Below are 57,389 nucleotides of genomic sequence, written 5' to 3' on the forward strand. Positions count from 1 at the left end.
CACTATCGTTCGTCCGGGATGACAGTATTTATTGAAAAGCTAAGAAAAAAAATGCCCCCTCCGGCCGTACCGGCCACCTCCCCCGCTTCGCAGGGGAGGACTTATCTTATCTGTCACCCCAAACTTGATTTGGGGTCCATGCCGGACGCGTTGAGCCAAGTTCTGGTCGATTAGAAATATACTGAAAGCTCACGGCATGGATGCCAGATCAAGTCTGGCATGACAGGTCGACCCGAAGGGTCGCAAGGACGACCGCCCTCAAGTAGGCGACAGCCGTTAGGGCATTAAAGAGATACCGCGCGCAGCGCAGCGAGGACGCGTCTAAAAACCCTGTCATCGCGGACCTGATCCGGGGTCCATCACCCCTAAAACAAGCTGCCTTGTTCAGGTGGAGTTTGGGGTTTCGCCTTTGCGCGCGGTTTGGATTTCACACTTGGACTGGGTGCAATGACATCGCCCTCGCCCAACACCTGGACCTGACGCGTCGCATCGCCAAAGGTAAGGCTGAGCCCCGTGCCATACGCCAAAGCCCGACCCTCGCGTACCACATGGCCCGCCTCATCGCGCACCAGGGCAAAACCGCGCTGCAAAGTGCCCTGATAGGAATAGGCTTCAAGCTGGCTCGAGAGGCTTTTCAATCGCAGGGCCTGCGCCTTTGACTGGGCCTGACCGGCACGGCCCAAACGCGCCATCATCTGGCTTAGCGCATCGCCCTTATCCTTGGTCATACGGGCCAAACGCTGGGGCACCAAGCGTTGGGCGCTGGCCTGCAAGCCTTGGCGGCGCGGGGCGATCTGCTGGCTCAACCCAGCTTTTAAACGCCGCGACAGATCCTCCAGACGGCGCATCCGCTCGGCCACATCGCGCGCCATGGCTTCGGGGCGCAGGCGCACCTCTAACAAGGCTAAGCGATTAGCGCGGCGTTCCATCCCGCTCTGTAGTGCGGGGCCTAAGCGGCGTTGCAGATAATCAAGGCTTTGGGTTTTATCTGCGATCAAGCTATCCGGGCGCGGTAGCCCACGCGCCGCTGCGCGCAGATCCGCGCCCTTATGCTCTAAGGTGCGCAGCAACGCCGCGCCCAGGCGTTGGCGCTGACCATCCAAACGCTCCAGCAGATCCAAGCGCACCGGCACCGCCATCTCTGCCGCCCCGGTTGGGGTTGGCGCACGCCGATCCGAGGCATAATCAATCAGCGTGGTATCGGTTTCATGGCCCACGGCGGAAATGAGCGGGATTTCAGAGGCTGCGGCCGCGCGCACCACGATTTCCTCGTTAAAGCACCACAAATCTTCAATCGAGCCACCGCCGCGCGCCACGATCAACAGATCAGGGCGCGGCACCGCCCCGCCCGGCATAATCGCATTAAAGCCTTCAATCGCCGCCGCGATTTGCTCTGCGGCTTTATCACCCTGCACCAGAACCGGCCAGAGGAGGACATGGCGCGGAAAGCGATCATCCAAACGATGCAGGATGTCGCGGATCACCGCGCCCGTGGGCGAGGTCACAACGCCAATCACCCGGGGCAAGAAGGGTAAGGCGCGCTTACGATCGGGACTAAACAGACCTTCAGCGGCGAGTTTTTTCTTGCGCTCTTCGAGCAGCGCCATCAGCGCGCCCGCGCCTGCAGGCTCCATCTTTTCAATGATGATCTGGTATTTTGACCGTCCCGGAAAGGTCGAGAGCCGCCCCGTGGCCACCACTTCCAACCCCTCTTCCGGGCGGAATGATAATTGGCTGGCGACACCTTTCCACATAATCGCGTCGATGACGGCCTTATCATCCTTCATGTCCAGATAGACATGACCGGATTTGGCCACCGTGACCCGGCCTAACTCCCCGCGCACCCGCACATGATCATAGGTTTCCTCGACCGTGCGCTTGAGGGCGTTAGACAGCTCCGAAACGGAATATTCAGGGGAATTGGTAATTGCCATAATCAATCAAAGGTTTATTGGAAAGCCAGGTTAAGCTTAACCCAGATCGGGGGGCGGAGGCAAACATTCGTGCATTAACCTAATTCGACAATTGACGAACACGTCAACTATCTGCCATCACTAGGGTGCTTGGACATCAAGAGGGGGTCGAGATGCGCCATTTATTTTTGATTTGCGCTTTATTTACAATGACGTCACCTGCCATGGCGCAGATGACCGTCCTGCGCGATGACCCCGAAGCCCAGCGGTTGATGGATGATTATAGCGCTTTAACGGTCGCGTATTTCGTTAACGAGGCCTGTGATGTGCTGTCATCGGGGGAGACCAGCACCCTGCGCCGGGTTGTAGAAGATGCCACCCAAGCCATGAATTCGCTGCTGGATGAGCGGGTCGGCGCACGCCACAGCCAAGCGCTGATGATTGGCCTTCAGCGCGATAGCTATTCCCAGGCGCAAAGCCGCTTTGGCCGCTGTGATAGCCTGGCGCGGGACTTCGTGACCGCGAACCTCTCGGGCGCGCAAAGCTTTTTAGCCAGCCTGCCGCGCTAATCCCCGATCAATTTCGCCGCGCTGAGCCTTAGGACTAGATCCAAGGGCCTTCCATGCGCTATGGCCCTTCTTTAACGATGGGCGCGCTGCGACTGTGTGCGCTGCGCCCACCCCCTTTACTTACGACCGTTAAGGAGACCCCCTCATGAAAGTGCTCGTCATTGGCAGTGGTGGCCGTGAACATGCGTTGACCTGGAAGGTCTCTCAAAGCCCATTAGTGGATGAAGTCATCGTCGCACCCGGCAATGCAGGCATGGTCGATGTCGCGCGCTGCGTCGATGTGAAGGCCGATGATCTCGAAGGACTGATCGCGCTGGCCCAGGATGAAGGCGTCGGCCTGGTCGTTGTGGGCCCAGAAGCGCCGCTGGTCGAGGGCATCACCGACCGGTTTGAAGCCTTAGGGATTTTATGCTTTGGCCCCAACAAGGCCGCCGCGCGCTTGGAAGCCTCCAAAGCCTTCACAAAAGAGATCGCAGACAAGGCCAAAGCCCCTACCGCGCGCTATGGTAATTTCACTGATGCCGCTGAGGCCAAAGCGTTTCTCGACACGGTTGAACCGCCCTATGTGTTGAAGGCCGATGGTCTGGCCGCGGGTAAGGGCGTTGTTATTTTGAACGAGCGCGCCGAAGCCGAAGCCGAAATTGACGCCATGCTGGGCGGAAAATTCGGGGCTGCATCCCAGCGCCTGGTCATCGAAGAGTTTATGCACGGTGAGGAGGCGAGCCTGTTTGCGCTTGTCGATGGCGACAGCGTGATTGCGCTCGATGGCGCGCAAGATCACAAGCGCGCCTTTGACGGCGATCAAGGCCCCAATACCGGCGGCATGGGAGCCTATTCGCCCGCGCCGATCCTGGATGAAGCCATGCGCCAGCGCGCCATGGATGAGATTGTCATCCCCTGCATCAAAGCCATGGCGGATGTGGGTGCGCCCTATCGCGGGGTTCTTTTTGCGGGTCTGATGATTGATGACAACGGCCCGCGCCTGGTGGAATTCAATGTCCGCTTTGGCGATCCAGAATGCCAGATCCTGATGGCGCGCCTGGAAAGCGATATTGTGCCCTATCTCTTGGCCTGCGCCGGGCAAGGCCGCTTAAGTGATCTGCCCCCTTTAAGCTGGAGCAGCGAACCGGCCGTTACCGTAGTGATGGCGGCCAATGGCTATCCTGACAGCTATGACAAGGGCAGCGAAATTCGCGGCATTGATGAAGCCAACGCCCTTCACAATGTCATGGTTTTTCATGCGGGAACCAAAATGGGCCCTCATGATGCGATCCTGGCCAATGGGGGGCGCGTCCTGAACGTCACCGCCCTGGGTGAGGACCTCAAAGATGCGGTCTATCACGCCTATCAGGGGGTTGATCTGATTGATTGGCCCGAAGGTTTTTGCCGACGAGATATCGCCTGGCGCGCGCTGGAGCGTTAAATCAAAGCCTTCGAGAAAAAAGAACCCGCGGGTTTGACCCCGCGGGTTAAGCTCATCAAAAGGGAACGATCGTCAACAACGATCCCTTCGAGCTTTGCCGCGATGCACATAAAGTTTCAAATTACAAAGCCGTAGGGTCTGATCCTTTAATCTCGAGGTTATGCTCGTGTAATCTCGGCGTTAGGCAATGCCCACATTATGACAGTCTCACGCTTGTTATTTGACTTTTCCCGCTCAGGCGCTTCACATATCCCCTATAAAAAAGGGGAGGATCCTATGTTCCACACAACCGCAAAGCTGCTCGCCTCGAGCGCTTTGATCGCCTGCGCGATCACCAGCCAGAGCCTGGCCCAAGACGGGTCATTGCAAGTCATTCATGCCGGGCATGTCCTGACTATTCCAGGTCAACCCTTCCAAGCAGAGCAATCCATCTATGTCCGCGATGGAGTGATTGAGCGCGTTGAGGCGGGCTATGCCAGCCCAGAGGGCGCTGAAATCATTGATCTTACAGATCAATGGGTCATGCCGGGCTTCATCGACAGCCATGTCCATATGACCAGCGAGCTGAACCCCAATGGCCGCTTGATGACGGTGACCGATAGCAGTGCGGATCGCGCCATTGATGGAGCCAGATTTGCCCGCGCGACCTTGATGGCGGGCTTTACCACCGTGCAGGATGTGGGCGGGAATCTGGATGCGGTCACGGCGCTGCGCGATGGCATCAATGCCGGGGATATTCCCGGCCCGCGCATGCGGGTCTCTGGCCCTGCGGTCACGCCCACCGGCGGGCATGGCGATATCAATGGCTATTCCAGCGAAGTGATGGACCTTCTTACCTCGCGCGCGGCCTGTAATGGCGCTGCCGATTGTCGCCGGGCGGTGCGCGAATTGGTGCGCGGCGGCGCGGATGTCATCAAGATCACGGCAACCGGCGGGGTGCTCTCCAACACCGCAGCCGGGGTTGAGCAACAATTCTTTGATGACGAACTCGCCTCTATCGTTGAAGCCGCCCATATGATGGGGCGTAAAGTGACCGCCCACGCCCATGGTGTGACTGGGATCAATTCGTTTCTTGAGGCTGGCGGCAATTCCGTCGAGCACGGGACTTATCTGGACCGAGACTCCATTCGCCTGTTCAAGCGCAATAATGCTTATCTGATACCTACCGTTCTGGCCGGTGTCACCGTTGCAGAAATGGCCGAAACCGCGGCCTGGATGACGCCTTTTCAACGGGCAAAATCGCGTTTGGTCGGCCCGATGATGATCGAAATGGCCCGGCGTGCCCATGAGGGCGGGGTTGCGATCGCTTTCGGGACGGATTCCGGGGTGTCGCGTCATGGCCTGAATGCGCGTGAATTCGAGCTGTTGGTCGAAGCGGGCCTCACCCCGATGGAGGCGATTGTCACCGCCACTCTTAATGCTGCCGATCATCTGGAACTCAGCGCACATCTGGGCACCTTAGAAGCGGGCAAATCGGCGGATATCATTGCGGTAGATGGTGATCCCCTAGCCGATATTCGTGAGCTTCAAGATATGGATTTCGTCATGGCGCGCGGCACGGTTTATCGCAACGACTAAGACAAAATCTAAATAAACCTTGTGCGAATCTTCAGCCCAGGCCTAGCTTGGGCTGAAGTCATTTTTGGAGGCGGTTATGGTATTGTCTGTGCATGACAATCCAAAGGTTCAGAATCAATACGAAAACTGGCCTTATCCCACTCCGATCAAAACCCTGGATGATTTTACCAAACCGGGCGGATTTTTGCTGGGTGACCCCAGTTTTGAATTTTTCAATATCTGGCCGGAGGGCCATGAGCGCACCTTGTCCATCCTGGTGGCGGGATGTGGCACCTTTCAAGCGGCCTATACCGCCTGGCGCAATCCGACCTGTCAGGTCGTAGGCATTGATATCGCCAAAACCAGCCTGGCCGAAAGTCGCCGATTAAAAGCCCATCACGGCCTGGATAATCTAGAGATTAAACGCCTCAGCCTGTTTGATGTCGCAAGCTTAGGGCAAGCGTTTGACTATATCTTGTGCAGCGGCGTCGTTCACCACCTACCCGACCCTGTGGCCGGGGTCAGGGCGCTCTCAAACGCCTTAAAGGACGATGGCGTCCTCCACCTGATGGTCTATGGCAAGGCCATGCGCACCGGGGTCTATATGGTGCAAAGCCTGTTTAAAGCCATGGGATTGGGCCAAAGCAAAAAAGATATCGCCCTGGCGCGCGAGGCTCTTCAGCATCTGCCCAAAGGCCATGCGGTGGAGCGTTATATCGCGATCTCCCCAGAGCTGGAGGACGATGCAGCTTTCGTCGATACCTTCCTCAACGCCCAGGATACGGCCTTCGATGTCCGCGATATTTATGATCTGGCTGAGGCGGCAGATCTACAGTTTCAAGGCTGGAGCGATCGTCATCGCTATAGCGTGATGAGCACGCTCAATCCCGGTCATCCTTTGCGCGAGACGGGCTTAAAGCTCTCGCCGCGTGATCAAGCCATCGCCATGGATCAATTAACCCAAGGTAATGGCCGTCATTTGTTTTGGTTGCGCAAGAAAGCGTGCGATCCCAAACGCTTCACCCCGGATTTCACGTCCGAAGCGTTCTGGACCTATGTCCCAATCCCTTCACCCTATCTGGAGATTGAAGGCCCGATTGCCACGGGCAAGGCCGGGCCGGTTCTGGCCCATCATCTGGGCACCATCCATCCGCTGTCCCTGGCCAGCCAGCTTTTTCTGACCGTGGCCGATGGCTCACGCAGTATAAAATCCTGCCTCAAAGCTCTGAGCGAGCGCGGCGCGCAGCTCTCTGATGAAAGCGAAGCCATGACCCGCGCCGTCTTCCAAGAGTTTTACGAGCGCGGGCATATCCAGATCCACATGCCCTAAGGGGGGTTAAGCCTTTCGCGCCATCACCGCTTCAGACGCGATCAAGGCCCACAGCACGATAAAGGGCTGAAACAACGGGCGTAGGGCAAAATAGGCGTCGCCAAAATTCATGCCAGCGACCTGGGCTTGGGTTTCGGCGATGTGAGCATTGGCGATCACCATGACGCTGAGCAACATGGCCAGTCCCACCCCGGCGACAGGACGTAAGTTTGGCAGTTTAGCCAAACGCCAGCCCGCCAAAGGCATAAGAAGCCCAATCGCTCCGGCCAATTCCAACCCGCCCGACATCGCCACCAGGCCATAATCATAGGGCGCAAGATAATCCGGGATCATCGGCTGATAGCGCTGCGCCCCGCGCAGGAAATGATCAATCCCGGTATAGAGAAAGCCCCCGCCCATACCCTGGCGCAGCGCCATGCGCCAATCACGCTTATCCCCCCAAATTGCTTGTGGGATATAGCTGATCAACGCGATCACACTCATCAATATCAAAAAACTCATAGGCACTCCAAAGGGCTGTGTTCCGCCTGTGGGTTATTCATGCGCACACTTGTAACTTAACACTGTTAAGTTGGCAAGATTGATTCTGTTCAATTTATTGCGCAAGGTAAAAAAAGGATGGAGAATCAAATGAGCGAGGGTGCACAACCATCATCTGATCTGCGTGAGACCCTGATCCATTGTGCTTTACATTTGTTAGAGCGCGATGGTTTGGCGAAGGTCAGCCTGCGCGCGGTCGCCAGGTCGGCAGGGGTCAGTGAGGCTGCGCCCTATACGCATTTTTCCGGCAAGTCCGGATTGATGGCGGCCGTGGCGGCCCACGGCTTTCACATCCTCAACCGGCGTCTAACCCATGCCCCGCAAGAGCAAGACCCTCTCCATAGCCTCACCTCACTGGGCGTGATTTATATCCGCTTTGCTGAGGATTATCCCGCGCTGTACCGGGTGATGTTCGGCCCCTCAGACACTTTGGATCAAGATGAGGCCAGCTATGTGCGTGAAAGCCGGATGTCGTTTGAGCATTTGCTGAAAACCGCCGCGCTGTGTGGCGCCCATGCCCCCACCAGTGATGAGGCGCAGATTGATGCAGCCGCGGCCTGGTCGCTGGTCCATGGTCTGGCCATGTTGCGCCTGGATGGGCGCCTGCCTATCAATCCGCCCGATTTAACCCGCCGGGTCGCCCAGCGCCTCGCCGCCGGGCTAGGCAAGATCGACTAGGTCCAAATCGATTGAGCCCTAAACCTGTAAAGCACGGGTGATATCAACATCAGAGAGATAGCCCACAACCGTTCCAGCCTCGTCCCCGCTTTCGGTGACAAAGGCGTCAGCGCATTTATCGCGTACGCTCATGCGCCGCTTCACCGTGTCCAGACTATCGCTGGCCTTCACGCAGATAAAAGCATGGCTGAGCCAGCTCCACGCGGGTTCTTCGACAAAGGCCTTGATCGTCACTTCATTCTCGGCGTCCGCCATGGCAAAGCGCATCACGCCCGGTCCTTGTAAACGCTCCAGCAAAGACGATTTATGGATGACCAACTTGGGGCGGTCTTCCTTCATGATCAAAGCGCGGTTAAGCCCAGCATGTTCATCAAAGAACAGCTTCAACGTCGTCAGGCTTTCCTCCATCGGATCGTCTTTTTCACCCTTGAAGACCCGCATCTGCCCCCGCCGGATCATGACATCGCTCACAGTCAGCGCTTGAAGCTGGGCTTGTTCTTGATTGATCCCGACCCGCGCCATGCGTTCGGCATTACGCGCGGCGGCGTTGAAATTCTCACGTGAGAAATAAAACGCCAACACGGTCCCGACCCAGATGCCGATCATGGGCAAAAGCGCGTCCTGCAAGCCTTCCAAGACTTGCGAACCACGCTCATGGCGGGCAATCGCGTTTTGACTACCTTCAAGCGCCATTAAAGGCGTGCGTAGGGTCTTGTTGAGCTCCAGCCCCATATACACCAAAAGATAGATGATAAAGACCGCCCCAACAATGACCGCAATGGCCAACAAGGTTTGCATCAGAACTTTCGGCTCGGGTAGACTTTTACCCGGCAATTGTGGATCTCTATCCATACTCAGCCCCTCTCGCTCAAAAGACGCCCTTTGAGGTTGCATGTCGCTCATCATAATTCTCCTTACGGCGCTGGCAACGTCTTTTATATCCGCCATTTTCGGCATGGCAGGGGGGCTGATCCTGATGGGGGTCTTGCTGGCCCTCTTGCCGCTGTCCAGTGCGATGGTGATCCATGGCGCGATCCAGAGCCTGGCCAATGGATCACGCGCCCTCTTCCTACATCGCCATATCCAATGGAGTTTTATCGCGCGCTATCTTATGGGCTCCCTGACCGCAGGCGCGATTTTACTTCTGATCACCTTTAAGCTGGATAAGGCGCTGACCTTCATCATCCTGGGACTGGTTCCGCTATGGATATGGCTGCCCAAATCCTGGTTTCACCTCAACGCCGCCCACCCGTTACAGGCGACGATCTGCGGTGCAATCGTCACAGGATTAAACGTCATTGCCGGGGTGTCAGGGCCGCTGCTCGATGTGTTTTTTCAGCATACCGCGCTTGATCGGCGCGCCATCGTAGCCACCAAAGCGACCAGCCAAATCGCCGCCCATGGGGTTAAGATCGCCTATTATATCCTACCCGCTCTTCACAGCACCGATAAGGATTTGCTTTGGATTATCGCCCTGGCCGCCCCGCTTTCCATAGCGGGCACTTTCCTGGGTGGACGCCTCTTAGAGCGGATGAGCGAAAATCGTTTTCGACATTGGACGAAACGCATTGTGAGCGTCATTGGCGCGATCTATGTGCTAAGGGGCCTCTCTCTATTTCTTGGTTAAGGCTTTCACCATGCATTTGACCCCGATCCTGCTTGAAAACGACCATGTCCGCTTGGAGCCCTTGCGCGAAGATCACCGCGAGATTTTGCGCCCCCTCGCGCAAGAAGAAGAGATCTGGGCCTTCAATACCCTGCTCGGCCATGGTGCGCATTTTGATGGTTGGTTTGACTGGATGCTTGATCAACAAATCAAAGGCGAACAGATCAGCTATGGCGTCTATTGCAAAGCCTATAACAGCCATGTCGGCCACAGCGCCTATATGATGATCGCCCCGCCCCATGCGCGCGTTGAAATCGGCTGGACCTGGTATGAAGCGCGCGCGCGTGGCACGCGGGTTAACCCGGCGGCCAAACATGCCCTGCTCAGCCATGCCTTTGCCTGCGGCGCAGCGCGGGTAGAGTTGAAGACCCATCATAAAAATCTACGCTCCCAAGCGGCGATGACCAAGATGGGCGCGGTGCGTGAAGGGACTTTGCGCTCTCACACCCTCACCTGGACGGGCGAGCGGCGCGATACGGTCTATTTCTCCATCCTCGCGGATGAATGGCCCAAGGTTAAGGAAGGTTTAGACGTCCGGCTCTAGCGCACACCCGGTCAAGCGCCTACATTTCAGCCCATGATCCGTATTGAATATGAAAACTCAGGGTGTTTTTCAGGCTGTACCGGCATTATCGCGCTGGCCGGATGGTTTACGGCCGTGATCCGCGATGTGATGTTTTCCAAATGGCTGTGGGTGATTTTTGACGTGCTGATCCCGCCCCTTGGGGCATTTCGCGGCATCTTTATGTGGCTGGGCTGGGCCTAAACCTTACCCTTCACGTTTCAAGGCCTTTGCCGCCTCGCGCTTGGCTTTGAAGAAGCCGCGTAACAGATCTGCACTCACTTCTTCACAAATCCCGGACACCACGTCTGGGCGCCAATGGCAGGTCGGTTGCGCAAAGAAACGCGGGCCATGGTCAATCGCGCCGCCCTTCTCATCGCCTGCGCCATAGATTACCCGACCCAGGCGCGCATGTGAAATGGCCCCCGCGCACATCGCACACGGTTCCAAGGTGACATAAAGCTCTAACCCCATCAGGCGATAATTGCCCAGCTTTGCGCCCGCTAAACGGATCGCAGTCAATTCAGCATGGGCCGTTGGATCACAGCTCGCAATCGGCGTATTATGTCCGCGCGCCAGGACTTCGTCTGTGGCCGGATCGACAATCACCGCCCCGATGGGGGCTTCATCAGCCTTGGCCGCCAGACGGGCTTCGTCCAGCGCCAGGCGCATAAACATCTCTTCGCGCGTTGGGGTCATACCTTCGCTTACTCACCTTCGGGAGCCTGATCAAGCGTGAATAAAGCCTCACCCCCCTCCGCCAGCCCTGATAGCGGCGATCGCATTGCCAAGGTTCTCGCCCATGCCGGGGTCGCCTCGCGGCGCGAAGCGGAGCGTCTGATCGAAGCTGGACGGATCAGCGTCAATGGCAAGGTGTTAAAAACCCCCGCCCATAAAGTGACCCCCGACGATATTGTCTGCCTGGATGGAGAGCCGATCTCCAAACGCCCTCCAACCCGGCTTTGGCGCCATCATAAGCCGATTGGCCGTGTCACCACCCATTCCGATCCCCAGGGGCGCGAAACCGTCTTTGCCAATCTGCCCCCGGATATGGGCCGGGTGATCTCTATCGGGCGCCTGGATCTTAATTCTGAAGGTCTGATTTTGCTGACCAATGATGGCGAACTGGCGCGGGCGCTGGAGCTTCCCTCCACCGCCTGGACGCGGCGCTACCGGGTGCGCGCCTATGGCAATGCCAAAGACAGTGATCTGGCGAAATTGAAAGACGGCATCACCGTTGAAGGGGTCAAATATGGCTCAATCGAGGTTGAGGTTGATCGGCGTACCGGATCGAATGTCTGGCTAACCGTCTCTTTGAAAGAGGGTAAGAACCGCGAAGTGCGTAAAGTGCTCGCCGCGGTGGGCCTCACCGTGAACCGCTTGCTGCGCACCGCCTATGGCCCGTTTCAATTGGGCGCGCTTAAAAAAGGCGAGACCGAGGAGATCAAACGCTCGGTCCTGCGTGATCAATTGGGTAAAATCTATAAAATCGACAAGGATGGCCAACCGATATGAGAATTGTCGGGGGACAGTTTAAAGGCCGCCCTTTGGTGGCCCCTAAAGGGCGCACCACACGGCCCACGGCGGACCGCGCGCGCGAAGCGATTTTTAATAAAATCGCCCATGCCCCCTGGAGTGCGGGCCTGGACGGCAAGCGCATTATCGACCTGTTCGCGGGATCCGGCGCGCTGGGCTTTGAGGCCCTCTCGCGCGGGGCAAAATTCTGCCTTTTCGTGGAAACCGATACCGCCGCGCGCGGGGCTTTGCGTGATAATGTTGAAACCTTGATGCTGTTCGGCAATACCCGCATCCACCGGCGTGATGCCACGGCGCTGGGCGATAAACCGGCCAATCTGGGCGCGCCCTTTGACTTCGTCTTTCTCGACCCGCCTTATGGCCAGGGCCTGGGCGAAAAGGCCCTCGCGCGCCTTATCGAAGGGGGCTGGGTCAGCGAACGCGCCCAAGCCATGTTTGAGGTCGGCGTGGAGGAACATCCGGAGATTTCCGGCTGGACGACCCTGGATGAAGCCGAATATGGCGCAGCACGGGTGCTGTTTTTAGAACGCTCGGCTGAATAACCTCATTTAACGCACGCTATCTTCACCTCAATTTTACCCGTCTTCGCGCACATTATCCCTAATCTGGAATAAGAATGGGCGCGTAAAGCGATCCCGGGTGTAAAGGCGCGGCACAGATATGAGCAGTTTATCAGCAAAAGCCGGGAATTTAGCGATGATCCGCGATAGCGGATCTACGGCGCGCATTCTCAATCTTCTCTCTGTGAAAGACCGCTATAGCAAAACGCCCGAATATACCGAAAAGCCGCTGTTTCGCTCGACCCGTCTCAATGCCTGTTTTATCATCAAGCATACCATGCGCCCGCGTGAACGCATGCAGATGCGTCTGCACCGCCTGACCGCTACCAAAGTGATCTTGCCCTTCTCAACCGAGAATTTACGCGTAGGAGGGCTGTCGGTCTTCGTAGAGCAACCCGATGCCAGCCGCATGCTGTCGGAAACCCTGGGCAAGGCCGTGACCAATCCTGATTTCCGCCAGGATATGCAAACCTTGGATGAAATATCGCGCCTGCCTTCGCTTGATCCTTATCTGCTGCGTGAGCGCTTTAATAATCTCGGCCGCGAAGTGGCCCGGTGCTATTTCGACGTCTCCGAAGCCGATATGGCGCGCATGCAAAAACATGTCAGCGATCAGATTAAACGCTTGGTAGAATTGACCTTCAAAGGCCAATCCACGAACGCCCATGGCATCGCCAATAAGCTGGCTGAGCTGTTGATGTCGGATATGACCAATGAAGCCTTGATGCCGCTGCGCAATGCCATGCGTCTGTCTGAAAAAGACTATTCTGAAGGCATGTATGGCTGGAAAGGGTTTCTCTATTATACATGGCAATGGACCCAGATCGAAGATCAATTAGCCCCGATTGCCGAAGACCTGTTCTCCATGCGCTTTTCCAATGCCGATTCCCATCAGATGAAGGAATTAGACCGCCTACGCGACCGGGTCTTTGAGGGAGCCAATGCTCGCGCCGAAGCCGTGCGCCGCGATCTGGAAAGCTATAAAGATGCCTTCAATGGCCTGGTCGAGCGCAATGAGCCTTTGGCGTTCCGCAACTTCCTGCTCAATGCGCCCGAAATGTTTATCAATACAGGTGAGCACTTAGCCGCCATTACCCATTTGGTCAGCTTTTGGAGTTTCCGTTTCCGTGATGGCGTGATGATGGCCGTCGATTCCACTGAAGCGGTCGAGATTTTTACAGATTTAGAGGATACCCTGCACACGGATGACGAGCTCAACATCGCTTGAGCGCGTCAGAGCGAGGCGATCTTTGAGCTCGATTAAATCCCACCTGTTGCGCGCTATCTTCGACCGAAGAGGCGCTCAATATCAGCCAGTTTCAATTCCACATAAGTCGGACGGCCATGATTACACTGACCCGAATGGGGGGTAGCCTCCATCTCGCGCAACAAGGCATCCATTTCTTGGGCATTCAAGCGCCGACCTGAGCGCACCGAGCCATGACAGGCCATGGTGCCAACCACCTCTTCCAGCTTTTCTTTAAGCGATAAAGCCTCATCATATTCCGCGATCTCATCGGCCAGATCGCGAATAAGCCCCTGGACGTCCAAACGTCCACCCAAGAGTGCGGGCACATCACGCACCGCAATCGCGCCCGCGCCAAAGCCTTCAATCACAAGGCCCAATTCGGCAAGCTCATCGGCGCGGCTTAACACCCTTTGCGCCTCAGCCTCGTCCAGCTCGACAATCTCAGGCACCAGCAAGGCCTGGCGCGAAACCCCGGTTTCGGCCATCTGCTTTTTCATGCGCTCATAGACCAGGCGTTCATGAGCGGCATGCTGATCGACAATCACCAAGCCATCATGGGTCTGGGCGATCACATAGGTCGAATGCAGCTGCGCACGCGCCAGCCCCAAGGGCCGCCCCAACGGATCTTCTGCAGGCGCGGGTCCATCATGGACCTCATGATCAAATCCGGCTGTGGGCTCAACCCGGGTCGAGGCGCCATCGATGAAACGCGCCTCCACGCCCTCGCCAGCGCCCAAAGCATCTGGGGCCAGCACCTGGTCATAACTGTGTTGAGCCTCGCGCATCTCCGCGCTGGGACGATAGCCACCCCCATAGGCCGCCGGTCCACGTGATCCCCAAAGCCCGCCGCTGGGCTGTGGGCTCGATCCGGCTTGCACCCGGCCCAAGGTATAATGCGCGACGGTCGTTGAGGCGCGATGGCCAGCGCCCGCCAGGGCATGGCGCAACGCCCCGACGATCAAACCGCGCACCAGACCGGAATCGCGAAAGCGGACTTCCGCCTTGGCGGGGTGAACATTGACATCGACTTGCGAGGTTGGAAGATCGACATAAAGCGCCACTACGGGATGACGATCACGGGCCAAAAAGTCCTGATAGGCCCCGCGCACCGCGCCCACGATCAGCTTATCCTTTACCGGGCGATCATTGACGAACAGATATTGATGCTGGTTCGAGCCGCGATTATAGGTCGGAAGGCTCGCCCAGCCGGTAATGCGCACGCCCTCGCGCTCTTGATCAATCTCCAGCGCATTCTCACCGAAATCCCCGCCCAGCAACGCCGATAAACGCGCCTTACGCGCCTGGGCCGGGTCTTCATGAGTTTCGGCGACAAGAGAGAGGCGTGAACGTCCATCCACCGTAAGGTAAAACCCCACATCCGCGCGCGCCAGCGCCAGGCGCTTCAGCGTGTCGGCAATTGCAGTCGATTCAGAGCGTTCCGACTTCAAGAACTTCAACCGTGCGGGCGTCGCATAGAAAAGATCGCGCACTTCAACGCGTGTCCCGCGCCGACCCAACGGCGGGGCCGGACGAGGGCCTTCCAAAACGCCGCCCTCCACACTCAGCTGCCAGGCTTCGCCTAAATCTGCGTTCTGAGAGAGGAGTGATAACCGCGCGACCGAGCCGATGGAGGGCAAGGCCTCACCACGAAAGCCCATCGTATCAATATGAAGAAGGTCATCCTGGCCATCTTCGCCCACGGGCAGTTTTGACGTCGCATGACGCTCCACCGCCAGGCGCATCTCATCGCCATCCATGCCGCAGCCATTATCCTCAATCACCAAACGGACTAAACCGCCGCCTTCGGCGCGCACATCAATGCGAGTGGCCCCGGCATCCAGGGCGTTTTCCACCAATTCTTTCAAGGCGGAGGCAGGGCGTTCAACCACTTCACCGGCAGCGATGCGGTTGACGGTTTCAGGCGATAATCGACGGATCTTGCTCATGGCCTCACCCTCCCCTCGCGCGGTGAGTCGGTCAAGGCCAGCACGCGGTTCACCCCAGCAAAAAACCCGGCTCAATCGAGCCGGGTTTTTCAATTCCAAAACCGAAGCCTAAGCCTAAGACTTATAGACCAGGCAATTTGCGGCGGTTTTCGCGGCGACGCTCGATCTCAACCTGACCACCACCGGTCACGGAATCGATCTGGGCTTGTGCAGCCTCTGGATCAAGCGCATCAGGGCGATCAGCCGGCGGGGCATAGCTGTCATTCTGCCAGAACAGAACACGATCTGCGAAGGCAGAGCGTTTACGCACCACGGCAGCGGTTTCCCCATCAATCAACTCGCGGATCGAAGGATTGGCCTGAGCGGCACCGGCGCGAGACGCGAACAGGATTTCCGCATCGGTTGCGGTGCCATCACTAATGCTGCCGAAAAGCGCGCGTTGGGCCTGTTGATCAACGAACACGTCTTCGGCGCGCAATTCACCCGGACGCGGTGGGCGCAGATTATATTCTGGCGGAACGGACAAAGGCGCGATGGTGACCACGCGGAATTCATCCGGGGTGGTTTTCTCGGTACCAAGGGCTTGGCGAACACCTGACGTACAGGCGGTTGCCCCCAAAAGGGCCATCAAGGACGTCGCGATGAGGGTGCGGCTGCGCATGGCAAGGTCGCTCCTTTAAAATCCACTGTGATCAACACTTAACAGATGCTTAGGCCCCATGCCTAGGGCCCATGGCATCTTCGAGGCGTTTTTAACGCCGAGCATCGTCGGAGTTAAACAACAAATCAGCAAAAAGTAAGGCAACCCCGACACAAATTCCGGCATCGGCGATGTTAAAGACATAAGGGAAGTAAAGCCCTGAGAAGTCCAGAAAATCAACGACCGCGCCATAAAGCGCCCGATCGATGACATTGCCCACCGCCCCACCAATGATGAGACCAAAGGCCAGCGCCTGTAAAGCGCGGGTGGTTTTGGTCATCCATACGACCAAAAAGGCTGATACCGCCAGGGAAAAGCCGATGAGAACACTGCGCTGCCACAGGCTGTCCGCGGTGAAGAGGCCAAAGCTGACCCCGCGATTCCACACCATGGTGAGGTTAAAGATCGGATCTAACACCTTGACCTGCGCACCGGGACCGCCGGCATCGAGATCAAGGATCTGCGTAATCCAATATTTGCTGAGCTGATCAAGGATCAGGACCACGCCCGCAATTGTGAAACCATAGACCGGCAATAAGCCGCCACTGCGTTTACGACGAAACATCCCTCACCTCCAAGCTGATACTCTTTTAGGCCCATGGCTTTAAATAGAAAAGAGGCAATGATGACCATTGCCTCTTTTTATAAAGTCGCCAAAGCGCGTTTAGTTCACACCGTCATAGTGTGCCACGGCATCGGCATCGCGCACGGAGAGATCGGGATAACGCGCATCCGCGCCCACATCTTGGCGGATCCGCCAAGAGCGCGAACATTTGCGCCCTTGGGCTTTTTCCACCACAACGCCCAGATCACTGACATCGTCCAAGGTGAACGCCCCTTGCGGCAAGGCCCCTTCGACCAGGCGCGCTTGCGAGGTGATGGCCATATCGGCGAGGAAGTCTTCCAAGACCTCATCACCGGCTTCAGCTTTCAGGGCCTCGGCATAACTTGGATGCGTGGAATACACGACCGGGGCCGCTTCCAGGCTGGACCCGATACGCTTTTCACGGCGCTCCAACTCCAACGCGCCGGTCACGACACGGCGCAGTCGACGAATGGCCGCCCAATTGTCGGCACGCGCCTCATCGCGCCATTCGGCGGGTACAGGGGCAAAATCCATCAGATGGACAGAGCCGTCTTCGCTGGCGAAACGATCCTGCCAGGCTTCTTCGGCGGTGAAGGGCAGCAAGGGGGCCAACCACAAGGTTAGATGCTCAAACACCTTCGCCATCACCGTGCGGGCGGACCGACGCCGGATCGCGTCCGGACGATCGCAATAAAGGCTGTCCTTACGCACATCGAGATAGAAGGCCGACAAATCATTGACACAGAAATTAAACAAAGCCGCCCAGGCGCGCTTAAAGTCATAGGCCGCATAGGCCTTGCGCACGGCCTCATCCACCTCACTTAAGCGATGGAGCATGAAGCGCTCCAGCGAGGGCATCTGTGCCAGCTCAACCGCTTCGTCCTCGCTAAAGCCATGAAGCGCACCCAACAGATAACGCAGCGTATTGCGCAGCTTACGATAGGCATCGACGGAGGATTGCAAGATCGCCTCACCAATGCGCAAATCGCCTGAATAATCCGAGCTGGCCGCCCACAGGCGCAAGATATCCGCGCCATATTTCTCCGCAACCGCAGCCGGAGCGACGGTATTGCCCAAAGACTTGGACATTTTACGACCGTCTTCGGCCATCGTAAATCCATGCGTCAGAACCTGCTTATAGGGCGCGCGTCCACGCGTGCCGCAGCTTTCCAGCAGAGACGATTGGAACCAGCCGCGGTGCTGGTCAGAGCCTTCCAGATAGACATCGGCCGGCCATTCGCCTTCACGCAGGGCAAAGGCATGAGTGGAGCCGGAATCAAACCACACATCCAAGATGTCGAAGACTTGCTCGAACGCGTCGGCGTTATATGCCTCGCCCAGGAATTCGCTGGCGGGATGTTCAAACCAGGCATCGGCCCCGCCTTCACGCACGGCCGCGATGATGCGCGCATTGACATCCGGGTCGCGCAGGATTTCGCCCGTGGCTTTATTGACAAACAAAGTCAGCGGCACGCCCCAGGCGCGCTGGCGTGAGATCAACCAGTCTGGACGCCCTTCAACCATCGACTTGATGCGGTTCTTGGCCACAGCAGGCGTCCATTGCGTATCATCAATGGCGCGCAAAGCCGTATCGCGCAGGGTTTCCCCGTCCTCCATCGCTTTATCAATGGCGATGAACCATTGCGCGGTATTGCGGAAGATCACCGGCGCTTTTGAGCGCCAAGAATGCGGATAAGAGTGGGTCAGTTGAGCCCGGCCCAACAATAAGCCCGCCTCGATCAATTTCGCCATGGACAGCTTATTGGCATTACCGTCTTGACCGGCTTTTTTACCTTCTGTGCGGATGATCTGCTCGCCCGCAAAGAAAGGAATGTGCTCGAGATAGGCCCCATCCGGACCCACAGTGTGGGGGATCGGCTCTTTAAGATCATGCCAGTCTTTATGCTGCATCCAGATGACATAGTCGTCCGCACCATGGCCGGGTGCGGTATGGACAAAGCCCGTACCCGCATCAGCGGTCACATGATCGCCAGCAAACATCGGCACACGGTAATCCCAGAAGCGATCAAGCTTGGCAAAGGGATGCGAGCAGATGAGGCCCTCTGGATTGACATCGCTCAAGCGCCGCCAGCCTTTGACAAAGCCCACCTTGGCCACGTCTTCCCACAGATTATCCGCCACGATCAATTTATCACCTGGACGGGTCCAGGGCATGAAATCCATCTCGGTATCAACGGCCGTGACTTCGTAAAGGCCATAATTGATGGCTTTGGAATAACATACCGCCCGGTTGGCCGGAATGGTCCAAGGCGTGGTCGTCCAGATCACGACATGCGCCCCAGCCAGCGCGTGAGGGATGGCGACCCCATCTTGCTTCACCGCACGCAGGGGAAAGCGCACCCAGATCTGGGTCGAGACTTTATCTTGGTATTCCACTTCCGCTTCGGCGAGCGCGGTCTGCTCCACCGGCGACCACATCACTGGCATGGAGCCGCGATAGACCAGATCCTTCTCAACGAAGGTCAGGAATTCATTGACGATGGCGGCCTCTGCATCATAGGCCATGGTGGTATAGGGATCATGCCACTCGCCTTCCACGCCCAGACGCTTGAACTCTTCACGCTGCACATCCAGCCATTTTTGCGCATAGGCCCGGCATTCACGGCGGAACTCCGCCATGGGTATATCGTCTTTGCGCTTACCTTTTTCGCGATAGGCCTGCTCGACCTTCCATTCGATGGGAAGACCATGGCAATCCCAGCCCGGACGATAAGGGGCGTCTTTGCCACTCATACGTTGGGTACGGATCACAAAATCTTTCAAGATCTTGTTGAGCCCGGTTCCGATATGGATATGGCCATTGGCATAGGGCGGACCATCATGCAGCACAAAGCGCTCTTGACCGGCTTTGGTGGCGCGCATTTTCTCATACAGCTTAATCGCGTTCCAGCGTTCCAACCATTTGGGCTCAGCCTTGGGAAGGCCCGCGCGCATCGGAAAATCCGTCGTGGGCAGAAACAGCGTGTCTTTATAGTCGCGTGCAGAGGCTTCGCCGGTTGCGCCAGCAGAAGTGTCGATCATATCGGTCATGGATCGGGTGTCCTATGGGTGAGCCGTTAAGGCCCAACAAATCAAGAAACGTAAAGGCGTGCAAGATATATCCCGGCACCGCAGCGCTCCGCTTCAAACGGATCAGGCGCGGCCCGGGCCCATAATTCGTAGGCCGATTATCGTGCAAGCATAGATCATGAAACAAGGTTTAACAGGGCCCATGCCCAGCGTCCAGCCAAGGATGACAGGCGATCACAGCCCCTTTTAACGCCGCTCTAACAAGGCGCGCGCCTGGGCACAATCTTGCGCAATCTGGGCCTTCAAAGCCTCCAGCCCGTCAAATTTTTGCTCCGGGCGAATAAAGTCCAGCAAGGCCACCTGTAAGGTCAGATCATAAAGATCATCCTCAAAGTCAAAGACATGCACCTCCAGGCGCTCTTGTGTGCCGTTGACGGTGGGACGCGCGCCCAAATTGGCAACCCCTATTAAAGGCCGCTCGCGATCAGGGTGGTAGACATGCACCGCATAGACGCCGAATTTGGGTCGAACATAATCACCCAAAGCGATATTGGCGGTGGGAAAGCCCAGCAAACGCCCGCGCTTGTCCCCATGATCGACAAGGCCCTCAATGGTAAAGGGTCGGCCCATCAAGGTTCTGGCCAGACGCGGATCGCCTTCGCGCAGGGCCTCACGGATCATAGAGGAAGAGACCTTCTCCCCCTCACCAGCGCGCGCATCATCCATGATCGGTTCAAGAGCATGATACGCAAAGCCATAACGCGTCGCGAGATGGGCCAAAGTATCGGCATTGCCCGCACGGCCCTTGCCAAAGCAGAAATCCGCCCCGGTCACGACACCGCGCACACCCAGCCCATCCACCAAGACGGTTTTTACAAAGACCTCAGGCTCCATTGCCGAGAGATGGGCATCAAAGGGCAGATGAACAATCGGATCCGCCCCTAACATCCACAGAATATGCGCGCGTTGGGCATCGCTCGATAAACGAAAGGGCGCAGCATCGGGCGCGAACCATTGGCGCGGATGCGGGGTGAAGACCGCAGCGCCCCAACGCGTGTTTAAGCTCTGAGCGATCACTTGCGCGCGGGCCAGCACCGCACGATGGCCCTTATGCACGCCATCAAAATTACCCAAACCAATCACAGCCCCGCGCACATCATCGTGCAGGGTCGTCCATCCAGAGAGGATCCGGGCCGTGTCTATCGCCATAACGAAATGCCTTAGGATTTAGGGTAATGCGTTAATCTGCGGATTTTTTGCGACGCTTTCGCACCATAACTTCGGCATCCGCCTCCATCACGATCTCATCATCGACCAAGCATACACATTCCAGGATTACCCGGCGTTTGGTAACATCAATATCCTTAATTGTGGCGCGCGCAATCACTGTATCGCCGATGCGAACGGGCTTGGAAAAGCGCATAGACATGCCCGCAAACACCGCGCCAGGCCCTGGAAGGTGACTTCCCAGGACACAAGACACAAAAGATGCAACTAATGCACCATGGGCAATTCGGCCGCGAAATGCGGACTTCGCCGCATAGGCTTCATCCATGTGAAGCGGGTTGTAATCACCTGAAACTTCAGCGAATTTCTCAATTGTTGTTTCATCGACCAGACGCTCGATTTGGGCACTTTGGCCCACCCATAATTCGTCCAATCCGAAGCCTTGTGTGTCACTCATGTATCTTTTTCTCCACCTGAAGCGCAGTGTTTAACCGAATTTTGACCGCGCTTGTCTAGCCTTTAGTCTCACTGGCGGGGATCTTCTTAGCTGTGAGAGGCGTGAGAAGGTCTGGTATCGGTTTAATTTGGATGGAGGTTGGGGCATGGCTGTCGAAATGTCGATGCCGATTCTTGTGGTAGATGACTACAAGACAATGGTGCGCATTATTCGCAACCTGCTTAAGCAGATTGGTTTCGAAAATGTGGATGAGGCCTCGGATGGCCAAGAAGCCTTCGAGAAAATCAAGAAGCAAAGTTACGGTTTGGTGATTTCCGATTGGAACATGGAGCCGATGACAGGTTACGAGTTATTGAAAAAAGTGCGCGCGGATGATTCTGTTCGCTCTACACCCTTCATCATGGTCACGGCCGAATCAAAAACGGAAAACGTTGTGGCGGCGAAGAAGGCAGGTGTGAACAATTACATCGTGAAGCCTTTTAACGCTGCGACCTTGAAGGCGAAAATGGCGGCCGTTCTGGGTGATTTCTAGAACATAAGGCTTTGTTTTCGCACTAACGCTAAGGGAGGGCCCTATGCCCGCCGCAGAAGTCGCAAATCGCGTCCGTGAATCGCTGGCAACCTTACGCCAGAGTGATCTGAAAGATGCTCAGATCATGGACGTGCTGAAACTGGCTCATCAGCTGACAGATACGATGCAAATCTTCTTCAGCTCGTTGGACCAGTCGATCTGCAATGAGTTTTCCTATATCGCGGATTATATCGCACGCACGCGGTCTGAAATCGCGCACCTGCGACCCAATGATATCAAGGAACAACGTATCCCGACGGCCGGTAAGGAACTCGAAGCGGTCGTTACCGATACAGAACGCGCCACCGAAAGCATCATGCAGGAAGCTGAGAACATCCTGTGTGCCGAGGCCGAAGATATGGATAGCTATAAGGCCATGGTCGATGATGCGATGTTGCGCATCATCGAGGCCTGTTCTTTCCAGGATTTGACCGGCCAACGGGTGTCAAAAGTGGTCGGCTCGCTCAATCACGTTGAAAAACGTGTGACACGCTTTGCCCGCGTGATGGGCGTCCATGATGCCAGCGCCGATGAAGACGAACTGGTGGAAAAAGAACGCGCCAACAAGCTGCACCTTAATGGTCCAGCCGTCGGCGGCCCTGAAACAACACAAGAAGAAATCGACCGCATGCTTGCCGATGATTTCGGCGGGGATGCAGGCGGGGGGAATGAAGACCCCGGTTCTGGCCTGGACCAGAATGATATTGACGCCCTGTTCGATTAAAGGTCGTCTCGCCCCTTAATCCCAGATCAGCGCCGGTGCGAACCATCGCACCGGCGTTTTATAGGGGGCTAAGAGCGCCTCTATATCGCCGCGTGTGGCATCGCCCTGAACCTGGTGGCCAAAGATGCCCGCCGTGATAAACAATGCATCCATGCCCTCACGCGCCGCGCCGATCAGATCGGTTTCGATACCATCGCCAATGGCCAGTATCCGGGCGGGATCGCGATGGCCCAGCCCGGCATTTTCCAACGCATTCAGGGCCAGATCATAAATTGGCGGATGAGGCTTTCCGGCGAAAATGACTTCGCCGCCAAGCTGGCTATAACGCTCAGCCAGCGCCCCCCCGCACGGTAACAGGCGATCGCCATTTTGCACGATCTTGTCCGGGTTCGCACAGACCATGGGAAGATGGCGCAGCTTGGCTTCGCGCAACAGATCTTCGTAATCGGCGACGCTCTCGGTTTCATAATCCACCAGACCGGTGCAGGAGATGAAAGCGGCCTCCTTCAAGGGCGCGAAATCCAGCCCCGTGCCCTCATAAATCTCATCATCCCAATCAGGCCCCAGCTTATAGGCCGGTCCAGGGGCCAAACCGCTCAGCGCCGCATGGGTCGCATCGCCCGAGGTGACAATATCGTCCCACAGACCCGCGTGGGCTCCCTCACGGGCCAATTGATCCTTCAAACCAAAGGCGCGCTGCGGCGAATTGGAGATCAGGACAATCGGCTTACCGCTGTCGCGAAACTTGGCCAAAGCGTCCAAGGCGACAGGCAAGAGGCCTTTGCCATCACGGATCACACCCCACACATCACACAAAATCGCGTCATAATGGGCGGAAATATTTTTTAAGGTCACAGGTCCAGTCATGCCCACTTTGGAGCAAGACCCAGGGTGAAATGCAAGAGAATTTAAAGTGACAGCTGCACTTAAGCCAGACCCAGCACCGGCGACAACCGCGCCAAGCCGATAATCAACACCACGCTGGCAAAAACCCGCGCCCAATGCAATCTAGCCGAACGAATTGGCCCCATGCCGGGGCGACGCGCGATCACCTGTAACCAGGCAAAGCCCAGCCCCCCACAGCCCAAACCAATGGCAAAGGCGGCTAGAATAATCGCGACATGCGTCATAGGCAGAACCAGCGCCGGTCCCGCCATATAGAGACCACACACAAAAGCGACATCAATGGCGAGCCATTCCGCAAAAAAGGGAATCGTTTGATCGGTACGCGTCATGCGCGCAATTAGACCGGATCAAGATGTCGGTTTAATGACGACTGAATGAGTTTTAAAAGACAAAAAGGTTAATGACTTAGCTGACCATACGGGCCGGTACGCCCGTCTCAGCCATCACGTCCTCGCGCACGGGACGCGGCTCACCAAATAAATGGCCCTGACCATAGGCGACATCCAGGTCGAGAATCTCCACCACCGTGCCTTCGGTCTCAATTTTCTCGGCAATCAAATCAACGCTATAGCGCGCAAACAGGCCCGCAATATCCTCAGGCGCGATCGCGCCCGGCTCACGTCCGGCAATCGGCTCCGCCTTGCGGGTGGCTTCAATCAAGCGTTCCCCGCCCACCTTCATGAAGCGCACGCTGGCGCGCTGCAATTCGGCCAAGTCGACATTTAAATTCGTGACTTGGTCGATAGAAAAGCGGAAACCAAAATCAGCCAAACGCGACATATTACGTGCCGCAATGGCCGAGCGATTTAAAAACGCGCTCTGAGGCATTTCAAAAATCAAAGAGCCCGCCAAATCTGACTGGCGGCGCAGGAATTCCAAGAAATCTGGAAAGAACGTCTCATCCTGTAAAGAGCGCGGTGAGATATTGCAGAAAATCCCAATCCGACGATCCGATTTGGTCAGGCGACGCACAATCTGCACACAGCGGAAGAGAAGAAGGTTATCAACTTCAGTAATCAGGCCCGCTTCCTCAGCCGCACTTAAAAATGCGCCCGGTGGAATGATCTTGCCCTCATGATCACGCAGGCGCGTAAAGCCTTCATAGAAATACGTCCGGCGCTGAGGCAAGGTCACGATAGGCTGCAAATACAAATCGACGCGATTTTCATCGAGCGCCTCTTGCACCACGTCGGCATCAACACCGCCGCGCTTGATATTGGGCGAAAGCTCACCCGAATGCGTGCCCGCCTTTTCCAGCTTCGCGATCAGTTCGGCGATGACATTTTCTTCGGCGAGATTGGCTTGAGGCACGGTCGGCGCCTTCTCATCCACCCAATGGCGCTCAATCTGATCTTGCAGAACAGCCTCAGTGCGCTGAGCAATCTCATGGGTATCGTGCACTTCGCTTTGCAGCTGTTCGACCCGGCCAGATAACCCTTCCAGCTCATCGAGCAGCGACATATTCGCCGCGCGCATTTCATGAAGCTCGTTTTCGTATTTCGCGCGCTCTTCCACCCGCGCCGCCGCGGAGTGAACCTGGCCCGCCAACAAGAAAACCATGGCCCCCATCAGCCAGGCCAAACCGGTCGACATCAAGCCAAAGCGCTCAAACGCCAGGGCTGCGACAACCGCAACCAGCGCATAAGTGATCACCACTAAAATATCTGTCGCACGAGGCATCACGGGCTTAGGTCTTTATCTCAGGCCAGAAATACAAAGGTTCATCCTGAAGTAAGTCATGATTCTGACCATGTATCTAACCTCAGTACAGACCTATTTACAGTTTATTAACGACAAACGCGCCCCACCCTTAAGGTGAGGCGCGTTCATAGTGTCAAATTTAAACGCCAGGCGTTAGATCTTTAAGACGCAGTGTGCGGCGCGATCTTGATCTCAACACGGCGGTTTTGCGAACGCCCCTGAGGGCTGTCATTGCTGGCGATCGGTGCGCTCTCGCCCATACCCGCCACGAAGAAGCGGTCACGAATGACGCCTTGGCCGATCAGATAAGAGGCGACAGAGGTCGCACGACGCTCAGACAATGCCTGATTGTAATCCGCTGCGCCGGTTGAATCGGCATGGCCCACCACGTCCACATAGGTCGCGGGGAAGGTCTGCAAAACGTCAGCCACGTCATTCAATACAGGAACGAATTGCGGCTTGATGCGCGATTCATTGGTGTCGAAGGTAATGTCGCCCGGCATCACCAGGTAGAGGTTTTGACCTTCACGGCGTACGCCAACGCCAGACCCGCGCAGACGCTCGCGGAAGGCGCGCTCTTGGCGGTCCATATAATTACCGATGCCCGCACCGGCCAAGGCACCGATCCCGGCACCAATCAGGGCGTTGGTACGGCCTTCTTCTGAATCATTGGTATTGGTGAGATAACCGAGCAGGCCGCCAGCCGCCGCACCGATCAGCGCGCCGCGCCCGGTGTTATTGGCATAAGTGTTGCCGTACTGGTCGGTGGTTGTACATGCAGCTGTCACAACCAAAGTCATGACGATGGCAATCATGGAACGCAATAATGTGGTCACAGCGACCCTCCCTCGAAAACGTGATTAAGCCAGACCTTAACCTGTCGGCCCCCAAAGCGCTATGGGTGTTTAAGCGACAATCAGATGAATATAGCTTGAATGGCGTTGGCCTGCTTTGGTTCCCAAAAAAGTGCAAGAATTTTTGACCAAAGTGTGATCACCCCCCTTGACGCTGGACGATGAGCCCCCTACTTCCAGCAGCGTTAGCAGCCACACCCCTCGAGTGCTAATGCTCATGTGGCGCTAATGCTTGGATATAACCCTAGAGCCCTTATGGCTCAACTTTTAGGAGCGAGACGCGATGAACTTCCGTCCTCTACATGATCGCGTGCTGGTAAAGCGCGTTGAGGAAGAAGCCAAAACCAAAGGCGGCATCATCATTCCTGATACCGCAAAGGAAAAGCCTTCCGAAGGTGAAGTTGTTGCCGTTGGCGGCGGAGCCATCAAAGACGATGGTTCGGTGCGTGCCCTCGACGTGAAAGTGGGTGACCGCATTTTGTTCGGGAAATGGTCGGGCACCGAAGTCACTGTAAGTGGCGACGAACTGCTGATCATGAAAGAATCCGACATTTTGGGCGTTCTGGCCTAAAGCCTAATCACACCCATCTCCCCATTTAACCCCAAACAGAGGGAAAAAGATCATGGCTGCTAAAGAAGTCAAATTTGGTGCCTCTGCCCGCGAGCGCATGCTGCGCGGTGTAGATATCCTGGCCGACGCCGTCAAAGTGACCTTGGGTCCTAAAGGGCGTAACGTTGTCATCGAAAAATCTTTCGGCGCACCGCGCACCACAAAAGACGGTGTATCGGTTGCCAAAGAAATCGAGCTGGAAGACAAGTTCGAAAACATGGGTGCCCAGATGGTCCGTGAAGTGGCCTCTCGCACCAATGACGAAGCTGGTGATGGGACCACCACCGCAACCGTTCTGGCTCAAGCCATCATCCGTGAAGGCATGAAGTCTGTTGCCGCTGGCATGAATCCTATGGATTTGAAGCGCGGCATCGACAAAGCTGTGGCTCTGGTTGTTGAAGAGATCAAAAACGTCTCTACCCCGATCAAAGGCTCTTCTGAGGTCGCTCAGGTCGGTACGATTTCTGCCAATGGCGAAAAAGAAATCGGCGATATGATCGCTGAAGCCATGGAAAAAGTCGGCAATGAAGGCGTTATCACGGTTGAAGAAGCTAAGTCTTTGGCAACCGAGCTGGAAGTTGTTGAAGGTATGCAGTTTGACCGCGGCTACCTGTCTCCATACTTCGTGACCGATGCGGACAAAATGGTTGCGAACCTGGAAGACCCCTTCATCCTGCTGTTCGAGAAGAAAATCTCTTCGCTTCAGCCGATGTTGCCGATCCTGGAAAGCGTTGTTCAGTCTAACCGTCCTTTGCTGATCATTGCAGAAGATGTTGAAGGCGAAGCTTTGGCGACCTTGGTTGTCAACAAGCTGCGCGGCGGCCTGAAAATCGCTGCCGTTAAAGCCCCTGGTTTCGGCGATCGTCGTAAAGCCATGTTGGAAGACATCGCGGTTCTGACCGGCGGCCAAGTGATCTCTGAAGATCTGGGCATCAAGTTGGAAAACGTCTCTATCGACATGCTCGGTACGGCGAAAAAAGTCGCAATCACCAAAGACGACACCACGATTGTTGATGGCGCTGGCGAGAAAGCCGACATCGAAGGCCGCGTTTCACAAATCCGCGCTCAGATCGAAGCCTCGACCTCTGATTATGACAAAGAGAAGCTGCAAGAGCGTCTGGCGAAACTTGCTGGCGGTGTTGCCGTGATCAAAGTCGGCGGCGCGACCGAAGTTGAAGTGAAAGAGCGTAAAGACCGCGTTGATGATGCCTTGAACGCAACCCGCGCTGCGGTTGAAGAAGGCATCGTTCCTGGCGGTGGCGTTGCCCTTCTTAAAGCCTCAAAAGTGCTTGAAGGCGTTGAAGGTGAAAACAACGATCAGACCCAGGGCGTGGCCATCATTCGCCGTGCGATCCAGGCTCCGATCCGCCAGATCTGCGCCAATGCCGGTGTTGAAGGCTCTGTCATCGTCAATGAGATCCTGGCCAACACCAATGCAAACTTTGGCTATAATGCTCAAACCGAAGAATACCAGGACCTGGTAGACGCCGGTGTGATCGACCCCGCTAAAGTTTGTCGTACGGCGCTTCAAGATGCGGCCTCTATCGCGTCTTTGATGATCACGACCGAAGCAGCGGTTGCTGAAGCCCCAAAGAAAGATGCCCCAGCTATGCCTGCCCCTGATATGGGCGGTATGGGTGGTATGGGCGGCATGGGCTTCTAAGCTCAACGCCGTTTGGCACCAAGAGAAAGGGCGGCTCAACCGAGCCGCCCTTTTTTGTTTTACTGAACCACCTTGGTGTAGCTCACCAAACGTTCCGGCAAGAAATTCATGAACTTATACTGCCAGCCTGCGGGGACCATAAAGGTGGATGTATCCATATTATATTCCCAGCACCGGGCATCTTCTAAATACTGCTCCGCGCTCATCGCATCTTTTCGGATATAGACTTGAACAACCTGGCCGCCATTATTGGCGCATAAGCGGGTCATGGAGAAGAGGGTGTCCGTCCCAACGCTCGTCCAAACATTCAAAGCGGTAGGCACATTGGTATTGATCGTCAGCTCACCTTCATTAGCCCCTGCGGCCACAGCGCCTTCCAAGTCTTCCAGGCGACTTACAAACTCATCCGGTGCCACACCCACGGGGTTTGTCGGTGAATTAAACAAAACCCCGCTGGTCCAGGCGCGGTTGAGCACGGCGTTTTGGCCCTGACGCCAGCTCACCGTGGTGCAATCCATCAGATAGAATTGAACCTGAGACTTCGCCTGAACCGCCATCATCAAAAGGGGAGCAATTGTGGGCAGAAAGTTTGGATTATTAGGGTCTTCCGCCACAAAAACCGGACGGCTGACCCCCGGGCTGCACTCATTGACGTCATTAAAATTGCCATAAACCAGCAAGCCACCGTTGGAATACTCCACGACCGTGGGCACCGCCCAGCCCGAATACCCATGGGCAAACGCTGAAGACGAAAAAAGAGCCCAAAGGCCCGCACAGATTAATTGCTTCATGATGTCTCCCCTGAAGACCAAAAGGCTAAAAACACACCCAGTGTGTGCAATAAGAGAGAGTGCGGCTGCGGACATCAATTCGCAATTTAAGATTTTATGACAAGCCAAACTTAGGCCTTAAGTTGAGAAAGAATTTAAATAAATGCTCTTATAAAAAAGGCGACCAAATGGTCGCCCCCCCCAATCGACATCCCATTTTATCGGGTTTCAATGGGCTCCAACGCCCCTTCAGGGAGAGGGGTCATCAAAGCATCTTAATCAGACGGATTAGAGATTGGCGCAAAACCCCGCTTATGAATAAAGGCAATGATAGTGCTGTCACCGCACTCCCTCGCACAGCTCGCCAGGCAAAGCTGCTTCACGCTAGACCCGGCTGGCAAGGCGTGACAGCTTTGCATGTAACAGGTATGAAAACAGGCTTGGTCATCGGGCTCGCTCGCATGGGCCGTCTCGATCAAGGCTAAACACGATAGGCTTGTGGCTAACATAAATCGCATTGTGGCCTCCCAAATGATGCAATTTACGCCAAAAAGTCGAACGCTCGCTTTCATTCGTGACGACATAAAAAAAAGGCGGCCCAATGGACCGCCTTAAGTAACAAAGAGGAACGCTCGCGTGATTAGAAGTGCTTAGTCACGTTCAAGAAGAACGTCCGACCACGCAAGTCGTATCCGACACCGCGAATGGGAGACCCATTGTTGTTTGTCAGATCTGGCGCTTCATCAAAGACGTTGCTGATACCACCACGCATGATCCAGTCACCCATGTCATAACGCGCTGACATGTCGTGTACCCAGTAATCGCCTGCGTCGTCGTAAGACCAGCATTCGGCTTCGCCAGCTTGAACACATGGGTTCAGGCCAGAGGTAACTTCGTCGATTGGATCATCATTGGCTTCAATGAAGTTATCAACAAAGCGAGATTGGAAAATGAAGCTCATATCTTTGTAAGACAGAACGTTGGTGTAGCTCAGGCGCCAGCGTGGGTTCCCGAACTCACCCAGATCGTCATTAATCTGCGTGCCTTCAGCAAGATATTCTTCTTCGGTTTGGCTCAGCATGTAGGTTGAACGGAAGATACCGCGATACCCAATTTCACGCTCAGTCCAAGGCGTATTAAAATCAAAGTCGAGTTCGAAGTTGTAATCGATCCCTTCAGAGATTTGCTCGCCCAAGTTTTGGTTCAAGGCTTCAACGAATGACACCTCACCAGTCGATGGGTCACGTTGGATGAACGCACACTGCGGGTCGTTCAAGCTTGGTGAATTATAGCACCGCCCAACAATGGTTGCAGCTGTCAACGCATCAACTTCGTCTTTCACAGCAATGTGGAAGTAAGTCGATGAGAACTGGAAGCCGAAGCTATCAAACCATGGCTGTTGGAAAACAATACCACCTGTGAAAGCGTCAGAGGTTTCTGCGCCCAATTCTGGGTTCGAACCGCTGGCCACTTGGGTGGTTGCGCCCAAGAAGACTGGGCTTGATGTTCCAAGACCTTCTACGCCAAGGCTGGTTGGATCATTGCCCGGCAGATTGAAGGCACCGCCCCCATTGCGACAATTGGCCAGCAAGGTCGGATCGCGCGTATCCAGTGCAGGATTGTACAAACGCACTTCTGGGGTTGATGGATCATTGTCATGATCGACGAATGGCACCGCAATACCTGGAACGCGGCAAGGATCGCTTGGGTCTGCGAAGCCCGTTACACGCCCGCCGAATTGCTCACCCAGGTTAGGCGCGCGGAAAGACGTGCCATAGGTGGTGCGGAAACGCAGCCAATCGGTCGGTGCATAAGTCGCCTGGATACGATAGGTCCAGTGTGCACCAAAGTTCTCTTCCTCAGTCCAGCGTGTGGCCAAGTTCAAAGACAGCTCATCCGCGAAAGGACGGTCGTGCAACAAGGTTGCCTCAACCTCAGCAAACGCTTCCATCAAAGAACGAGAGCCGTTCGAACCTGGATCGCCGAAGAAACCTTCGAAATCACCGCTCGCGGTTGCCGCATCGGTTTCGGTGCGGATAGACTCATCGCGGTATTCGAAACCCAAAACGCCGCTGACAGGGCCATCAGGAAGGTTGAACAAATCACCAGAAATAAAGCCGTTGAAGATCGCCTGATCAACATAGGTGTTGGTGATACGGTTCGGCAGGAAGTATTCATTGTCCGCCTGATCCGCAAAACGACCTGTGGTGATGAATGTCTGATCGAAGAAGTTCAATGGGCGACAGGTTGAAACAACAGATGTGCCGATTGAATCACACACGATATTGCCGCTACCATCGTCATGCGTATTAGACATAACTTGGTTGAAGCGTGACTTCAGGTAGTAACCATTTACGCGGTCAAAACCCTCAGAGCGGCTGAAGCTACCGTAAACATCGTAGTTGAAGTTGTTGAAGCTTGGCAGCAAGCGATCAACGAAAGGCAAGTCACCTTTCAAACCACCGATCAAGCGGGTTTGAGAGACTTCGGTGAAGTTCTCAGCACGGTTCAGGAAGTACAAAGTACCTGCTGCTGGGCCTGCCGCATTTTCAAATGGGTTGTACGCATAGTCAGCGGTAAACTTGATGTTACCTTGACCAAAGCGCGTGGTTTCGCTGCGACGACGCGTGTGAGACGCTTCGTAGTAAGCGGTCATGTTTGGCGCAAGCTCAAATTCACCCACAGAATAAAGCGAAAGACGCTCAAGGTCAGGCGTGAAGCTAGACTGCAGCTCTTCGGGATGCAACAGCAGCAAACGACCATTTTCGCTTGTCGGCAACAACAGATCTGGCGTTACGTCGATACTAACCCAATCAGCGGGCAACAGACCAGACGCAGCCGTACCTGGAACCAGGCCAACATAGCCTACGCCATTCACGCTGGCCGAACCAGCACCGAATGAACCAGCACAGGTTTCGTAGATTTTACCGCTTGTACCTTGGGTGTAGCTTGATTGACAGATCCCAGAATAAGGCTCGTAGAAGCTACCAAACTCGCCACGGGTGTGACCGTCGGTTTTGTTATACTCAAGCGCAAAGGCCATAAAGCCATTGTCAAAATCTTTACCGTAGGTCGCAGAGGCAATGTATTGCCCGTTATTACCGTCCATTTGCGGGAAAGTTTGATTGAAATCAATGGTGAAGCCATCGAAATCGGTACGAAGAACGTAGTTTACAACACCCGCAACCGCGTCAGAACCGTAAACAGAAGACGCCCCGTCCAAAAGCACATCAACACGTTGGATCAAAGAGCCCGGGATCATGTTCAAGTCTGGTGCAGAAGGCGCGCCACGTACACCCGCAGGTGCCAGGCGACGACCATTAACCAGAACCAAAGTCCGGCCCGCATCCAAACCGCGAAGACCCGCAGTCGCAGACCCAGGACCGTTATCAGACAGCAAGCCCGCGGATGTAGATACACCCGTGGTGATCTGCTGACCTTGAACAACTGTTGTTTGATTGAGCAGCGCCGATGCATCGATCAAACCCAAATCACGACCAAATTCACCGTCAATGGTCTGAATTGGAGACATAGCTGAAAATTCGTTACGACGAATGCGCGAGCCCGTTACGACGATTTTGTCGCCTTCTTGAACGTTGCTTTCTTGAGACTGTTCAGATTGATCTTGAAGCTGCACAACGGCAGGATCATTTCCCTCTTGCGCTGAAGCATTTGCTTGCGCAAAACTTGCGCCTGCAAACAACACAACAGCCGCACTACTTAACAGTGTGCTACCTACCAGGGTATCACGTAGTTTTTTTCTTGACATTATTTTCCCCTTTTTACGCTTGTATTTAAGATTTTTTTACAAGCTGCTGAAGGGTATAAATTTATTTATCTGAGCTGGTAGGACGCTGCGTCATCACTTTGAGACCAAAGCGTCATAATGCGTTTATTATGCCACACTCATACGACCAAATGGCCACGCCATTGCGCATTTTATGGTCTGCTTTTTAACACAAGAACTCACAAAATTTTCACATAATTCAACAGGATAGCCACGTTGAGAAATAATTAAGTATTCAAAACATTACAATGTGTTAATGCAAAATTTAGATTCGAATTACACATATCTAGTTCGGACACATATTACATTTTTATTGAATCAAATTTCTTATCATTACCTAAAGATGCGCACTTACTTAAGTTCAACTTGTAGGCGCCAAATGCACAACTTTCAAACCCCTTTAAGTCCGGACTCATTGCCTCTTTCAATGACATAATCATGTCATTTCGGGCGCACTAAGGTTATGAATTCATGAGGCTATAATCTTAAGCTGTATACGGATTTTATGCGCGGCGGCATGCTCGCAAAGCTGTTTCATGACATCGAATTAAGCTGAGCGACGCCTTGAAGTAATCTTGGCTCAATTATGGTCCTTTCACAGATTGGGAGGACATAATGCGAACCTTACTGACAACCCTTTGCTTGGCTCCGCTGATGATCTCAGGATCCAGTTGGGCACAAGAGCCTCAAACCCAGACGCGTATTCTCATCGTCAATGGCGAGCGCTATGAGTTGAGTGAAGACGCCGAGGTTTCCGACATCTTAGAAACCTCTGAGCGTGCCAATACTGCGCGCGGGCAGAAAATCTATGAGTTTACGTCCTTAGACGAGGCTGAAATTGAAATTTTGGTCGATGACGCTATGCGCGTGGTTCAGCAAACCCTTGCTGAAGCCGAGGTTAATTTTGCTGGCAGCATCGTGATCGACTTGCAAGATGAAAACGAGGTTGAGCGCGTTTTCATCCATGGCCCCGACGCCCCACCCCCGCCGCCTGTTCCGCACGACATTCATGTGCGCGTGCGCGCCAATATAGATCACGCCTTGGCGCAAGCGAGACGCGACAATAGTCGCGAAAATGTCCGCGCCCGCATCATTCGCGATGTCACACGCGCCCAAGCCCATGCTGAACGCGACCATGCCCGCGAATTAGCGCGTATGGAGCATCGCTTGGCCCGTAATGAGGCGCGCACAGAGCACGATCTAGACCGCGACATGCGCCGGGTTTTTATTGAAGTGGAACGTGAAGCCCGCATCGCAGAAGCGCACGGACGCCGCGCCGAGGCCCAGGGCCGCCGCGCTGAGCGTATGGGCTTAGAAGCCGGTGTCGTCGGCCTTCGCGCGGGCATTGAAGCCTTAGAGATAGCCCTGCGTGAGGGCTATGTTGAAGATGACAATGGCCGACGTGAGATCACCCGCCGTGAGCGGCGCGAATTTCGCGAGAATATCGAAGATATGCGCAAAAACTTAGAGGATATGGAAGAACAAATCGCAGAGCTGCCTTCTGCGCGCCACATCGCCTCTCGCATGGAATGGATTGAGCGCGCACCGCGTGCACCGCGCGAGCCCCGCATCACCCATGGCAGCTTGCGCATCGAAGAAAGCGATAATGGCTCTCTTCGGGTTTGGGAAAATGGCCAGGAACTGACCGGCGATGAATTAACCGCATGGCTCAATGACACAGAAGCCAGCCGCCTCGCCGGTGGGCCCGAGAACGACTAAGCATTCATCCAGACATGAGCATAAAAAAGAGGCCCGGTGAAAACCGGGCCTTTTCAAGATTTGGTTGGTCGATCAACGGTGGTCTCCTCCCCGAAGACACCGTAACGATAAGACGGTCAGGCCTCATCTGAAGGTTAGAGTGACGTATAGAGTGGGGTGACGTCAAGTCCCTCTATGCAATCGGTTTAAACCAGTCGTTCATGCAGGGCCTTGGCAAAACCGGCCAGTGGCAGGGTAAATTGCGCGGGTTGATCCTCTCGCCAGGCCTTATTGTCTTCAATCTGTTGCGCTAAACGTGCGCCTAGCTTCAAATCCTTGATTGTCACGGTCTGGTTTTGACGCTCATCTTCACCGACAATCACTGCAAAATCTGCACCCCGGCGATCGGCATATTTCAATTGCTTACCCATGTTTCCGCCCCCCACAAAAGCTTCGGCGCGAAGCCCTTCAGCACGCAATTGGGCCGCCAATTGGAAATAAGTCGCCATATGGTCTTTATCGACCGCCAAAACGATGACCAAAGGATCCGGCGCGCTATCCTTGATACGATCAAGCGCAGAAAGCGCGGCGGCAAAGCGGCTAACCCCGAAGGAGAAGCCCGTCGCCGGTACGGCCTGACCGGTAAAGCGCGCCACCAGATCGTCATAACGCCCGCCCCCGCCAACAGAGCCAAAGCGGATCGGCTGACCGTTTTCATACGTGGCACTCAGATTGAGCTCAACCTCAAACACCGGACCGGTATAATAGCCAAGACCGCGCACGATGGAGGGATCGAAAATCACTTGGTCTTCATCCACATTCAACGCGTTAAGGATGGCGGCAATCTCTTCAAGCGCGCTTACACCGGCCCCGCCCACACCGGCACCCACGATGGGGATCAGGCGCTCAATCACCTCGCCGCGCGTGCCCCCGCCCGCCTCGATAAAATCAAGAACCCGCGTGATGGACGCCGCATCCAGACCGGCACCCGGCGTGAAATCACCCGATTCATCCTTGCGGCCTGCACCCAGCAAAAGCTCGACCCCGTGACGGCCCAAACGGTCCATTTTATCAATGGCACGCAGGACTTTCAGGCGCGCCTCAGCGGCCCCTGCGCCCAGGCTTTCCAAAATCCCATCCAGCAAGCGGCGGTCATTGACACGCACGGCATATTCCCCGCGCTCCAAGCCAACAGCGGCCATCACCTCACTGGCAAGGGCAATAATCTCCGCATCAGCCGCAGTGCCCGGGGCACCCACCGAATCGGCATCACACTGAATGAATTGGCGGAACCGCCCAGGGCCCGGTTTTTCATTGCGCCAGACATCACCATATTGATACCGGCGGAAGGGCTTGGCGAGGTCTTGGAAATGCTCCGCACTGAAACGCGCCAAGGGCGCGGTCAGATCATAGCGCAGCGCCATCCATTGCTCATCATCATCTTGCAAGGCGAAAACGCCCTCATTGGGTCGATCATCATCAGGCAGGAACTTGCCCAAGCAGTCGGCAAATTCAAAGGCGGGCGTCTCCAAGCGCTCAAAGCCCCACCGCTCATACACGCCCGAGGCGGCCTGGATCAGAGCCTGCTCCGCACGCAGATGATGGGACAAGCGGTCCTCAAATCCACGGGGGCGACGCGCCTTGGGTTTAAACGCTTTGTTAGAGCTCATGATGGCATGCCTCATGCTTGGTAAAATAAAAATGCGAGAAAATGGGTTAGCGTGCCATGGCCCACCAATCAAGGTGCCAAACCATGGCCCAGGTGAATAGGAGCTGTGACATGCGCGCGATTGTGACGCTGACTTTAGGACTGGCGCTTGGCCTTGCCGCTTTCAGCACTCCGCGCGCTCACGCCCAATGGGGGAGCGCAATGGAAGATCTCGCCCCTCTCACCGAACGCTTAGACGTAGAAGCCCGCAGCCGTGCACAGCGCCTCGCGCCCACCGCGATCGCCCCGGCCATCCCCCTTGAAAGCGAAGATGGCTTCATCCTCGACGTGGAAGACTTTGTTTTAAAAGCCCTTCAGCTGAGCCACGCCATCGAAGCTCAGGGCGGCCCACAAGATTTGGCCTGCATCTTTCGGGGCATGTCGGGGGATGCGAATACGCGCCTGGAGGCCTTACTGAACGCGCAAACCCGCGGCGATCAGGCGCGCTTTTATCTCGACTATGCCGACCTTTTCGAGGTCGCCCATGAGATCACGTCCGACCCCGAAAACCAGCCTGAAACCAGCGTCTTTTCCAGCTGCCCTGCGCCAGAGCTTTAACGCGCGCGCTCAATCGCCGCTAAAACCAAATCCTGGGTCAAGAGCGCCGGCAAAATTTCTGCCTCACCACCATCAGCCGGATAAATGACATAAAGCGGTACACCGGCTGCGCCATACTGCTCCAATGCTGCAGCGATCTGTGGGTCTTGATTGGTGAAATCCGCCCTGAGGAGCGCGACATTCGCCTCAGCAAAGGCCGTCTTGACCGCATCCGTCGACAACACCGTCAACTTGTTCACCTGACAATTCACACACCAGGCGGCGGTAAAGTCGATGAAGACCGCGCGGCCCTCAGCGCGCAGATCGCTAACCTTTTCCGGCGACCAGGCTTGATAGCCTTCCTCAATCGGGCTGGTCGTAGCTGGCTCTAAGCGGGAGGTCAGGCCAATCCCAGCGATCAGGCCCAGTAAAGCCAGCACCGCCAATACTCGCGCCACCACACCCTTAAATCGGAAGAGCCAGATCATCAGGGCCGCGCCCAGGAAGAGCGCCAGGATCAACAACGTACCGCTGGCCCCCGTCTGAACGCTCAACACCCAGGCCAGCCAAATCGCGGTGGCAAACATCGGGAAGGCCAGCGCTTGACGTAAGACCACCATCCACGCGCCAGGCTTGGGCAAAGCCGCCAAGAGCTGCGGCACGAAGCTGACGATCACAAAGGGCAGCGCCAATCCCACGCCCAGGAATAAGAAGATGATCAGCGAGGCCCAGATCGGTTGGGTCAGCGCATACACCAGGGCCCCGGTCATAATCGGCGCCACGCATGGGGCCGCGACAAAGACCGCCAGCACGCCGGTCAGGAATGATCCGCCCCGGCCAGAACCTGACTGGCTCTGCCCGACACCTTGTAAGGAGGTGCCAATTTCAAAGAAGCCTAAGAAATTTAACCCGATGAGGAAGATCAGAACGCTTAAAGCCGCGACCACGACGGGGATTTGCAATTGAAACCCCCAAAGGCCCGGTAAGCCCATAGCCCTTAAGCCCAAAAGGCCCGCCCCCAGGACCAAAAATGTTGTGATCACCCCAGCCCCAAAGAGCAGACCTAAAGTGCGTGCCTCAGAACGCTCAGCATGGCCTTTATGAAGCAGGTTCAACGCCTTCATGGAGAGGATGGGGAAGACACATGGCATCAGATTGAGGATCAAACCGCCCAGCAGCGCAAAAAAGGCCGCTTGCAACAGCGTCAAACCCGCCGCATTTTGATCTTGAGATTTCACCCATTGCACTGAGGTCTCCGGCGACGTGCTTTCAACCTCCGCCGTGGTGGCAATGCCATCGAGCAGCGGCAGAGCATCGCCTAGAGTGGGGCTTAACGCGTAGGCTTTTCGACTACCGTCTGCAAAGCTTTGGATCAAAACTCCGCCATAGGCCTGATCCAGCGCGCCAGACACCTTCCAGCCGGGTTGCAGATGAAGCTGAAGCCCCTGTTCAGAGACCCCAACGCCCTGAGCCGCATCATGGGTAATAATCCCGGCTTCATAAGGGAAAAACACGGTTTCAACCGCGCGTGCGTTATCATCCGCCAGTGCCGGGTCGGCGACCGACAAGATGATCTTGCCCGCACGCCAGCTCATCGTGGTGGGAGCGGTCAACGCCTGCGGGGTCTTGTCGAGAAACCGGATGATGAGATCAGCGTCCGGGCTCGCCACACGGGTCTCATCAATCAGAAGACTTAGACTGACATCGCTTTGTTCGGGGATACAAATCTCCTCACAAACCAGCCAATAGGCCTTGCCGGTGATCGTGATCGGCCCCAAGGGCGCGTCCATAGGGATGGTGAGGGTCTGGCTTAAGACAACCTCATCAGAATAGCCATAGTTGGTCAGCGGTCCCAGATCATAAGCCTTAGGCGTCGGCCAGACCCAATCAGAAACATGATACCCCTCCGGCAGATCCAGGCTCTGACGGGTCGGCTCCCCACTATCTCCGGGATTGATCCAATAGGTATGCCAACCGGGCTCAATACGTTGATGCAGCGCGATCTGGATCTCATCACCGGGGCGCGCGCGCGTCACATCAGAGATTAAGCGCGCTTCAACCTTGGGGTCTGAATTCCAACTGCCTTGGGCGTGCGCGATCCCTGAGGCGCAAAACAGCGTTGAAATTAAGGCGAACACTCGAAAAAGCATACTTATTCCCCAAGACCTAAGCGTGAAGCTTAGACCCTACATAGACCAAAATATCTAAAAGAGAAGTCCAATCGCGCCCTTGTGATAAGGGGGTGGTCAAAGAAAAAGCCGGTGCGAAACGCGCACCGGCTTTTGATCTTTAGACGCTTAATAGACTTAAGCTTCTGGTGGCGGAGGCACCGCACCGGCCGCCGCGCCATTTTGCGCAGCTTGAGACGCACGCACGGTCGCACGCTGGATCAGCGCATCCCAGTTCGGGATCGACATCATGTGCGCGTAGATCGCGCCGAGATACGCATTGTCACGCAACTCAACAAGAACGTCAGGCGACAAGGCGCGCAATTTCTGCCCCGATACACCCCAGTAAGAGGCAACGGTCTGCGGCTCACCTTGAGGATTGCCCTGAGCATCGCGCGGCTGGAAGGTTGCTTTTTGCTCTTCGAACAGCTCCAACTCTTCCATACGCTTCAAGAACGCATTGGTAGAGGCGACATCGGCTTCAAAACGCTTCACATAATCAATGGCGTTTTGGGTGTAAGCCGTTGGCTGACCATCGGTGCCAAAGAAAGGCTGATCAGGTTGATCCGAGACCAGATCAGATTCGCCATCGATGCAGATGGTGAAACGATCGGTATCATCTGAATGGCTGGCCGATACGAAGGGGTAGCGACGCACATAGGCGGGCAGATAGCCGAAATCTTCGAACTGACCGGCTTCGTTCACGAACAGGTTTTCACCGGCACGAAGACCCATTGCGGCCACAGGGGTTTTCTTATCGCCCAAGAAAATGATGGGGTAACGCCCGGCGCACGTGCCGAATTCACCAATGGTAATCGGTACGAAGTGGGTGTTTTTCAGAAAATCGAATGGGCGATCAGAGAACTTTACGCCTTTACCGGCATGCGCCTGGGCGCTTAAAGGTTCAGGTTTTTTGTAAAGCGGCAAAGTGCCGGTCACGGTTGCTTGGTTCGCTGCGGCGTCAGCCATATTTTCCCCCTGAAGAGTTAAGGTTGTTATCGTGTTAGCCGATGATACGCGATCAGACAACAAAGGGGCGCACAATTACAGTTAAGTCCCCAAGAAAAAGGCGCTGCCCACCGGGCAACGCCTTTATTCACCTTACGATCTGGTGTCTATGACAGATCAGTAACGATAGCCAATACCCACGCCGAAGATCCAGGGATCAATATCGGCATCGGCTTTAACGATGCCTAAAGCGCCCGCATCAATGGTGACATCGGTATTGATTTTGACTTTCTTCAAATCGACATTGAAGAACCAGCGCTCGTTAATCGCATAGTCAAAACCGACCTGCGCGGCCCAACCGAAGCTGGAATCATAATCAATATCCTTCAGCACTGAGCCAGAAGGCAGATCGGCATTGAAGAAGTGAGTGAAATTGACCCCGGCCCCGATATAAGGGCGGAACTGGCCTTCAGGATTGAAGTGGTATTGTAAGGTCAAGGTGGGCGGCAGCAAAGTCACATCACCTAGATCCACTTCACCCAGCGCCGTACCGACCGCTTTCACATCATGGGGTGTGACGCCCAAAATCAGCTCTGCAGCGATATGATCGGTGAAGAAGTAGGAGATATCGAACTCAGGCACGACGCTATTGTCGATAGAAACATCACCGCCAATAGGGGTAATCTTTGCGCTTTCATCGGGCTGAACGCTCAGCGCGCGAAGGCGGAACAACCAATCGCCTTGCTCTGCCATAGCAGGCGTTGCGAGACCGGCAACCAAGGCAATACTGACACTGGTGAGAAGAAGGGCTTTCATGATTTAATCCCCATAGCCACAAAACTTATGGGGACTTTATGCGCCTGAATACCAGCGCTGTAACGTGCGCATCCTGACGCGCGTCAGCCCGCCGCGCGGCGGGCTGACGCAGGCGAGAAAACATCCTTTTTTAGAATGCCTTACGCACAGACACCCGCACGGACCGGCCCTGCGCTGGCAAATGATCCTTCAAATAAGAGGTATGAAAGCGCACCTCTTCATCGGTGATATTGCGCACCCCCAGGGTCAATGCCAGCGAGTCTAGGCTTTCGGGGCGCCATTCGACATCCCCATTGAGAAGCACATAGCCATCGGTGGGCAGCTCATTCGTCGCGGTTTCATCCTGCTCGGCCACAAATTGCGCATCTGCACGCCAAGACAAGCTCTCATTAACCAGCTCCAAGCCGGTTTTCAGGCTCAAAGGTGAGATGCGCGGCAGATTTCCGCCCTGATCCAACTCGCCGCGCACATAGTCGAGCCCGGCATGGGCCAAGATGTCATAGCCAAAGGCTTGACCCAGCTGGGTATTGGCCGCCAGCTCAAAGCCATAGAGGCGCGCATCTGCTTGGGTGTACTGATATACATCCAAGCCATCGCGGGTCTCACCGCTCGCCATTAAGGTGATGAAGCCATCATAATCGGCATAGAATACATTGGCTTCGGCATGAAGATTATCATGATCGTAGCGGAGCGTGCCTTCCAGAGACCAGGCTTTTTCCGTGTCGAGATTGAGATCACCGATTTCAAAGGCGCGCGTCGCCAAGTGAGCCCCTTCTGCGAACACTTCAACGTCTGTGGGCGCACGCTCCGAACGTGACACGGTCACACTGGTGAAGAGGTCAGGGTGCGGGCGCGCGAACAAAGATCCCGAAGCCGAAAAGGCGGTATAGGTGTCTTCTTTACGCAGACCATTCAAGCGGCGACGTTCCAACCGGGCCCCAGCTTCAAAGCCCCAAGCCTCACGGTCAAACCGCTCCAGCGCGAACAGGCCCCAATCCTGGGTCGTTACCGGCTCGATATAGGCTTCCTCGCCTTCGGCCTTGAAATCCTTAGTCAGAGCCTGAAGCCCCCAGGCCCCTTGCCAATTGCCGCCATGATCATGGCTAACTTCAACGCGGCCCTCAAAGCCTTCATTATAGAAGGTGGTGGCTATCTCATCACCTTCGCGTTCTTTGTGCTCATAATCAGAATAGGCGCCTGACCAACGCACCCGGTTGATAAACCCATCAAGACGCACTTCACCACGCACATCAATGCGGGTCTGATCCATCACCAGACGCGGATCCGCGTGTTCATGCTCATGTTCATGATCATCATCGTGATCGTCGTCGTGATCGTGATCGTGGTCGTGATCGTGATTCTCATCTTCATGAGCGTGCTCATGTCCAGGAAGACCATATTCCGCATCCGTGACTTTCACAGCCAAACCGACAAAGCCCCAGTTTTGAATATAGGAGACGCCACCCGAATAGGTTTTAAACAGGAAGTCTGAATTCTCGACATGATCGCGAGCGAATTCCTCTTCATGGTCATGGTCATGATCGTGGTCATGATCGTGGTCATCATCGTGGTCGTGATCGTGATCGTGATCATGATCATGATCATCATGCTCGCCCTCTTCCAGAGCGCGTTGACGCGCTGAATCGGCAAAGCCGGGTATGTCATAGACACCCGCTTCGCGGCGCTGACCCTCCAGCGTAAAGGCGAAATCGCCCGCCCCTACAATCACCCGGCCCGCCAGCTGGTTGCCGTCATCCACGCTGGTATAGCCGCCATAAACCTCACCCGAGAACGGAGCCTCTGGGCGCTCTTCAACGATGCGGCCATCCATAATATTGACCACGCCGCCAATAGCGCCGCCGCCATAGGCAATGGCCGAGGCCCCACGCAGCACCTCAATTTGCGACGCACTGAGTGTTTCCGCCGCGATCGCATGATCCGGGCTTGCCGCGGAGGCATCAAGCGAGCCCACCCCATTAACCAGAACCCGAACCCGATCTGCGCCCAGGCCCCGAATGACGGGTCGCCCGGCCGCCGGACCAAAAAAGGTATTGGTCACGCCAGGAATATTGGCTAAAGCCTCACCCAGATTGCCCGCCCCCAGGCGCTGAATCTCTTCATCATTTAAAATACTCGCCGCGCCGACCACATCATGGTCATGCACATTCAAAGGCGAGGATTTGACGATGATCACATCAATGTCGTGATCATGGGCCTCTTGAGCCTCTTGGACCTGTTGAGCATGGGCAGAGGTCGCCGCACTCAGCGCCAGGGCGCTGGCCGCAAGGCAAAGGAGTGACCGTCTTTTATCGTTAAACCGTAGCATGGTGTCCCCCAGCGGTTGGGTATGTTATAATGTATCTTGTTATTGTATTACACTTGAGGGCCATGCCTGACAAGGCGTGAGCAGCAAAATTAATGTTTGTTCAAAAAATGACGAACTTAAGGGCTCGCCACCTCAAACAAATGCGGTTAAAAAAATTCCATGACCTTGCATTCTGATCTCACTCACTCTCTGGCCGAAGCTGAAGCCCTTTGCGCACGCAAAGGGGTCAGCCTGACGCCGATCCGCAAACGCGTTCTAGAGTTATTGCTGGATGCCGATGGCCCAGTAAAAGCTTATGATTTGCTGGCTCAGCTCAAACCTGGCGCAGGGGCTGCCCAGCCCCCGACCGTCTATCGCGCGCTGGATTTTCTGGTTTCCACAGGCCTCGCGCATAAGGTCGAATCGCTCAACGCCTATACCGCCTGCATCCATGGCGAAGAAGCGGGCGGGCCGGTGCTTTTCATTTGTGAAAAATGTGGTGCGGTTCAAGAACAGCACGCCCACGCCAAACTCAAAGACATGCCTGAAGGCTTTCAACTGACCCGCTCGGTCGTGGAACATTATGGCCTGTGCGCGAATTGTCAGGCAGCGTGACACTTTTAAGCCTTGCCCCATGGCGTTGGGGCCAATAAACCATATCTTATAGCCCACTGAAGGGTTTTCAGACCTATAGGAGCGCGCCCATGCAAGATCTCTGGCTCGGCAATGCCAATGCGTGGGAGTGTGATGAGCTGGGCCATCTCAATGTGCGCTATTATCTCGCCAATGCCATGCAGGCCATTGGCACGCTGGCTGATCGCTTAGGTCTCAACGAAGCTTTTACCCGGCGCGCCACCGCAACACTTTTGGTGCGTCACATTCATATCCGCTTCCATGCCGAAGCCCGCCCCGGTGCCCCTTTAAAGATTGAAGGCGGGGTCTGCCATTGGGATGAGACGAGCCTGGATGTCCTTCTTATCATGCGCCATGTCGCGCGTGATAAAATCTGTGCCACGTTCCGCATTACCCTGGATCATATCGCGCCCCATACCGGTCGCCCGTTTGAGTGGCCGAAGCGTGTGCGCGGCGTTTTAGATGGCTTTGCCGTGCAGATCCCCGATGAGGCCCAGCCGCGTGGTGTCGATCTCAGCCCAGCCCCACGCGAAGACATTTCCCTCACCAAGGCCGATAGCCTGAATATGGATGTGGCGGGTATGGGCCGGTTCAGCCATGCGGATACCGATGTGTTTGACCGTATGCTGCCTGAACTCACCTTGGGTAAAGTTTCGGATAGTGCGGTGAATTTCCATCGCGGCTTCCCGCGCATGTGGCGCGCCCACCAAAGCGGTAATCCCGTACGCATCGGTAATGCTTTGTTGGAATGCCGCATCCATGTCTATCGCTATGCCAATGCTGGTCAGGGCTATGTCATGCGCTCGGGCCTCAAAGCCGCCAACACCAAAACCCGCACGCTTATTCACTGGCTGATGGACCCCATTACGGGCGCGCCGCTATGGACCGTGGAAGGCATTGGCTGTGATATGGATTTAGATGCGCGCAAGTTGATGCCCACCGAAGGGGAATTCCTGGAGGAATTACAGGACGCCGTGATTGACGGGCTCTCAATCTAAAATACCGATTTAAACGCTTAGCGTTGCTCGAGGCCCCGTAAGGCGCGCCGCGCCGCCACAGCCTGTGCATCCCCGCGCGCGGCTTGAAACGCTTGCTGATAGAGCACCCGCGCCCCATCGCGATCACCGCGCGCCAGACGAATCTCGGCCAGCGCATATAGCGAATCAAAATGGCCCGGCTCCAGCGCGATCGCTTGTTGCAAGATACGCGTGGCCGCCGTTTGATTACCTTGATCAAGGAGACAATTGGCATGGGCGGCCAAGCCATTGACATCCCAGGCCGCCTCTTGCACGCGGCGCGCCGTAGCCTCACAGCCCTCACTAGCGCCTTCGGCTTCGTTTTGGCGCGCGGCCGCCGTCATTGGCAGAGTATCGCGCGCGCCGTCAGAGCGTCCTTCGCTTGACGAGGCCCCCGGACGAGATATGGGAGGCAGACCACCACTGGACGCGTTTTGAGACGGAGCGCGGCCATTGCCGGTCAGCGCGATCACCACCGCGCCATCACGCACCTCACCATAGGCGCTTTGCCAGCCACCCGGGATTGTCACCCGGATTTGATCGGTGCCAGAGGGTGTAAATTGAAGCCGGGTTAGCTCCCCGGCTTCATAAAGCTCTAGTGTGCGCGCGCGCTCACTCACGCCCTGTACATCAAAGGCCGATCCGCCCGCGGGCGTCACGCCCTGAACTGGGCGATCAAAAATCAGCCACAGATTATACTGAGCACCATCCTGTGCCAGGCGCGCATCGACCAGCTCGCCATGGGCGGGCGCACATAAAGATGAAAGGCCCAAGGCCAACAAACAAGCGCGTGTAAACATAGCTTTGAGATAGGCTGAGTCGCGTCAGAGCCGAAGGCTTATCGCGATCCGCCCAGGGCAATCTCTTGCGTGCCAGACCCACAGGCATCATGACCCAGCGCCCCGATCAGGGCACCGGTTTCATCGCGCACCCGCTCCCATTGATAACAGGCTGTACCGTTTTGCGGCATTTCCCCCAGCACGAAGACCGGCGTACCTTCCCCGTCCAGAGCGGGCTCACCATCCAGCACCACGGTCCACTCAATGAAAGGCTCCTGGCTATCACGCACACCGTCCTGCACCACACAATCCATACGCCCGGCATCGGGATAGGCAAAACGCACGACCACATCCGCGCCATCGCGGCGCACATGGGTCACTTGACGCTCACCCGCGCCGCGCAGATACGCGATCGAGCGCACGGCGGCCGCGCGCTGACACGCTTCAATGGCAGGCAGATAGGTAAAAATCTCTTCAGACCAGCTCTCACTTGGTCCGGTTTCTTTCGCACACGCCTGATAGCGTAAACGCCCGGCCTGAACATTGGCGAAATGGCTAAAGGTCTGGCCACCGGTCCGACACGGCCCAGCCTCCATCTCCACCTTCAGATCCAGCCCCGAATAGCTTTCACCATCAAAGGTGCGTTTACCCTCAGAAATCCAGGGCCGGTGCATTTCCAAATCACCTAGGAGTGGACGAGCACCCGGCACGCGATGTTCATAATACACCGCCAGCTTATCGCCTTCATCTTCATAGGTAATGTCGGCGGTAAAATTCTCACCGATCAGCTCATATCCGCCAACAATGCTGGAGCGGGAGGAAGTGGAACGACGGACCGGCGCACTTGTACTTGCCCCGCTCTCAATAAAGCTGGTGGGGATCAGTTCAGGCTCCATCACATCATCACTGGCGCAGCCCGCTACGACCAAGCCCAAACCGATTAAACCCAAGCGTTTCATCATCACGTCCCCCGTTTTACCGGCAATATGGCCCGCCCGTGCGCAGATGCATAGATAGTCTGGCTTAAAAAGGACGGATAAAGTCACTCCATGGGCTCTGATTCTTCATTCACCGCGTTAGAATTTTTTGCCGGCGCAGGCATGGCCCATTTCGGGCTAGCCCCGCACTGGCGCGTCATATTTGCCAATGATTATGACGAGAAAAAGACACGCTGTTATCAAAGTAATTTTTCTTCACCCTCGCCCCTAACGCGAGACGTGCACAGCCTAAGCCTCAATGATCTGCCTACAGAATTTGCAGATCTTGCCTGGGCCAGCTTCCCATGTCAGGACTTATCGCTGGCCGGGGCGCGCGGCGGGCTGCAAGCCCAGCGCTCCTCAGCGTTCTTTGGCTTTTGGAGTGTGATGGAGGCGCTACGCCAAGATCACCGCGCGCCACATATTTTGGTGCTGGAAAATGTCAAAGGCCTGCTGACCTCTCACCAGGGCCAAGACTTTACGCTCTTATGCCATCTCTTGGCCAAGTCCGGATATCGCTTTGGCGCGCTGGAGCTGGATGCCAAAGCCTTCCTGCCGCAATCACGCCCGCGCCTGTTCATCATCGCCTGCAGGGCCGATACACCCCTGCCCTCATCCTTCCTGGCCTTAGGCGAAGGCGATCATTATGGGCTGACCCCCGCCATTTACACCGCGCGCGATCGCCTAGGCGCGAGCCATGGTGTGCGCTGGATCGACTGGCATCTACCCACCCCACCCGCACGCATGGCGAGCCTTGATCAGATCATTGACCCCAGCCTTACCTGGCATAGCGCTGATCAACGCCAGGCCCTGTTGAGTTTGATGAATGACACTCACCGTCAAAAGGTCGAAGCCGCACACGCGCGCGCGCGCCTAACAGGAAAGCCTCAGATCGGCTTTATCGTGCGCCGGACCCGTCAAGAACAGGGCAAACGCCAACAACGCGCCGAAGTGCGCTTTGACGGCCTATCGGGGTGTTTGCGCACGCCCGGCGGGGGATCATCGCGGCAATTTGTGATCTGGTGTGAGGGCCAGAGCATCGAAACCCGGCCCATGGCGGCGCGTGAGGCCGCGCGTTTGATGGGTCTGCCCGGTAGTTTTCAGCTACCCACCACGACCGGCGCGGCGCTCCATGTCATCGGGGATGGATTGTGCGTGCCCGTCGTCAGCTGGCTTGATACCCATCTGTTAACGCCGCTGGCCCAGCATTTGAAAGCCAGCACAGAGGCGGCTTAACACCGTTAAAAGCCGTCCTTGAACCAATCGCCCAGGAAATCGACGAACAGGCGCACCCGGTGGGTCAGATAGCGATTGGAGGGGAAGACGGCCCACAAATCACGATGATCGGGCTCCCACTCTTGTAAAATCCGTACCACGCCCTCTTGCTCTAACGCCTCGCGCGCGGCCCAATCAGGCGAACAGGCAATGCCCATGCCCGCACAGGCGGCTTTCACCGCGGCACGCGCGCCGTTCAGCGATAAAGGCCCATCGACTTTAATGACTTGGGTATCCCCGCCCTTTTGAAACACCCATTGATACGGTGTCGGCTTATTGCGGTCGATAATGCAATGATGATGGCCCAGATCTTTAGGATGGGTGGGCGTTCCCGCCGCTTCAAGATAATGGGTGCTGGCAAAGACCGCCATCCGGCTATGAGAGAGGCGTTTGGCGATGAGGCTGGAATCGGAGAGATGCCCAATGCGCACCGCCAGATCATAACCCTCATCCACCAGATCCACCATGCGATCGGACAGATCGAGCAAAACCTCCACCTGGGGCCATTGCTTCATGAAGGCCGTGACCGGATCAATCAGTTTTTGAACACCGAAATCCGTGGGCGCGGAAATCCGCAGTCGCCCCGCAGGCGCATGGGTTTCACAGCTCATCCCCTGTTCGATGGATTCATATTCCTGCAACCAAGGCCGCACCCGCTCCAACAAGGCTTTGCCGCCATCGGTCAAGCGCACCGAACGCGTCGTGCGCTCTAACAAGCGCACTTGCAGACGCTCTTCCAGGGCAGAGACCTGTTTTGAGGCCGCGCCCGGCGTTAAATTCATCCGCTCTGCGGCTTTGGTGAAGCTTTCTAATTCTGCAACCGTGGCAAACAGGTGCAGCGCGTCAATCCGGTCCATCAAGGCATCCTTGCCCATCGCGGGCCGTCAAGAGTGTTACCTCAAGTATCAGGCGCGATTATTGCCAAAATGGCAAGAGTGCTTCGTCAGGAATCTGTCTTGGAATCGTCATTATCTGATGGGGCCGTTTCGCGCAAATGCCATAAAACAAACCCGCCAAGCCCCATGATGATCAGTCCGAAATAAAACGCTAAATCATCCAGAGAGATTGTCGTGGTCCGGCGCGAGAGCCCGACATCATCGGGTAAAAAGATCGGCATGACGATCGCAAGCGCAAGCCCAATTGCCAAATAGGTCGCGCCCAATTGCATGATTGCGCCGCGTCGCGAGCGCTTAAACCGACGTTGGATCGTCGCCACGCTGCCCTCAAACATATCAAACAGCTTTTTATCATCATCTTGCGACATTTTAGGCCTCCAAAGCGCCAGCCGATGGGCAGGCATACAAAAAGCCCCTCTACAGCGTAAAGGGGCTTTTTGCGTTCGCGTTAAAAAAACTTACGCGGCTGCGGCTTCGTTTCCAAAGCGGCCATAAAATGTCTCATTCTTGGCGGCCATCTCTTCAAGAAGCGCCGGAACCTCAAAGGCTGGCCCGTAATGCCCGGCCAAGTCCTTAGCCCGCGCAACAAAGGCCTTGGCCCCAATGGTGTCGATGAAGGACAAAACCCCGCCCGTGTAGGGCGCAAAGCCCCAGCCCAGGATCGAGCCGACATCGGCTTCGCGTGGATCCACGACAATGCCTTCGGCCACGGTACGCGCCGCCTCGATGGCTTGGGCGTATAGAATGCGGTCTTTGATCTCTTGCACCGAAGGCTGGTCTTCATCGGCCAGAATGCCCTTCAGGGCAAACTGACCCAGCTCTTCCCAGAGATGCTTCTCTTTACCCTCGTAAACATAAAAGCCCTTGGCGTTTTTACGGCCATAGCGCTCCAGCGCATACATGCGATTGATGATCGCATCGGTGGGGCCTTCTTGATACTCCGCGCCCAGATCGGCTTTGGTCTGGCTGAGGATTTTGTACGCCAGATCAATCGCCACTTCGTCTTGCAGCGAGAGCGGACCCACCGGCATGCCGGCCATTTTCGCGGCATTTTCAATGAGCGCAGGCTTAACGCCCTCAGACAAGAGCGCCATGCCCTGTTCGATATACCGCATCACGCAGCGATTGGCGTAGAAGCCGCGGGTGTCTTTGACCACAATCGGCGTCTTCTTGATTTTCGCTACAAAATCAATCGCTTTAGAGATGGCTTTCGGCCCGGTCTTCTCGCCCACGATCAATTCCACCAGCATCATTTTCTCAACCGGTGAGAAGAAGTGCACGCCGATGAAATTCTCTGGCCGTGATGACGCCTCAGCCAGCGAGGTGATCGGAATGGTCGAGGTGTTAGAGCCAAAGATCGCGCCTTCGGGCAGAACCGCTTCGGCGGCCTTGGTGATCTTATGCTTCAATTCAGCGTTTTCGAACACGGCTTCAACGACCAGATCGACATCTTTCATGGCGTTGTAATCGGTGGTCGCGGTGATCAAGCTGGCGAGTTTATCCGCCTTCTCTTGGGTGAGCTTACCCTTAGAAACACCTTTGGCGAAGTGATCGAGGGCATGTTGACGGCCTTTATCGGCCCCGTCTTGATGGACATCAATCAACACCACTTCGATACCGGCCTGGGCCGAAACGGTGGCAACCCCAGCGCCCATAAAGCCCGCGCCGATGACCGCGATTTTCTTGATGTCCGATTTTTCCTGACCCTCTGGGCGACGTCCGCCCTTCTCCAACGCCTGTTTCGACAGGAAGATGGAGCGGATCATATTGCGGCTTTCCGGACGTAGCAGCAACTTGGTGAAATACCGGCTTTCAATGCGCAAGCCCGCATCCATAGGCACTTGCAGGCCTTCATAAACGCAAGACAGGATATAACGCTGAGCGGGATAATTGCCGTAGGTGTTTTTACGCAGCATCGGCGACGCCCCGCCAAACACCTGAATGCCCGCAGGATGGTAAGGCCCGCCGCCTGGAATTTTGAACTTATCGCCATCCCAGGGCTGGGTGGCTTTTTTGGGGTCCGCTTTAACCAGCTCTTTGGCTTTGGTGATCAGATCATCCGCGCTGGCAATCTCATCGACAAAGCCTTGGAATTTCGCCATATTCGCATCATATTGCTGACCTTGCAGCATGATCGGCGCAGCATTCATGACACCGACCAAGCGCGCCAAGCGCTGGGTCCCGCCACCGCCGGGCAAAACCCCAACCATGGCTTCAGGAAGGCCCAGCTTGGCGCCTTCAGCCATCACGCGGTAATGACAGGCCAAAGTGACTTCAAAACCGCCCCCCAGCGCCAAGCCATTGATGGCGCAGGCCACCGGCTTGCCGCAGGTCTCAAGCGCGCGCAGCGCCTGGTTCAGCTTATAAACCTCATCGAAGAGTGTCTGCTTGGCCTCATCTTCAGGCAGGCCATCGAGCGCCTTAAACGCGGCACCCAGCTCCGACAGGTCCGCGCCCGCACAAAAGGCCGCCTTGCCCGAGGTGATCACCGCGCCCTTAATGGCCTCATCCTGAGTGATCTTGGCGATCAGATCGACCAGCTCTGCGATCACCGCATTGGACAAGACATTCATCGAGACATCGGGGCTGTCAAAGGTGATCAGCGCAATGCCATCGCTATCGGTTTCGAATTTGAAATGTGTGTAGCTCATTTGGGAGCCTCCTGCGAGGATGCGTCCTCGTCCTTTTTTGATGGTTTTTTCGCCAGAGTGACCGATAGTGCCGCACCAATCGCTACGCCGAGCCCAATGCCCAGGCCCATATTGCCCAAGGCCACGCCAAAGGCGGTTCCTATCGCGATGCCAATCGGCAACCAGTATAGGGATTTTACGGTGTTCATATCGGTCCTCGCCCTTACATCCGCTCGATAATCGTGGCTGTGCCCATACCGCCGCCCACGCACAGCGTCGCCAGGCCCACGCCTTTACCGGTGCGTTCCAGCTCATCGAGCACCGTGCCCAGGATCATCGCCCCGGTTGCGCCCAGCGGGTGACCCATAGCAATCGCGCCGCCATTGACATTGGTCTTAGCGTAATCGACGCCCAGATCTTCCATGAAGCGTAGAACCACGGCCGCGAAGGCTTCGTTCATCTCATAAAGGTCGACATCGCTGGGGCTCATCCCGGCTTTGGCCAGGGCTTTGCGCGCAGATGGCGCAGGCCCGGTCAACATGATGGTTGGCTCTGACCCGATAGAGGCCATGGCCTTGATCCGTGCGCGCGGCTTGAGACCCAATTGTTCACCGATGGCTTTTGACCCGACCAGCACGCCGGCGGCCCCATCGACGATGCCCGATGAATTGCCCGCATGGTGGACAAAATTGACCGCTTCCAGATCGGGATAGCGTTGCAGCGCCACGACATCAAAGCCGACAAAGGCCGAAAGGTCTTTGAACGAGGGCTTTAATCCGCCCAAAGTCTGCATATCGGTATCCGGGCGCATCAGCTCATCATGATCGAGCTGGGTCAGGCCCAGCTGGTTTTTCACCGCCACAACCGATTTTTTAAAGCGCCCTTCATCCCAGGCCAGCTTGGCGCGCTTTTGCGATTCCACCGCATAGGCGTCCACATCATCACGGGAATAGCCGTATTTGGTCGCGATCAAGTCTGCCGAAACCCCTTGCGGGACCATGTAATGATCAAAGGCCAGCTCCGGATCGGCAATTAACGCCCCTCCATCAGAGCCCATGGGCACGCGGCTCATCGCCTCGACCCCGCCGCCAATGGCCATATCGGCTTCACCGGACATGACTTTCGCTGCGGCGATATTCACCGCTTCCAGGCCCGAGGCGCAAAAACGATTGACCTGAAACCCTGAGGCGGTTTCAGCATAATTGGCGTTGATTGCGGCGGCGCGCGCGATATTGGCCCCTTGCTCACCCACGGGTGAGACGCAGCCCAAAATCACATCATCAACTTTGGAGGTGTCGAGATCATTACGATCACGCAGCGCCTCTAAAACCTGGGTTGCCAATTGCAAACCGGTCACTTCATGCAAGGAGCCGTTTTTCTTACCCTTGCCGCGCGGTGTGCGCACCGCGTCATAAATATAGGCTTCAGTCATGAGGGGTCATGTCCTCCCAATTGGGGTTTGAAAGTCTTCTCTGCTCCCTGCGCCCGCTTTGCGGGGTGGATAGAGAGCCGTACATCGAACAAGGCCGTCTCCCCCTGTTCACGGGGGGAGTGGCCCGAAGGGCCGAGGGGGGCGTTCAAAGTCATGCCTATAACGTCCTCGAGATCAGAACCTTCATGATCTCGTTGGTGCCGCCATAGATGCGCTGAACCCGGGCATCGCGCCACATGCGCGCCACGGGGTATTCATTCATATAACCATAGCCGCCATGCAGCTGGACGCATTCGTCAATCACTTCGCACTGGGTATCACTGACCCAGTATTTCGCCATCGAGGCCGTGGCCGCATCAAGATGGCCTTCATAAAGCCGCTTAGAGCAATCCAGGCAGAAAACCTCGGCGATGGTGGTTTTGGTTTTCAGTTCAGCCAGTTTGAATTGCGTATTCTGGAAGTCCATGATCGACTTGCCGAAGGCCTTGCGCTCTTTGACATAGGCGATGGTCTCTTTCAGAGCGGCCTTCATCATACCCACGCCGTAAAGCGCAATCTGCAAACGCTCTTGAGGTAGCTGATCCATCAACTGATAGAAGCCCCGGCCCTCTTCCTCGCCGATCAAAGCATCCGCCGGCACAACCATATCATCGAAGAACAGCTCGGCGGTATCTTGCCCCTTTAGCCCGACTTTATCGAGCACACGCCCGCGCCGGAACCCTTCCAGCCCGTCAGTTTCAATGCCAAAGAGCGAAATGCCCTTCGCGCCCTGGCTGGCATCGGTCTTGGCCACGACAATAATGAAATTCGCCGTGCCGCCATTGGTGATAAAGGTTTTCGAGCCATTGATGCGATAGCCATTGCCTTCGCGAACCGCTGTGGTCTTCACCCCTTGCAGATCAGAGCCTGCACCAGGTTCCGTCATCGCAATCGCGCCGACATAGTCCCCAGACACCAATTTTGGTAAGAGGCGCGCTTTTTGCTCTTCGCTGCCATAATGCCAGACATAGGGCGCAACGATGGAGTTATGCAGCGACGCACCCCAGCTATCACAGCCCGCCTCGGCCAGCGCCATGTGGAAGACGTGATCATGGCGCCAATCCCCGCCAGCCCCACCATAGGCCTCGGGCGCAGACGGCACCAGCAGCCCCGCCTCACCGGCTTTATTCCACAGCGCGCGATCGACGACGCCTTCCTTTTCCCAACGCTCAATATGCGGGGTGCATTCCTTCTCTACGAAGGCCCGCACCGCATCGGCGTAGATATTCACCTCTTCCTGGTCCAGCCAGTCCGGGGTCGGCACATTCGTCACCTGTGCACTCATGCTTTCCTCCCATAGGGTGTCGGGTTCTTTCTGTATCGCGAACCTCGATTTTTAAAATTTGCCCAGGATCGAGCCCAGGCAAAAAACCCCGCCCAGTCAGCTGGGCGGGGGTAAGCGTCTTAGAAAGCCTCTACCTCGAGGGCCATCATGCTGGTGGCACCGGCGCGGATCTTATTGAGATGCGCATCGGCTTCAGGCAGCCAGCGTTCGACGAAATAGGTCGCGGTTTTGATCTTGGCAGAATAATGAGGGTCCTGCGAGCCTTCTGCCAATTTGATCAGCGAGGCTTTGGCCATGCGCGCCCACATATAGGCAAAGCAGGTCAGGCCAAACAGGTGGAGATAATCGTGCGAGCCCGCACCGGCATTATCAAAGTTTTCCAAGCCCTTCTCGACCATCCAATCGGTGGCAGATTTCAGCTTTTCCTTCACGCCCGCCAGCCCGTCGATGAAAGGCTTCATCGCTTCATCGCTGGCATGTTCGGCAATATACCCATCTAATTCCGCCATGAAGGTGGTGTAGGGGCGCATGCCGCGCATGGCCAGTTTACGGCCCACCAGATCGAGCGCCTGAACACCATTGGTGCCTTCATAGATCAGGGTGATACGCGCATCGCGAAGCAGCTGAGACAGACCCCATTCTTCGGTGAAGCCCGACCCGCCATGGACCTGAAGACCGGCTGAAACGCTGTCATAGCCCTTGCCCGTTAGATAGGCTTTCACGATGGGCGTCAGCAGCGCCATATAGTCAGAGGCCTTATCGCGCACCGCCTCATCGCTGGCGACATGTTCCAGATCGGCCTGAACCCCGATCCAGAAGGTGAAGGCCCGCGCGGCCTCAACGAAAACCTTCTGATCCATCAGCATACGGCGCACATCAGGGTGCACGATGATCGGATCAGCGGCTTGATTGGGTTCTTTTGGACCGGTCAAAGCGCGGCCCTGAATGCGGTCCTTGGCAAAGGCGAGCGAGTATTGATAGGCGGTTTCGGCCAGCGCATAGCCCTGAAGACCAACGCCCAGGCGCGCCTCATTCATCATGATGAACATGATTTTGAGGCCTTTATTTTCCTCGCCTACCAGCCAGCCGGTCGCGCCATCATAATTCATCACACAGGTCGCATTGCCGTGGATGCCCATCTTCTCTTCCAGGCCGCCACATTGCAGGGCATTACGCACGCCCGGCGCACCATTTTCATCGGGAATGAATTTGGGAACCACAAACAGGGAAATGCCTTTCACCCCGTCGGGCGCACCCTCAACCCGGGCCAGCACCAGATGGATGATGTTTTGGCTCATCGGATGCTCACCGGCGGAGATCCAGATCTTCTGGCCGGTGATTTTATAGCTGCCATCACCTTGCGGCACGGCTTTCGTGCGCAACAGGCCCAGATCCGTCCCGCAATGCGGCTCGGTCAAATTCATGGTGCCTGACCACTCACCCGAGATCATTTTCGGCAGATAGAGCGCTTTTTGCTCATTGCTGCCGCCATGATAGAGCGCCTGCGCCGCCCCCGCGGTCAGGCCGGGATACATACCAAAGGCCATATTGGTGGAGGTCACCATTTCGCTGGAGGCCAAATTCAACACATGCGGCAGGCCCTGCCCGCCATATTCAGGATCGAAAGAGAGGCCCGTCCAGCCATTTTCCGTCATCTGGTCATAGGCCTCTTTGAAGCCTTCGGGCACGGTGACTTCACCGTCTTTCAAATGACAGCCCTGGGTGTCGCCAATTCTATTGAGCGGATGCAGGACATTTTCCGCAAACTTGCCGCTTTCTTCCAAGATCGCATCGACGATATCGGGACTGGCCTCAGAAAATCCGGGCAGATCGCTATATTGCTGGATATTCAAAACATCATTGAGAACAAAGCGATGGTCACGAAGGGGGGCGCGATAGGTGGGCATTCTTGTCTCCTCGCCTGGGGCATCTTTTTTTTAAGCCTTGCGCATTTGAGCCCATGACGATGGGCGTGCGCAAGATATAGTTAACGTCTGCGTCAATTTTCAACGGTGGTCCGGACCGATTTGGACTTAGGCGTCCTCCTCAATCGCGCTGGACCAAGGCGCGAGACGCGCCGCCGCCAAAGCTTCAAAGGCGCGCGCACGGTGCTTGATATCTTCAGAGGGCTCGCGGTTTTCCACCCGCTCCTCCATCCAACGACACCCGGCTTCCAGCTCACTTAAAGCCCCATCAATATCATCGCGCTGGCGGCGCAAATCCTTGATCCGGGCACGAAAGCGCACAATCGCCGCCTCCAAATGGGTCTTACCGCCCTGATCCAGCGCTTCGAGATCGAGCATCTCTTTGATGTCAGACAGGGCAAAACCTACGCGCTTGCCGCGCAGGATCAACACCAGGCGCGCGCGATCAGCGGCGGAGTAAATCCGGTTTGCGCCCTTGCGCTTGGGACTCAACAAACCCTTCTGCTCGTAATAGCGCAAGGTCCGCGCCGTCACATCAAAGGTTTCGGCCAGTTCGCGGATCGTAAACTCTGCGTGGGGCGGGACAATCTCTACCATAAGCGTCAGCATGCGACGAAGTTGACGCGAACGTCAACGTCAATTTTATCCTCAAGGTGAATTTTATTTTCCGCCTACAGTCCCAGTCGCGGATCGCTTGCGCCCATGGCGCGTTATCCTTAATCAGGCTAAGATGAATTGATCATGTCGTGAAGGGGATCAGAGAATGAACATCGCGCGTTACGGGATTATTTCTGGCCCCATCTTGTCTGGCCCCATCTTGTCTGGCCCCATCTTGTCTGGCCTTGCCGCTCTGGCCCTGACGACCAGCCTCAGCACACCAGTCTTCGCCGATCCCGCCTTTGGCCCTCACATTGATCTAGCAACCTATATAGATCAGCGCGGCGGCTTTGAGGGCCCGGCCTGGACCTTGAGCTTTGAGCACAGCGCGCGCCATATCTCCACCGGCGCGGTTGAAGGCCAACAGCCTCAAACCGAAAGCCCCTATCGGGTTCGCTTCGGCCAAGATTATGCGCTTGATTTCAATCAAGAGCGTGGACCCTGCCTCATCGACTTCAAGACCGAGCGCACCCTATGTGACAGCGCGCAAGCCACCGCGCTGACCAACACCTCTTTCTTTGGCCCGGTCCGGCGCAATATTGATACCTAT

Annotated in this window: 52 protein-coding genes (1 of these 52 cut by a window edge); 21 read left to right on the forward strand and 31 right to left on the reverse strand. The window is 55.9% G+C overall.

What is annotated here, in order from left to right:
• Nucleotides 1-365 precede the first annotated feature (365 nt).
• Entirely contained in the window at nt 366-1,934 is a 1,569-nt protein-coding gene (xseA, locus tag H151_RS0101380) for an exodeoxyribonuclease VII large subunit (protein WP_019959829.1), read from the reverse strand.
• 152 nt (nt 1,935-2,086) lie between these two features.
• Here xseA and H151_RS0101385 point away from each other — a divergent pair, with 152 nt between their 5' ends.
• From H151_RS0101385 to H151_RS16760, 4 genes are all read left to right on the forward strand, one after another.
• Nucleotides 2,087-2,482 (forward strand): hypothetical protein, encoded by a 396-nt coding sequence (locus H151_RS0101385; RefSeq protein ID WP_019959830.1) that lies wholly within the window; start codon nt 2,087-2,089, stop codon nt 2,480-2,482.
• A gap of 145 nt (nt 2,483-2,627) precedes the next feature.
• On the forward strand, nt 2,628-3,905 hold the full coding sequence (gene purD, locus H151_RS0101390) for a phosphoribosylamine--glycine ligase (protein ID WP_019959831.1): 1,278 nt from the start codon (nt 2,628-2,630) through the stop codon (nt 3,903-3,905).
• Between the two features lie 276 nt (nt 3,906-4,181).
• Nucleotides 4,182-5,483, forward strand: a complete 1,302-nt coding sequence (locus H151_RS0101400; protein ID WP_019959833.1) for a metal-dependent hydrolase family protein — start codon at nt 4,182-4,184, stop codon at nt 5,481-5,483.
• Nucleotides 5,484-5,559: 76 nt separating this feature from the next.
• Entirely contained in the window at nt 5,560-6,792 is a 1,233-nt protein-coding gene (locus H151_RS16760) for a class I SAM-dependent methyltransferase (protein ID WP_019959834.1), read from the forward strand.
• 6 nt (nt 6,793-6,798) lie between these two features.
• Here H151_RS16760 and H151_RS15145 read toward each other — a convergent pair whose 3' ends face one another.
• On the reverse strand, nt 6,799-7,293 hold the full coding sequence (locus H151_RS15145; RefSeq protein WP_019959835.1) for a DoxX family protein: 495 nt from the start codon (nt 7,291-7,293) through the stop codon (nt 6,799-6,801).
• 129 nt (nt 7,294-7,422) lie between these two features.
• On the opposite strand from H151_RS15145, the gene H151_RS0101415 reads away from it, so the two are divergent.
• A complete protein-coding gene (locus H151_RS0101415) occupies nt 7,423-8,010 on the forward strand; it encodes a TetR/AcrR family transcriptional regulator (RefSeq protein ID WP_019959836.1) in 588 nt (195 codons plus the stop codon).
• Nucleotides 8,011-8,028: 18 nt separating this feature from the next.
• Here H151_RS0101415 and H151_RS0101420 read toward each other — a convergent pair whose 3' ends face one another.
• Nucleotides 8,029-8,862, reverse strand: a complete 834-nt coding sequence (locus H151_RS0101420; RefSeq protein ID WP_169336688.1) for a CBS domain-containing protein — start codon at nt 8,860-8,862, stop codon at nt 8,029-8,031.
• Nucleotides 8,863-8,902: 40 nt separating this feature from the next.
• On the opposite strand from H151_RS0101420, the gene H151_RS0101425 reads away from it, so the two are divergent.
• The 3 genes from H151_RS0101425 to H151_RS0101435 are packed head-to-tail and all read left to right on the forward strand — an operon-like array spanning nt 8,903 to nt 10,442.
• On the forward strand, nt 8,903-9,637 hold the full coding sequence (locus H151_RS0101425; protein WP_019959838.1) for a TSUP family transporter: 735 nt from the start codon (nt 8,903-8,905) through the stop codon (nt 9,635-9,637).
• Nucleotides 9,638-9,647: 10 nt separating this feature from the next.
• Complete coding sequence (locus tag H151_RS0101430; RefSeq protein WP_019959839.1) at nt 9,648-10,220, forward strand: GNAT family N-acetyltransferase; 573 nt, start codon at nt 9,648-9,650, stop codon at nt 10,218-10,220.
• Nucleotides 10,221-10,253: 33 nt separating this feature from the next.
• Nucleotides 10,254-10,442 carry a hypothetical protein gene (locus H151_RS0101435; RefSeq protein WP_019959840.1) on the forward strand — a complete coding sequence of 63 codons (189 nt, stop codon included), beginning with the start codon at nt 10,254-10,256 and terminating at the stop codon, nt 10,440-10,442.
• A 3-nt stretch (nt 10,443-10,445) separates the two neighbouring features.
• On the opposite strand, the gene tadA is transcribed toward H151_RS0101435, so the two are convergent.
• Complete coding sequence (gene tadA / locus H151_RS0101440; protein ID WP_019959841.1) at nt 10,446-10,937, reverse strand: tRNA adenosine(34) deaminase TadA; 492 nt, start codon at nt 10,935-10,937, stop codon at nt 10,446-10,448.
• A gap of 36 nt (nt 10,938-10,973) precedes the next feature.
• Between tadA and H151_RS0101445 the strand changes: the two genes are divergently transcribed.
• From H151_RS0101445 to H151_RS0101455, 3 genes are all read left to right on the forward strand, one after another.
• A complete protein-coding gene (locus H151_RS0101445) occupies nt 10,974-11,753 on the forward strand; it encodes a pseudouridine synthase (protein WP_019959842.1) in 780 nt (259 codons plus the stop codon).
• A complete protein-coding gene (gene rsmD / locus H151_RS0101450) occupies nt 11,750-12,316 on the forward strand; it encodes a 16S rRNA (guanine(966)-N(2))-methyltransferase RsmD (protein WP_019959843.1) in 567 nt (188 codons plus the stop codon). Before H151_RS0101445 ends, rsmD begins: the two co-directional genes overlap by 4 nt.
• A 118-nt stretch (nt 12,317-12,434) precedes the next feature.
• Nucleotides 12,435-13,562: a hypothetical protein gene (locus tag H151_RS0101455; RefSeq protein WP_019959844.1), complete on the forward strand. Its 1,128-nt coding sequence runs from the start codon at nt 12,435-12,437 to the stop codon at nt 13,560-13,562.
• A 53-nt stretch (nt 13,563-13,615) separates the two neighbouring features.
• Here H151_RS0101455 and mutL read toward each other — a convergent pair whose 3' ends face one another.
• The 6 genes from mutL to H151_RS0101485 all read right to left on the reverse strand — a co-directional run bounded on the left by mutL (nt 13,616) and on the right by H151_RS0101485 (nt 21,529).
• Nucleotides 13,616-15,529: a DNA mismatch repair endonuclease MutL gene (gene mutL / locus H151_RS0101460; protein ID WP_019959845.1), complete on the reverse strand. Its 1,914-nt coding sequence runs from the start codon at nt 15,527-15,529 to the stop codon at nt 13,616-13,618.
• Nucleotides 15,530-15,650: 121 nt separating this feature from the next.
• Nucleotides 15,651-16,190 (reverse strand): DUF3035 domain-containing protein, encoded by a 540-nt coding sequence (locus H151_RS0101465; RefSeq protein ID WP_019959846.1) that lies wholly within the window; start codon nt 16,188-16,190, stop codon nt 15,651-15,653.
• Between the two features lie 91 nt (nt 16,191-16,281).
• Entirely contained in the window at nt 16,282-16,794 is a 513-nt protein-coding gene (lspA, locus tag H151_RS0101470; protein WP_019959847.1) for a signal peptidase II, read from the reverse strand.
• A gap of 99 nt (nt 16,795-16,893) precedes the next feature.
• Nucleotides 16,894-19,866, reverse strand: coding sequence for an isoleucine--tRNA ligase (gene ileS, locus H151_RS0101475; protein WP_019959848.1), 2,973 nt, complete (start codon nt 19,864-19,866; stop codon nt 16,894-16,896).
• A gap of 225 nt (nt 19,867-20,091) precedes the next feature.
• Complete coding sequence (locus tag H151_RS0101480) at nt 20,092-21,054, reverse strand: bifunctional riboflavin kinase/FAD synthetase (RefSeq protein WP_019959849.1); 963 nt, start codon at nt 21,052-21,054, stop codon at nt 20,092-20,094.
• A 31-nt stretch (nt 21,055-21,085) separates the two neighbouring features.
• A complete protein-coding gene (locus H151_RS0101485; RefSeq protein WP_019959850.1) occupies nt 21,086-21,529 on the reverse strand; it encodes a MaoC family dehydratase in 444 nt (147 codons plus the stop codon).
• A 145-nt stretch (nt 21,530-21,674) separates the two neighbouring features.
• Here H151_RS0101485 and H151_RS0101490 point away from each other — a divergent pair, with 145 nt between their 5' ends.
• Together H151_RS0101490 and H151_RS0101495 are read left to right on the forward strand one after the other, a co-directional pair.
• Nucleotides 21,675-22,061: a response regulator gene (locus H151_RS0101490; RefSeq protein WP_019959851.1), complete on the forward strand. Its 387-nt coding sequence runs from the start codon at nt 21,675-21,677 to the stop codon at nt 22,059-22,061.
• Between the two features lie 43 nt (nt 22,062-22,104).
• The gene (locus H151_RS0101495; RefSeq protein WP_019959852.1) at nt 22,105-22,824 is read left to right on the forward strand and encodes a protein phosphatase CheZ; all 720 of its coding nucleotides are present in this window, start codon (nt 22,105-22,107) and stop codon (nt 22,822-22,824) included.
• Nucleotides 22,825-22,839: 15 nt separating this feature from the next.
• Here the strand turns inward: H151_RS0101495 and H151_RS0101500 are convergent, their stop codons facing one another.
• The 4 genes from H151_RS0101500 to H151_RS0101515 all read right to left on the reverse strand — a co-directional run bounded on the left by H151_RS0101500 (nt 22,840) and on the right by H151_RS0101515 (nt 26,246).
• Nucleotides 22,840-23,691: a TIGR01459 family HAD-type hydrolase gene (locus H151_RS0101500; RefSeq protein ID WP_019959853.1), complete on the reverse strand. Its 852-nt coding sequence runs from the start codon at nt 23,689-23,691 to the stop codon at nt 22,840-22,842.
• A 59-nt stretch (nt 23,692-23,750) separates the two neighbouring features.
• Nucleotides 23,751-24,059: a hypothetical protein gene (locus tag H151_RS0101505; RefSeq protein WP_019959854.1), complete on the reverse strand. Its 309-nt coding sequence runs from the start codon at nt 24,057-24,059 to the stop codon at nt 23,751-23,753.
• A 76-nt stretch (nt 24,060-24,135) separates the two neighbouring features.
• The gene (locus tag H151_RS0101510) at nt 24,136-25,410 is read right to left on the reverse strand and encodes an EAL domain-containing protein (RefSeq protein WP_019959855.1); all 1,275 of its coding nucleotides are present in this window, start codon (nt 25,408-25,410) and stop codon (nt 24,136-24,138) included.
• A 182-nt stretch (nt 25,411-25,592) separates the two neighbouring features.
• Nucleotides 25,593-26,246 (reverse strand): OmpA family protein, encoded by a 654-nt coding sequence (locus H151_RS0101515; protein ID WP_019959856.1) that lies wholly within the window; start codon nt 26,244-26,246, stop codon nt 25,593-25,595.
• Nucleotides 26,247-26,568: 322 nt separating this feature from the next.
• Here H151_RS0101515 and H151_RS0101520 point away from each other — a divergent pair, with 322 nt between their 5' ends.
• Both H151_RS0101520 and groL read left to right on the forward strand, forming a co-directional pair.
• Nucleotides 26,569-26,856 carry a co-chaperone GroES gene (locus H151_RS0101520; RefSeq protein ID WP_019959857.1) on the forward strand — a complete coding sequence of 96 codons (288 nt, stop codon included), beginning with the start codon at nt 26,569-26,571 and terminating at the stop codon, nt 26,854-26,856.
• Between the two features lie 52 nt (nt 26,857-26,908).
• Nucleotides 26,909-28,558 (forward strand): chaperonin GroEL, encoded by a 1,650-nt coding sequence (gene groL / locus H151_RS0101525; RefSeq protein ID WP_019959858.1) that lies wholly within the window; start codon nt 26,909-26,911, stop codon nt 28,556-28,558.
• 59 nt (nt 28,559-28,617) lie between these two features.
• Here the strand turns inward: groL and H151_RS0101530 are convergent, their stop codons facing one another.
• The gene (locus H151_RS0101530) at nt 28,618-29,349 is read right to left on the reverse strand and encodes a hypothetical protein (protein ID WP_019959859.1); all 732 of its coding nucleotides are present in this window, start codon (nt 29,347-29,349) and stop codon (nt 28,618-28,620) included.
• Nucleotides 29,350-29,968: 619 nt separating this feature from the next.
• Nucleotides 29,969-33,097 (reverse strand): TonB-dependent receptor domain-containing protein, encoded by a 3,129-nt coding sequence (locus H151_RS0101540; RefSeq protein WP_019959861.1) that lies wholly within the window; start codon nt 33,095-33,097, stop codon nt 29,969-29,971.
• A 633-nt stretch (nt 33,098-33,730) separates the two neighbouring features.
• On the opposite strand from H151_RS0101540, the gene H151_RS0101545 reads away from it, so the two are divergent.
• On the forward strand, nt 33,731-34,834 hold the full coding sequence (locus tag H151_RS0101545) for a hypothetical protein (RefSeq protein WP_019959862.1): 1,104 nt from the start codon (nt 33,731-33,733) through the stop codon (nt 34,832-34,834).
• A gap of 185 nt (nt 34,835-35,019) precedes the next feature.
• Here the strand turns inward: H151_RS0101545 and hisS are convergent, their stop codons facing one another.
• Nucleotides 35,020-36,483 (reverse strand): histidine--tRNA ligase, encoded by a 1,464-nt coding sequence (hisS, locus tag H151_RS0101550; RefSeq protein WP_019959863.1) that lies wholly within the window; start codon nt 36,481-36,483, stop codon nt 35,020-35,022.
• A 110-nt stretch (nt 36,484-36,593) separates the two neighbouring features.
• Between hisS and H151_RS16765 the strand changes: the two genes are divergently transcribed.
• Nucleotides 36,594-37,079, forward strand: a complete 486-nt coding sequence (locus H151_RS16765; protein WP_019959864.1) for a hypothetical protein — start codon at nt 36,594-36,596, stop codon at nt 37,077-37,079.
• Here H151_RS16765 and H151_RS0101560 read toward each other — a convergent pair.
• The 4 genes from H151_RS0101560 to H151_RS0101575 all read right to left on the reverse strand — a co-directional run bounded on the left by H151_RS0101560 (nt 37,076) and on the right by H151_RS0101575 (nt 43,316).
• Nucleotides 37,076-39,208 (reverse strand): protein-disulfide reductase DsbD family protein, encoded by a 2,133-nt coding sequence (locus H151_RS0101560; RefSeq protein WP_019959865.1) that lies wholly within the window; start codon nt 39,206-39,208, stop codon nt 37,076-37,078. The two genes, H151_RS16765 and H151_RS0101560, sit on opposite strands and share 4 nt — an antisense overlap.
• A gap of 156 nt (nt 39,209-39,364) precedes the next feature.
• Nucleotides 39,365-40,195, reverse strand: coding sequence for a SapC family protein (locus H151_RS0101565; RefSeq protein WP_019959866.1), 831 nt, complete (start codon nt 40,193-40,195; stop codon nt 39,365-39,367).
• Between the two features lie 156 nt (nt 40,196-40,351).
• Complete coding sequence (locus H151_RS0101570; RefSeq protein WP_019959867.1) at nt 40,352-40,990, reverse strand: OmpW/AlkL family protein; 639 nt, start codon at nt 40,988-40,990, stop codon at nt 40,352-40,354.
• 130 nt (nt 40,991-41,120) lie between these two features.
• Nucleotides 41,121-43,316: a TonB-dependent receptor gene (locus H151_RS0101575; protein ID WP_019959868.1), complete on the reverse strand. Its 2,196-nt coding sequence runs from the start codon at nt 43,314-43,316 to the stop codon at nt 41,121-41,123.
• 159 nt (nt 43,317-43,475) lie between these two features.
• Here H151_RS0101575 and H151_RS0101580 point away from each other — a divergent pair, with 159 nt between their 5' ends.
• Both H151_RS0101580 and H151_RS0101585 read left to right on the forward strand, forming a co-directional pair.
• A complete protein-coding gene (locus H151_RS0101580) occupies nt 43,476-43,910 on the forward strand; it encodes a transcriptional repressor (RefSeq protein WP_019959869.1) in 435 nt (144 codons plus the stop codon).
• A gap of 89 nt (nt 43,911-43,999) precedes the next feature.
• Nucleotides 44,000-44,926: an acyl-CoA thioesterase gene (locus H151_RS0101585; protein ID WP_019959870.1), complete on the forward strand. Its 927-nt coding sequence runs from the start codon at nt 44,000-44,002 to the stop codon at nt 44,924-44,926.
• A 17-nt stretch (nt 44,927-44,943) separates the two neighbouring features.
• Here H151_RS0101585 and H151_RS0101590 read toward each other — a convergent pair whose 3' ends face one another.
• Both H151_RS0101590 and H151_RS0101595 read right to left on the reverse strand, forming a co-directional pair.
• Nucleotides 44,944-45,744, reverse strand: a complete 801-nt coding sequence (locus H151_RS0101590) for a tetratricopeptide repeat protein (protein WP_019959871.1) — start codon at nt 45,742-45,744, stop codon at nt 44,944-44,946.
• 38 nt (nt 45,745-45,782) lie between these two features.
• Nucleotides 45,783-46,685 (reverse strand): hypothetical protein, encoded by a 903-nt coding sequence (locus H151_RS0101595; protein ID WP_019959872.1) that lies wholly within the window; start codon nt 46,683-46,685, stop codon nt 45,783-45,785.
• Between the two features lie 87 nt (nt 46,686-46,772).
• Here H151_RS0101595 and H151_RS0101600 point away from each other — a divergent pair, with 87 nt between their 5' ends.
• Nucleotides 46,773-47,936 (forward strand): DNA cytosine methyltransferase, encoded by a 1,164-nt coding sequence (locus H151_RS0101600; protein ID WP_019959873.1) that lies wholly within the window; start codon nt 46,773-46,775, stop codon nt 47,934-47,936.
• Between the two features lie 5 nt (nt 47,937-47,941).
• On the opposite strand, the gene H151_RS0101605 is transcribed toward H151_RS0101600, so the two are convergent.
• From H151_RS0101605 to H151_RS0101640, 8 genes are all read right to left on the reverse strand, one after another.
• Nucleotides 47,942-48,832, reverse strand: a complete 891-nt coding sequence (locus H151_RS0101605) for a LysR family transcriptional regulator (protein WP_040758495.1) — start codon at nt 48,830-48,832, stop codon at nt 47,942-47,944.
• Nucleotides 48,833-48,918: 86 nt separating this feature from the next.
• Nucleotides 48,919-49,239, reverse strand: coding sequence for a hypothetical protein (locus tag H151_RS0101610; protein WP_019959875.1), 321 nt, complete (start codon nt 49,237-49,239; stop codon nt 48,919-48,921).
• A gap of 90 nt (nt 49,240-49,329) precedes the next feature.
• On the reverse strand, nt 49,330-51,522 hold the full coding sequence (locus tag H151_RS0101615) for a 3-hydroxyacyl-CoA dehydrogenase NAD-binding domain-containing protein (protein WP_019959876.1): 2,193 nt from the start codon (nt 51,520-51,522) through the stop codon (nt 49,330-49,332).
• Complete coding sequence (locus H151_RS15155) at nt 51,519-51,710, reverse strand: hypothetical protein (protein ID WP_019959877.1); 192 nt, start codon at nt 51,708-51,710, stop codon at nt 51,519-51,521. Before H151_RS15155 ends, H151_RS0101615 begins: the two co-directional genes overlap by 4 nt.
• A gap of 14 nt (nt 51,711-51,724) precedes the next feature.
• On the reverse strand, nt 51,725-52,933 hold the full coding sequence (locus H151_RS0101625; protein ID WP_019959878.1) for an acetyl-CoA C-acetyltransferase: 1,209 nt from the start codon (nt 52,931-52,933) through the stop codon (nt 51,725-51,727).
• Between the two features lie 157 nt (nt 52,934-53,090).
• Nucleotides 53,091-54,257 carry an acyl-CoA dehydrogenase family protein gene (locus tag H151_RS0101630; RefSeq protein WP_019959879.1) on the reverse strand — a complete coding sequence of 389 codons (1,167 nt, stop codon included), beginning with the start codon at nt 54,255-54,257 and terminating at the stop codon, nt 53,091-53,093.
• Nucleotides 54,258-54,376: 119 nt separating this feature from the next.
• Nucleotides 54,377-56,164: an acyl-CoA dehydrogenase C-terminal domain-containing protein gene (locus H151_RS0101635; RefSeq protein ID WP_019959880.1), complete on the reverse strand. Its 1,788-nt coding sequence runs from the start codon at nt 56,162-56,164 to the stop codon at nt 54,377-54,379.
• Nucleotides 56,165-56,290: 126 nt separating this feature from the next.
• Nucleotides 56,291-56,779, reverse strand: a complete 489-nt coding sequence (locus H151_RS0101640; protein WP_026353759.1) for a MerR family transcriptional regulator — start codon at nt 56,777-56,779, stop codon at nt 56,291-56,293.
• Between the two features lie 166 nt (nt 56,780-56,945).
• On the opposite strand from H151_RS0101640, the gene H151_RS0101645 reads away from it, so the two are divergent.
• Nucleotides 56,946-57,389 carry the 5' portion of a tetratricopeptide repeat protein gene (locus tag H151_RS0101645; protein WP_019959882.1) on the forward strand. It continues 1,128 nt past the right edge of the window, so the window shows 444 of its 1,572 coding nt (coding positions 1-444); the start codon lies at nt 56,946-56,948; the stop codon falls past the right edge of the window.

Source organism: Woodsholea maritima DSM 17123, assembly GCF_000382325.1.
In the GTDB taxonomy this organism is placed as follows: domain Bacteria; phylum Pseudomonadota; class Alphaproteobacteria; order Caulobacterales; family Maricaulaceae; genus Woodsholea; species Woodsholea maritima.

What these genes read in the sequence shown, in the direction of transcription:
- xseA (WP_019959829.1), bottom strand. Translation starts at nt 1,934, where the DNA reads ATGGCAATTACCAATTCCCCTGAATATTCCGTTTCGGAGCTGTCTAAC.
- H151_RS0101385 (WP_019959830.1), top strand. Translation starts at nt 2,087, where the DNA reads ATGCGCCATTTATTTTTGATTTGCGCTTTATTTACAATGACGTCACCT.
- purD (WP_019959831.1), top strand. Translation starts at nt 2,628, where the DNA reads ATGAAAGTGCTCGTCATTGGCAGTGGTGGCCGTGAACATGCGTTGACC.
- H151_RS0101400 (WP_019959833.1), top strand. Translation starts at nt 4,182, where the DNA reads ATGTTCCACACAACCGCAAAGCTGCTCGCCTCGAGCGCTTTGATCGCC.
- H151_RS16760 (WP_019959834.1), top strand. Translation starts at nt 5,560, where the DNA reads ATGGTATTGTCTGTGCATGACAATCCAAAGGTTCAGAATCAATACGAA.
- H151_RS15145 (WP_019959835.1), bottom strand. Translation starts at nt 7,293, where the DNA reads ATGAGTTTTTTGATATTGATGAGTGTGATCGCGTTGATCAGCTATATC.
- H151_RS0101415 (WP_019959836.1), top strand. Translation starts at nt 7,423, where the DNA reads ATGAGCGAGGGTGCACAACCATCATCTGATCTGCGTGAGACCCTGATC.
- H151_RS0101420 (WP_169336688.1), bottom strand. Translation starts at nt 8,862, where the DNA reads ATGGATAGAGATCCACAATTGCCGGGTAAAAGTCTACCCGAGCCGAAA.
- H151_RS0101425 (WP_019959838.1), top strand. Translation starts at nt 8,903, where the DNA reads ATGTCGCTCATCATAATTCTCCTTACGGCGCTGGCAACGTCTTTTATA.
- H151_RS0101430 (WP_019959839.1), top strand. Translation starts at nt 9,648, where the DNA reads ATGCATTTGACCCCGATCCTGCTTGAAAACGACCATGTCCGCTTGGAG.
- H151_RS0101435 (WP_019959840.1), top strand. Translation starts at nt 10,254, where the DNA reads ATGATCCGTATTGAATATGAAAACTCAGGGTGTTTTTCAGGCTGTACC.
- tadA (WP_019959841.1), bottom strand. Translation starts at nt 10,937, where the DNA reads ATGACCCCAACGCGCGAAGAGATGTTTATGCGCCTGGCGCTGGACGAA.
- rsmD (WP_019959843.1), top strand. Translation starts at nt 11,750, where the DNA reads ATGAGAATTGTCGGGGGACAGTTTAAAGGCCGCCCTTTGGTGGCCCCT.
- H151_RS0101455 (WP_019959844.1), top strand. Translation starts at nt 12,435, where the DNA reads ATGAGCAGTTTATCAGCAAAAGCCGGGAATTTAGCGATGATCCGCGAT.
- mutL (WP_019959845.1), bottom strand. Translation starts at nt 15,529, where the DNA reads ATGAGCAAGATCCGTCGATTATCGCCTGAAACCGTCAACCGCATCGCT.
- H151_RS0101465 (WP_019959846.1), bottom strand. Translation starts at nt 16,190, where the DNA reads ATGCGCAGCCGCACCCTCATCGCGACGTCCTTGATGGCCCTTTTGGGG.
- lspA (WP_019959847.1), bottom strand. Translation starts at nt 16,794, where the DNA reads ATGTTTCGTCGTAAACGCAGTGGCGGCTTATTGCCGGTCTATGGTTTC.
- ileS (WP_019959848.1), bottom strand. Translation starts at nt 19,866, where the DNA reads ATGACCGATATGATCGACACTTCTGCTGGCGCAACCGGCGAAGCCTCT.
- H151_RS0101480 (WP_019959849.1), bottom strand. Translation starts at nt 21,054, where the DNA reads ATGGCGATAGACACGGCCCGGATCCTCTCTGGATGGACGACCCTGCAC.
- H151_RS0101485 (WP_019959850.1), bottom strand. Translation starts at nt 21,529, where the DNA reads ATGAGTGACACACAAGGCTTCGGATTGGACGAATTATGGGTGGGCCAA.
- H151_RS0101490 (WP_019959851.1), top strand. Translation starts at nt 21,675, where the DNA reads ATGGCTGTCGAAATGTCGATGCCGATTCTTGTGGTAGATGACTACAAG.
- H151_RS0101495 (WP_019959852.1), top strand. Translation starts at nt 22,105, where the DNA reads ATGCCCGCCGCAGAAGTCGCAAATCGCGTCCGTGAATCGCTGGCAACC.
- H151_RS0101500 (WP_019959853.1), bottom strand. Translation starts at nt 23,691, where the DNA reads ATGACTGGACCTGTGACCTTAAAAAATATTTCCGCCCATTATGACGCG.
- H151_RS0101505 (WP_019959854.1), bottom strand. Translation starts at nt 24,059, where the DNA reads ATGACGCGTACCGATCAAACGATTCCCTTTTTTGCGGAATGGCTCGCC.
- H151_RS0101510 (WP_019959855.1), bottom strand. Translation starts at nt 25,410, where the DNA reads ATGCCTCGTGCGACAGATATTTTAGTGGTGATCACTTATGCGCTGGTT.
- H151_RS0101515 (WP_019959856.1), bottom strand. Translation starts at nt 26,246, where the DNA reads ATGATTGCCATCGTCATGACTTTGGTTGTGACAGCTGCATGTACAACC.
- H151_RS0101520 (WP_019959857.1), top strand. Translation starts at nt 26,569, where the DNA reads ATGAACTTCCGTCCTCTACATGATCGCGTGCTGGTAAAGCGCGTTGAG.
- groL (WP_019959858.1), top strand. Translation starts at nt 26,909, where the DNA reads ATGGCTGCTAAAGAAGTCAAATTTGGTGCCTCTGCCCGCGAGCGCATG.
- H151_RS0101530 (WP_019959859.1), bottom strand. Translation starts at nt 29,349, where the DNA reads ATGAAGCAATTAATCTGTGCGGGCCTTTGGGCTCTTTTTTCGTCTTCA.
- H151_RS0101540 (WP_019959861.1), bottom strand. Translation starts at nt 33,097, where the DNA reads ATGTCAAGAAAAAAACTACGTGATACCCTGGTAGGTAGCACACTGTTA.
- H151_RS0101545 (WP_019959862.1), top strand. Translation starts at nt 33,731, where the DNA reads ATGCGAACCTTACTGACAACCCTTTGCTTGGCTCCGCTGATGATCTCA.
- hisS (WP_019959863.1), bottom strand. Translation starts at nt 36,483, where the DNA reads ATGAGCTCTAACAAAGCGTTTAAACCCAAGGCGCGTCGCCCCCGTGGA.
- H151_RS16765 (WP_019959864.1), top strand. Translation starts at nt 36,594, where the DNA reads ATGCGCGCGATTGTGACGCTGACTTTAGGACTGGCGCTTGGCCTTGCC.
- H151_RS0101560 (WP_019959865.1), bottom strand. Translation starts at nt 39,208, where the DNA reads ATGCTTTTTCGAGTGTTCGCCTTAATTTCAACGCTGTTTTGCGCCTCA.
- H151_RS0101565 (WP_019959866.1), bottom strand. Translation starts at nt 40,195, where the DNA reads ATGGCTGACGCCGCAGCGAACCAAGCAACCGTGACCGGCACTTTGCCG.
- H151_RS0101570 (WP_019959867.1), bottom strand. Translation starts at nt 40,990, where the DNA reads ATGAAAGCCCTTCTTCTCACCAGTGTCAGTATTGCCTTGGTTGCCGGT.
- H151_RS0101575 (WP_019959868.1), bottom strand. Translation starts at nt 43,316, where the DNA reads ATGCTACGGTTTAACGATAAAAGACGGTCACTCCTTTGCCTTGCGGCC.
- H151_RS0101580 (WP_019959869.1), top strand. Translation starts at nt 43,476, where the DNA reads ATGACCTTGCATTCTGATCTCACTCACTCTCTGGCCGAAGCTGAAGCC.
- H151_RS0101585 (WP_019959870.1), top strand. Translation starts at nt 44,000, where the DNA reads ATGCAAGATCTCTGGCTCGGCAATGCCAATGCGTGGGAGTGTGATGAG.
- H151_RS0101590 (WP_019959871.1), bottom strand. Translation starts at nt 45,744, where the DNA reads ATGTTTACACGCGCTTGTTTGTTGGCCTTGGGCCTTTCATCTTTATGT.
- H151_RS0101595 (WP_019959872.1), bottom strand. Translation starts at nt 46,685, where the DNA reads ATGATGAAACGCTTGGGTTTAATCGGTTTGGGCTTGGTCGTAGCGGGC.
- H151_RS0101600 (WP_019959873.1), top strand. Translation starts at nt 46,773, where the DNA reads ATGGGCTCTGATTCTTCATTCACCGCGTTAGAATTTTTTGCCGGCGCA.
- H151_RS0101605 (WP_040758495.1), bottom strand. Translation starts at nt 48,832, where the DNA reads ATGGACCGGATTGACGCGCTGCACCTGTTTGCCACGGTTGCAGAATTA.
- H151_RS0101610 (WP_019959875.1), bottom strand. Translation starts at nt 49,239, where the DNA reads ATGTCGCAAGATGATGATAAAAAGCTGTTTGATATGTTTGAGGGCAGC.
- H151_RS0101615 (WP_019959876.1), bottom strand. Translation starts at nt 51,522, where the DNA reads ATGAGCTACACACATTTCAAATTCGAAACCGATAGCGATGGCATTGCG.
- H151_RS15155 (WP_019959877.1), bottom strand. Translation starts at nt 51,710, where the DNA reads ATGAACACCGTAAAATCCCTATACTGGTTGCCGATTGGCATCGCGATA.
- H151_RS0101625 (WP_019959878.1), bottom strand. Translation starts at nt 52,933, where the DNA reads ATGACTGAAGCCTATATTTATGACGCGGTGCGCACACCGCGCGGCAAG.
- H151_RS0101630 (WP_019959879.1), bottom strand. Translation starts at nt 54,257, where the DNA reads ATGAGTGCACAGGTGACGAATGTGCCGACCCCGGACTGGCTGGACCAG.
- H151_RS0101635 (WP_019959880.1), bottom strand. Translation starts at nt 56,164, where the DNA reads ATGCCCACCTATCGCGCCCCCCTTCGTGACCATCGCTTTGTTCTCAAT.
- H151_RS0101640 (WP_026353759.1), bottom strand. Translation starts at nt 56,779, where the DNA reads ATGGTAGAGATTGTCCCGCCCCACGCAGAGTTTACGATCCGCGAACTG.